Source organism: Agromyces zhanjiangensis, from assembly GCF_040496055.1.
GTDB lineage: Bacteria > Actinomycetota > Actinomycetes > Actinomycetales > Microbacteriaceae > Agromyces > Agromyces zhanjiangensis.
Genome location: NZ_JBEPKB010000002.1, coordinates 341,827 through 399,497 on the forward strand (window position 1 = coordinate 341,827; position 57,671 = coordinate 399,497).

At 70.8% G+C, this 57,671-nt stretch carries 42 protein-coding genes and 1 tRNA gene (2 of these 43 only partly in view); 13 read left to right on the forward strand and 30 right to left on the reverse strand.

What is annotated here, in order from left to right; all coding sequences use genetic code 11:
• Both ileS and ABME02_RS04825 read right to left on the reverse strand, forming a co-directional pair.
• Window positions 1–1,059: the start of an isoleucine--tRNA ligase gene (gene ileS, locus ABME02_RS04820; protein WP_353814141.1), read on the reverse strand. 2,268 nt of this gene lie to the left of the window's left edge; only the first 1,059 of its 3,327 coding nucleotides appear in the window; the start codon lies at window positions 1,057–1,059; the stop codon falls past the left edge of the window.
• 276 nt (window positions 1,060–1,335) lie between these two features.
• On the reverse strand, window positions 1,336–1,686 hold the full coding sequence (locus ABME02_RS04825; protein WP_353814142.1) for a GntR family transcriptional regulator: 351 nt from the start codon (window positions 1,684–1,686) through the stop codon (window positions 1,336–1,338).
• A 165-nt stretch (window positions 1,687–1,851) separates the two neighbouring features.
• Between ABME02_RS04825 and ABME02_RS04830 the strand changes: the two genes are divergently transcribed.
• The 4 genes from ABME02_RS04830 (at window position 1,852) to ABME02_RS04845 (ending at window position 6,572) form a co-directional block, all read left to right on the forward strand.
• Complete coding sequence (locus ABME02_RS04830; protein ID WP_353814143.1) at window positions 1,852–3,117, forward strand: MFS transporter; 1,266 nt, start codon at window positions 1,852–1,854, stop codon at window positions 3,115–3,117.
• A gap of 187 nt (window positions 3,118–3,304) precedes the next feature.
• Window positions 3,305–5,899 carry a valine--tRNA ligase gene (gene valS, locus ABME02_RS04835; protein WP_353814144.1) on the forward strand — a complete coding sequence of 865 codons (2,595 nt, stop codon included), beginning with the start codon at window positions 3,305–3,307 and terminating at the stop codon, window positions 5,897–5,899.
• A complete protein-coding gene (locus tag ABME02_RS04840; RefSeq protein ID WP_353814145.1) occupies window positions 5,896–6,342 on the forward strand; it encodes a GNAT family N-acetyltransferase in 447 nt (148 codons plus the stop codon). The genes valS and ABME02_RS04840 overlap by 4 nt, the downstream gene beginning before the upstream one ends.
• Window positions 6,342–6,572, forward strand: coding sequence for a hypothetical protein (locus tag ABME02_RS04845; protein ID WP_353814146.1), 231 nt, complete (start codon window positions 6,342–6,344; stop codon window positions 6,570–6,572). The genes ABME02_RS04840 and ABME02_RS04845 overlap by 1 nt, the downstream gene beginning before the upstream one ends.
• 8 nt (window positions 6,573–6,580) lie before the next feature.
• Here ABME02_RS04845 and ABME02_RS04850 read toward each other — a convergent pair whose 3' ends face one another.
• The 6 genes from ABME02_RS04850 to sufB all read right to left on the reverse strand — a co-directional run bounded on the left by ABME02_RS04850 (window position 6,581) and on the right by sufB (window position 11,605).
• Complete coding sequence (locus ABME02_RS04850; RefSeq protein WP_353814147.1) at window positions 6,581–7,402, reverse strand: methyltransferase domain-containing protein; 822 nt, start codon at window positions 7,400–7,402, stop codon at window positions 6,581–6,583.
• A gap of 89 nt (window positions 7,403–7,491) precedes the next feature.
• Window positions 7,492–7,821: a metal-sulfur cluster assembly factor gene (locus ABME02_RS04855; RefSeq protein ID WP_344369016.1), complete on the reverse strand. Its 330-nt coding sequence runs from the start codon at window positions 7,819–7,821 to the stop codon at window positions 7,492–7,494.
• 20 nt (window positions 7,822–7,841) lie between these two features.
• Window positions 7,842–8,609: a Fe-S cluster assembly ATPase SufC gene (sufC, locus tag ABME02_RS04860; protein WP_353814148.1), complete on the reverse strand. Its 768-nt coding sequence runs from the start codon at window positions 8,607–8,609 to the stop codon at window positions 7,842–7,844.
• A 64-nt stretch (window positions 8,610–8,673) separates the two neighbouring features.
• Window positions 8,674–9,000, reverse strand: coding sequence for a non-heme iron oxygenase ferredoxin subunit (locus ABME02_RS04865; protein WP_353814149.1), 327 nt, complete (start codon window positions 8,998–9,000; stop codon window positions 8,674–8,676).
• A gap of 1 nt (window position 9,001) precedes the next feature.
• Entirely contained in the window at window positions 9,002–10,171 is a 1,170-nt protein-coding gene (sufD, locus tag ABME02_RS04870; RefSeq protein WP_353814150.1) for a Fe-S cluster assembly protein SufD, read from the reverse strand.
• A gap of 15 nt (window positions 10,172–10,186) precedes the next feature.
• Window positions 10,187–11,605: a Fe-S cluster assembly protein SufB gene (sufB, locus tag ABME02_RS04875; RefSeq protein WP_353814151.1), complete on the reverse strand. Its 1,419-nt coding sequence runs from the start codon at window positions 11,603–11,605 to the stop codon at window positions 10,187–10,189.
• Between the two features lie 246 nt (window positions 11,606–11,851).
• On the opposite strand from sufB, the gene ABME02_RS04880 reads away from it, so the two are divergent.
• Window positions 11,852–12,790 carry a COX15/CtaA family protein gene (locus ABME02_RS04880; protein WP_353814152.1) on the forward strand — a complete coding sequence of 313 codons (939 nt, stop codon included), beginning with the start codon at window positions 11,852–11,854 and terminating at the stop codon, window positions 12,788–12,790.
• A gap of 24 nt (window positions 12,791–12,814) precedes the next feature.
• On the opposite strand, the gene ABME02_RS04885 is transcribed toward ABME02_RS04880, so the two are convergent.
• The gene (locus ABME02_RS04885) at window positions 12,815–15,781 is read right to left on the reverse strand and encodes a helix-turn-helix transcriptional regulator (RefSeq protein WP_353814153.1); all 2,967 of its coding nucleotides are present in this window, start codon (window positions 15,779–15,781) and stop codon (window positions 12,815–12,817) included.
• A 93-nt stretch (window positions 15,782–15,874) separates the two neighbouring features.
• Window positions 15,875–18,772 (reverse strand): helix-turn-helix transcriptional regulator, encoded by a 2,898-nt coding sequence (locus ABME02_RS04890; RefSeq protein WP_353814154.1) that lies wholly within the window; start codon window positions 18,770–18,772, stop codon window positions 15,875–15,877.
• A 144-nt stretch (window positions 18,773–18,916) separates the two neighbouring features.
• On the opposite strand from ABME02_RS04890, the gene ABME02_RS04895 reads away from it, so the two are divergent.
• Complete coding sequence (locus ABME02_RS04895; protein WP_353814155.1) at window positions 18,917–19,168, forward strand: hypothetical protein; 252 nt, start codon at window positions 18,917–18,919, stop codon at window positions 19,166–19,168.
• 77 nt (window positions 19,169–19,245) lie between these two features.
• Here ABME02_RS04895 and ABME02_RS04900 read toward each other — a convergent pair whose 3' ends face one another.
• Window positions 19,246–20,166, reverse strand: coding sequence for a heme o synthase (locus ABME02_RS04900; RefSeq protein ID WP_353814401.1), 921 nt, complete (start codon window positions 20,164–20,166; stop codon window positions 19,246–19,248).
• Between the two features lie 286 nt (window positions 20,167–20,452).
• Between ABME02_RS04900 and tkt the strand changes: the two genes are divergently transcribed.
• From tkt to pgl, 6 genes are read left to right on the forward strand one after another with little or no spacing between them, the layout of a single operon-like run.
• Entirely contained in the window at window positions 20,453–22,549 is a 2,097-nt protein-coding gene (gene tkt / locus ABME02_RS04905) for a transketolase (RefSeq protein WP_353814156.1), read from the forward strand.
• Window positions 22,550–22,572: 23 nt separating this feature from the next.
• A complete protein-coding gene (gene tal, locus ABME02_RS04910) occupies window positions 22,573–23,682 on the forward strand; it encodes a transaldolase (RefSeq protein ID WP_353814157.1) in 1,110 nt (369 codons plus the stop codon).
• Window positions 23,679–25,283 carry a phosphoglucose isomerase-related protein gene (locus tag ABME02_RS04915; protein ID WP_353814158.1) on the forward strand — a complete coding sequence of 535 codons (1,605 nt, stop codon included), beginning with the start codon at window positions 23,679–23,681 and terminating at the stop codon, window positions 25,281–25,283. The genes tal and ABME02_RS04915 overlap by 4 nt, the downstream gene beginning before the upstream one ends.
• A 13-nt stretch (window positions 25,284–25,296) precedes the next feature.
• Window positions 25,297–26,838: a glucose-6-phosphate dehydrogenase gene (gene zwf / locus ABME02_RS04920; protein ID WP_353814159.1), complete on the forward strand. Its 1,542-nt coding sequence runs from the start codon at window positions 25,297–25,299 to the stop codon at window positions 26,836–26,838.
• Window positions 26,835–27,800, forward strand: a complete 966-nt coding sequence (locus ABME02_RS04925) for a glucose-6-phosphate dehydrogenase assembly protein OpcA (RefSeq protein ID WP_353814160.1) — start codon at window positions 26,835–26,837, stop codon at window positions 27,798–27,800. Before zwf ends, ABME02_RS04925 begins: the two co-directional genes overlap by 4 nt.
• Complete coding sequence (pgl, locus tag ABME02_RS04930; protein WP_353814161.1) at window positions 27,797–28,567, forward strand: 6-phosphogluconolactonase; 771 nt, start codon at window positions 27,797–27,799, stop codon at window positions 28,565–28,567. Before ABME02_RS04925 ends, pgl begins: the two co-directional genes overlap by 4 nt.
• A gap of 82 nt (window positions 28,568–28,649) precedes the next feature.
• On the opposite strand, the gene ABME02_RS04935 is transcribed toward pgl, so the two are convergent.
• The 16 genes from ABME02_RS04935 to ABME02_RS05010 form a co-directional block, all read right to left on the reverse strand.
• Window positions 28,650–29,015 carry an RNA polymerase-binding protein RbpA gene (locus tag ABME02_RS04935; RefSeq protein WP_166548841.1) on the reverse strand — a complete coding sequence of 122 codons (366 nt, stop codon included), beginning with the start codon at window positions 29,013–29,015 and terminating at the stop codon, window positions 28,650–28,652.
• 10 nt (window positions 29,016–29,025) lie between these two features.
• Window positions 29,026–29,277 carry a preprotein translocase subunit SecG gene (gene secG / locus ABME02_RS04940; protein ID WP_353814162.1) on the reverse strand — a complete coding sequence of 84 codons (252 nt, stop codon included), beginning with the start codon at window positions 29,275–29,277 and terminating at the stop codon, window positions 29,026–29,028.
• Between the two features lie 124 nt (window positions 29,278–29,401).
• Window positions 29,402–30,190 (reverse strand): triose-phosphate isomerase, encoded by a 789-nt coding sequence (tpiA, locus tag ABME02_RS04945; RefSeq protein ID WP_353814163.1) that lies wholly within the window; start codon window positions 30,188–30,190, stop codon window positions 29,402–29,404.
• Window positions 30,181–31,395 (reverse strand): phosphoglycerate kinase, encoded by a 1,215-nt coding sequence (locus tag ABME02_RS04950; RefSeq protein WP_353814164.1) that lies wholly within the window; start codon window positions 31,393–31,395, stop codon window positions 30,181–30,183. Before ABME02_RS04950 ends, tpiA begins: the two co-directional genes overlap by 10 nt.
• Before the next feature lie 10 nt (window positions 31,396–31,405).
• On the reverse strand, window positions 31,406–32,410 hold the full coding sequence (gene gap, locus ABME02_RS04955) for a type I glyceraldehyde-3-phosphate dehydrogenase (protein WP_353814165.1): 1,005 nt from the start codon (window positions 32,408–32,410) through the stop codon (window positions 31,406–31,408).
• A 98-nt stretch (window positions 32,411–32,508) separates the two neighbouring features.
• Window positions 32,509–33,135: a superoxide dismutase gene (locus ABME02_RS04960; RefSeq protein WP_353814166.1), complete on the reverse strand. Its 627-nt coding sequence runs from the start codon at window positions 33,133–33,135 to the stop codon at window positions 32,509–32,511.
• 127 nt (window positions 33,136–33,262) lie between these two features.
• On the reverse strand, window positions 33,263–34,243 hold the full coding sequence (gene whiA, locus ABME02_RS04965; protein ID WP_353814168.1) for a DNA-binding protein WhiA: 981 nt from the start codon (window positions 34,241–34,243) through the stop codon (window positions 33,263–33,265).
• A 43-nt stretch (window positions 34,244–34,286) separates the two neighbouring features.
• Window positions 34,287–35,159: an RNase adapter RapZ gene (rapZ, locus tag ABME02_RS04970; protein ID WP_353814169.1), complete on the reverse strand. Its 873-nt coding sequence runs from the start codon at window positions 35,157–35,159 to the stop codon at window positions 34,287–34,289.
• Between the two features lie 42 nt (window positions 35,160–35,201).
• A complete protein-coding gene (gene uvrC, locus ABME02_RS04975) occupies window positions 35,202–37,190 on the reverse strand; it encodes an excinuclease ABC subunit UvrC (protein ID WP_353814170.1) in 1,989 nt (662 codons plus the stop codon).
• Window positions 37,191–37,192: 2 nt separating this feature from the next.
• Window positions 37,193–40,084: an excinuclease ABC subunit UvrA gene (gene uvrA / locus ABME02_RS04980; protein ID WP_353814171.1), complete on the reverse strand. Its 2,892-nt coding sequence runs from the start codon at window positions 40,082–40,084 to the stop codon at window positions 37,193–37,195.
• Window positions 40,085–40,196: 112 nt separating this feature from the next.
• Window positions 40,197–42,260 (reverse strand): excinuclease ABC subunit UvrB, encoded by a 2,064-nt coding sequence (gene uvrB, locus ABME02_RS04985; RefSeq protein ID WP_353814172.1) that lies wholly within the window; start codon window positions 42,258–42,260, stop codon window positions 40,197–40,199.
• Window positions 42,261–42,330: 70 nt separating this feature from the next.
• Window positions 42,331–42,960 (reverse strand): dephospho-CoA kinase, encoded by a 630-nt coding sequence (gene coaE / locus ABME02_RS04990; RefSeq protein WP_353814173.1) that lies wholly within the window; start codon window positions 42,958–42,960, stop codon window positions 42,331–42,333.
• Between the two features lie 150 nt (window positions 42,961–43,110).
• Window positions 43,111–44,559, reverse strand: coding sequence for a 30S ribosomal protein S1 (gene rpsA / locus ABME02_RS04995; RefSeq protein ID WP_154347516.1), 1,449 nt, complete (start codon window positions 44,557–44,559; stop codon window positions 43,111–43,113).
• Window positions 44,560–44,729: 170 nt separating this feature from the next.
• Window positions 44,730–46,394, reverse strand: coding sequence for a DUF885 domain-containing protein (locus ABME02_RS05000; protein ID WP_154347517.1), 1,665 nt, complete (start codon window positions 46,392–46,394; stop codon window positions 44,730–44,732).
• Between the two features lie 93 nt (window positions 46,395–46,487).
• Entirely contained in the window at window positions 46,488–49,175 is a 2,688-nt protein-coding gene (polA, locus tag ABME02_RS05005) for a DNA polymerase I (RefSeq protein WP_324613534.1), read from the reverse strand.
• 136 nt (window positions 49,176–49,311) lie between these two features.
• A complete protein-coding gene (locus ABME02_RS05010) occupies window positions 49,312–49,920 on the reverse strand; it encodes an ANTAR domain-containing response regulator (protein WP_166548847.1) in 609 nt (202 codons plus the stop codon).
• Between the two features lie 37 nt (window positions 49,921–49,957).
• Between ABME02_RS05010 and ABME02_RS05015 the strand changes: the two genes are divergently transcribed.
• Window positions 49,958–50,043 (forward strand) — tRNA-Leu (locus ABME02_RS05015).
• A gap of 178 nt (window positions 50,044–50,221) precedes the next feature.
• Here the strand turns inward: ABME02_RS05015 and pyk are convergent.
• The 3 genes from pyk to gltB all read right to left on the reverse strand — a co-directional run.
• A complete protein-coding gene (pyk, locus tag ABME02_RS05020) occupies window positions 50,222–51,637 on the reverse strand; it encodes a pyruvate kinase (RefSeq protein ID WP_353814174.1) in 1,416 nt (471 codons plus the stop codon).
• Between the two features lie 69 nt (window positions 51,638–51,706).
• Window positions 51,707–53,164 carry a glutamate synthase subunit beta gene (locus ABME02_RS05025; RefSeq protein ID WP_353814175.1) on the reverse strand — a complete coding sequence of 486 codons (1,458 nt, stop codon included), beginning with the start codon at window positions 53,162–53,164 and terminating at the stop codon, window positions 51,707–51,709.
• 50 nt (window positions 53,165–53,214) lie between these two features.
• On the reverse strand, window positions 53,215–57,671 hold the 3' portion of the coding sequence (gene gltB / locus ABME02_RS05030; RefSeq protein ID WP_353814402.1) for a glutamate synthase large subunit. 67 nt of this gene lie beyond the right edge of the window; 4,457 of the gene's 4,524 nt are visible here — the last part of the coding sequence; its start codon lies off the right edge, out of view — the gene reads right to left on this strand; it ends in the stop codon at window positions 53,215–53,217.

Here is a 57,671-nt window from a genome sequence, read left to right on the forward strand (position 1 = left end):
GCGCTCGAGGCCGAACCGCTCGGCGTCGGCGTAGTAGTCGAACAGGCGGTCGTACGTGACGTCCTCGAGCTCGGCGCCGACCACGGTGCGCGACACGGCCGCGCGCGCCTCGTCGGCCGAGTCGTAGCCGAGGTCCTTCGCGTAGTTTCCGACGAGGTCGAGCGCGAGCAGGTACTCGGCGCCCAGCACCTCGGTGTCGTCGGGGCCGCCCGGGGCGTGCTCGCGGAGCACGGTGGCGTCGGGCGTGCCGTTCGGGCCGGCCGGCACGACGGCGTAGGTGATCTCGGGCCCGACGGCGAGCGCGAAGTTCGTGGGCAGGGTCCAGGGCGTGGTCGTCCAGGCGAGAGCCCGCACCGCGGTGAGGCCGAGCGCCTCGGCCTTCGGGCCGGTGAGCGGGAACGTGACCGTGACGGTCTGGTCCTGACGCGGCTTGTAGACGTCGTCGTCCATGCGCAGCTCGTGGTTCGACAGCGGCGTCTGGTCGCGCCAGCAGTACGGCAGCACGCGGTGGCCCTCGTAGGCGAGGCCCTTCTCGTGCAGCGTCTTGAACGCCCAGAGCACGGACTCCATGAAGGTCACGTCGAGCGTCTTGTAGTCGTTCTCGAAGTCGACCCAGCGCGCCTGGCGGGTGACGTAGTCCTGCCACTCCTCGGTGTAGCGGAGCACGGCGTCGCGCGCGGCGCGGTTGAACGCGGCGATGCCCATCTCCTCGATCTGCACCTTGTCGGTGATGCCGAGCTGGCGCTCGGCCTCGAGCTCGGCGGGCAGGCCGTGGGTGTCCCAGCCGAAGCGGCGGTGCACCTGCTTGCCGCGCATGGTCTGGAAGCGCGGGAAGACGTCCTTCGCGTAGCCGGTCAGCAGGTGGCCGTAGTGCGGCAGGCCGTTGGCGAACGGAGGGCCGTCGTAGAACACCCACTCCTCGGCGCCCTCGCGCTGGTCGATCGAGGCCTGGAACGTGCCGTCGGCCCTCCAGTGCGCGAGCATCTCCTGCTCGATCGCCGGGAAGGACGGCGACGGCGTGACGGACTGCTGCTCGGGGTCGTGGCCCTTGGGGTACAACGCTCGCTCCTGCTGGATCTCGCCGGTTCACGAGGACGGCCGGCTCGTCGAGCCCAACCGCGGTACCACCCCGCTTGCCCCGGCGATGCGGGACCTCTCGTTCGTCAGCTGTGACGGGCTGGACCCGTTCGGTTCTAGTGACGAGACGGATGCCGAGGCGCCCGTTCCGCGTTCTTCCGAAGACTCCCCGGTGATGGCCGGATCGATGTCGCTGCCGTCAATGGTACCGCGCGCTCCGGCGCCGCGCGCGCCCGGTCGGTGCTCCGGCGACGGGGCTCAGCGCCAGGCCTCGCGGACGAGCGCGAGCAGCGCCTCGCGGTCGACGCCGTTCAGCTGCGCCTCGTCGACGAGGTCGTGGATGGCGCCGGCGAGCGCCGTGTGGTGGCCGAGGCGCTTCGCGACCGTCGCGCCCCGGCCGGGATGCAGCTCGATGAAGCCCTCGTCGCGGAGCAGCCGGTAGGCGCGGAGCGCCGTGTTGACGTTCACGCCGAGCTGCGAGGCGAGCCCTCGCGCCGGCGGCAGGCGCTCGCCGAACCCGATGCGTCCGTCGACGATCGCGGCGCGCACGGCGTCGGCGAGCCGTTCGAAGATCGGGCCGGGAGCTGCGGGGTCGATCGCGATGCGCACGTTCCGACCGTATCACTTGCGACATTCGCGCTAGCACATCTGTCGCAATCGGCTTGTCGGGGCATCCGCTCGCTGTCAGGATGGCTCCCCGTGACCTCCGAAGCTCCATCCCCCGCTTCCCTGCCCGCCTCCTCGTCGCCGGTCCGGCGCGTGGCCTGGGCGTCCATGATCGGCACGTCGCTCGAGTCGTTCGACTTCTACGTGTTCGCGTACTTCAGCGCCTACTTCATCGGCCCGCTGTTCTTCGACCCGCTCGGGCGGTTCGGCGGCACGCTCGCCGCGTTCGCCACGATCGGCGTCGCGTTCGTGGTGCGCCCGCTCGGCGCCGCGATCTTCGGTCACATGGGCGACCGGCTCGGCCGACGCGCGACCCTGCTCTGGACCATCGGCATCATGGGCGTCGCGACCGGCCTCATCGGCCTGCTCCCGACGTACGCGCAGGCCGGATGGCTCGGCGCCGTGCTGCTCGTCCTGCTGCGCGTGGCGCAGGGCCTCTCGCTCGGCGGCGAGTGGGGCGGTTCGATCCTCCTCGCGACCGAGCACTCGAGCCCGGTCAAGCGCGCCTTCTATGCGGCGGTGCCGCAGCTGGGCTCCCCCGTGGGATCGATCCTCTCCGCGGTCGTGTTCATCGTGATGACGCTCGCGCTCCCGGCCGAGGAACTCGCGGCGTGGGGCTGGCGCATCCCGTTCCTCCTCGCGATCCCGCTGCTCGCGGTCTCGCTGTACCTGCGCCTGACCATCGACGAGACGCCCGTGTTCAAGGCCGTGGTCTCGGAGCAGCGTCGCGACCGCGTGCCGTTCGCCACCATGTTCCGTGCGCAGCCCGTCGCGCTCCTGATCGCGTTCGGTGCGGCCCTGCTCGGCATCGGCTCGTACTCGCTGATGAACACGTACACGATCAACTACGGCGTGACGAGCCTCGGCTTCAGCTTCCAGGACCTGCTCGTGGCGACCACGATCGGCGGCCTGCTGCAGCTCGTGACCATCCCGCTGTTCGGCTGGTGGGCGACCCGCATCGGCTCGGCGAAGGTCGTGGCGTACGGCGCCCTCGGCACCCTGCTGATCACGTTCCCCATGTACTGGCTGCTGCAGTTCTCGAGCTTCCCGGTGCTCGTGGGAACCATGATCGTCGGCGGCATCCTGCCGACGATGTCGTGGGCCGCGCTCGGCGGCCTCATGAACGACCTCTTCGCCGACCACTACCGCTACTCGGCGCTCTCGGTCGCGTACGCGGTCGCGGCGGCGGTCAGCGGCTTCATCCCCCTGCTCACGACGCTCCTCGGCGAGGCGACCGGATACGTATGGTGGCACCCGGGCATCGTGCTGGCGCTGCTCTCCGCGATCACGCTCGTCTCCGCATGGGCGGCCGCCCGGGTGCGGCACGCGCCGATCTCCGAGGACGGCCGCGAGGTCCAGCCGGCGACGGTCTGAGCCGGCCCGTCGAGAACCGGGGGCGGATGCCGCGGCGCGAGCCGGGGCATCCGCCCCTCGTCGTCGGCCGCTCGCGCACCCGCATCCCCGCCGGTCACGGCGGATTCCCCCGACTCCGGTAGGCTGGACTGTCGCATATTCAGGCACCCCCACGGACTCGGTGCCGCACATACCGAACCGGAGCATCATGACCGACACCGCGCGCATTCCCGACAAGCCCGCCCTCGAGGGCCTCGAGACCAAGTGGGGCGGGGTCTGGGAGGACGACGGCACCTACCGGTTCGAGCGCGAGCGTGCGAACCGCGAGGACGTCTACTCGATCGACACGCCGCCGCCGACCGCCTCCGGGTCGCTGCACATCGGCCACGTGTTCTCCTTCACGCACACCGACGTCATCGCGCGCTTCCAGCGCATGCGCGGCAAGCACGTCTTCTACCCGATGGGCTGGGACGACAACGGCCTGCCGACCGAGCGACGCGTGCAGAACTACTACGGCGTGCGCTGCGACCCGTCGCTGCCCTACGTGGCCGGCTTCACGCCGCCGCACGAGGGCACCGAGGGCAAGACCATCAAGCCGGCCGACCAGGTGCCGATCAGCCGCCGCAACTTCATCGAGCTGTGCGAGCGCCTCACCGCGGAGGACGAGCAGCAGTTCGAGGCGCTCTTCCGCCAGCTCGCCCTCTCGGTCGACTGGACCCAGACGTACCGCACGATCGCCGACGAGGCGCTCTTCACGTCGCAGCTCGCGTTCGTGAAGAACGTCGAGCGCGGAGAGGCCTACCAGGCCCTCGCCCCGACCCTGTGGGACATCACCTACCGCACCGCCGTCGCGCAGGCCGAGCTCGAGGATCGCGAGCAGCCGGGTCACTACCACCGCGTGGCGTTCGCGAAGCCCGACGGCGGCCACGTCGAGATCGAGACCAGCCGCCCCGAGCTCATCCCCGCGTGCGTGGCCCTCGTGGCGCACCCCGACGACGAGCGCTACCAGCCCTTCTTCGGCACGACCGTGACCACCCCGGTCTTCGGGGTCGAGGTGCCGGTCGTGGCGCACCACCTCGCGCAGAAGGACAAGGGCACCGGCATCGCCATGATCTGCACCTTCGGCGACGTGACCGACGTCGTGTGGTGGCGCGAGCTCGACCTGCCCAACCGGGCGATCATCGGATTCGACGGCCGCATCATCGCCGAGGCGCCCGAGGCGATCACCTCCGAGGCCGGCCGCGAGGCGTACGCGAAGCTCGCGGGCAAGACCGCATTCTCGGCGAAGCAGGCCGTCGTCGAGCTGCTCCGCGAGTCGGGCGACCTCCTCGCGGACCCGAAGGCGATCACCCACCCCGTCAAGTTCTACGAGAAGGGCGACCGTCCCCTCGAGATCGTGTCGACGCGCCAGTGGTACATCGTCAACGGCGCCCGCGACGAGGGCCTGCGCGATCGACTGGTGCAGCGCGGCCGCCAGATCGACTGGCACCCCGACTTCATGCGCGTGCGCTACGAGAACTGGGTCGGCGGGCTCTCCGGCGACTGGCTGATCTCCCGCCAGCGGTTCTTCGGCGTGCCGATCCCGGTCTGGTACCCGGTCGACGCCGACGGCAACCCGGTGCACGACCAGCCCATCATCGCCCCCCGCGACATGCTCCCCGTCGACCCGTCGTCGACGCCGGCACCCGGGTACGACGAGGCGCAGCGCGACCAGCCCGGCGGCTTCGTCGGCGAGCACGACATCATGGACACCTGGGCGACGTCGTCCCTCACGCCGCAGCTCGCGGCCGGCTGGGAGCGCGACCCGGAGCTGTTCGACCTGCTCTTCCCCTACTCGCTCCGTCCGCAGGGCCAGGACATCATCCGCACCTGGCTCTTCTCGACGGCGCTGCGCGCCGAGCTCGAGCACGGCGTCGCGCCGTGGTCGAACGCGGCCATCTCCGGCTTCATCGTCGACCCCGACCGCAAGAAGATGTCGAAGTCGAAGGGCAACGTCGTCACGCCCGCCGGGCTCCTCGACCAGCACGGCGCCGACGCGGTGCGCTACTGGGCGGCATCCTCTCGCCTCGGCACCGACGCCGCGTTCGACCCGCAGAACCCGACCCAGGTGAAGATCGGCCGGCGCCTCGCCATCAAGGTGCTGAACGCCGCGAAGTTCATCCTGGGCTTCGAGGGCGCAGCGGATGCCCCGGTGACGGTGCCCGTCGACCGCAGCATGCTCGCCGGCCTCGCGACGGTCGTCGAGCAGGCGACCCGTGCGCTCGAGTCGTACGACCACGCCCGCGCGCTCGAAGTCTCCGAGACCTTCTTCTGGACCTTCTGCGACGACTACCTCGAGCTCGTGAAGGAGCGTGCGTACGGCGAGGCGAGCCCCGAACAGGCCTCCGCCGTGGCCGCGCTCAAGACCGCGCTCAGCGTGCTGCTGCGACTGTTCGCGCCCGTGATCCCCTACGCCGCCGAGGAGGCGTGGAGCTGGTCGCACGAGGGCTCGGTGCACGTGGCCACGTGGCCCGCCGTCGACGAGCTCGCCGCGCGCGGCGAGGCCGGAGTCGAGCTGCTCGAGCTCGCGAGCCTCGCGCTCACCGGCATCCGTCGCGCGAAGACCGACGCGAAGGCCTCGCAGAAGACGCCGGTCGAGCGTGCGGTGATCGCCGCACCCGCCGCCGCGACCACGCTCCTCGCCTCGGCCGAGGGCGACCTGCGCGCCGTCGGGCGCATCGCCGACCTCGGCTTCGCCGAGGCCGAAGTGCTCGAGGTGCGCGACGTCGTGCTGGAGGTCCCGCAGGAGGAGGCCAGCGCATGAGCGTGACCGTCCGCGACGTCGCCGAGAACGACTTCTTCTCGTGGCTGCCGTTGTTCGACGCCTACTGCACGAGCCGCGGCCGCCGGCTCGACGACACCAAGGCGCTGATCGTGTGGAGCTGGATCCAGGAACCGCGCAACGCGTTGCGCGCGTCCGTCGCGGTCGACGACGAGGGCACCCTCGTCGGCCTCGTCCACGCCCACCCCGAGCCGCGCACGCTCGACGCCGGCATCGGCATCGTCGTGGACGACCTGTTCGTCGTCGAGGCGCACCGCGGGAACGGCGTCGCCGGGATGCTGCTCGACCGCGTCCGCGCGATGGCCGCCGAGCTGCACGCGACCCGCATCACCTGGGCGAACGATCCGGGCGACGCCGACGGGCTGCGCCGCTCCGACGAGGTCGCCCGCCGCTCCCCCGCCATCGTGTTCGAGATGGAGCTCTGATGCAGCTCGGGACGCGTTGGGCGTTCGGCGACGAGCCGCCGCGCTCGGTGCCGATGGAACTCCGCCCCGGCATCGCCGCGGCCGAATCCGGCACCCCCGACGGTGCAGGTCGCCACTGGACCCTCACCTGGCTGGAGGGCCGGCCGATCGCCGAGCTCGACGACGGCACGGTCGTGACGCTCGAGACCCCGCACGGCGCGGCCGCGGTCGACGACGGCGACGACTGGTAGCCGCTCGGCTACGCGCGGGCGAGGATCTCGCCGTGCGGCATGAGGAACCAGCCGTCCGGATCGGCGGCCCAGCGACGCCAGGCCGCTGAGATCGCCTCGAGTTCCCCGTGCGACGCGTGCCCGGACTCGATCGCGTGGGCCGCGAACGTGGAGTGCAGCGCGCGCTCCGCCCAGTTGCCGCCCCACCACTCCCGATCGCGGTCGGATGCGAACACCCAGACCGAGCCGCTCGCCGCGACCTCGGCGAAACCCGCCGCGCGCGCCCAGCGCGTGAGGTGGCGCCCGGCGTTGCCGTCGCCGCCGTTCCACGCGCAGATGAGCTCGTTGAGCTCGCGCCAGCGCGCGAGCTCGGGTGCCTCCGGGCTCCAGATCACGCCGCCGTAGTCCACGTCGCGCGCGGCCAGGAGTCCGCCCGGTCGAAGCACGCGCCGGAACTCGCTCAGAGCGTCGACCGGTCGAGCCAGGTGCTGCAGCACCTGGTGAGCATGGACCACGTCGAACACGCCGTCCGGGAAGTCGAGCCGGTAGGCGTCACCGGTGCGGAACTCCGCGTTCGCCACGCCTTCGCTCTCGGCGAGCCCCTGCGCACGGGCGACGACTTCGGCGGAGGCGTCCACCCCGACGGCCACGCCCGGACGGACGCGACGGGCCAGGTCGAGCGTGATCGTGCCCGGGCCGCTTCCGATGTCGAGCACCCGCATCCCCTCGCGGAGGTGCGGCGCGAGGTAGGCCGCGGAGTTCTCGACGGTACGCCACTCGTGCACTCGCAGGACGCTCTCGTGGTGGCCGTGCGTGTATGCGTCGCGGGTCGACGCGGCCGTTCCGTGCATGTCCCGAGCCTATTCCCCGCGGGCCGCGGACACGCCGGGAGATGCGAACAGGGAGGCCCCGTCGGGGCCTCCCTCTTCGCAGGTTCGGTTCAGATCGCGAAGCCGAGCGCGCGCATCATGTCGCGCCCGTCGTCCGTGATGCGCTCGGGACCCCACGGCGGCATCCACACCCAGTTGATGCGGAACCGCTCGACGGTGCCGTCGAGCGCCTCGGCGGTCTGCTCCTCGATGACGTCCGTGAGCGGGCAGCCCGCGCTCGTCAGGGTCATGTTGACGACGAGCGCGTCGTGCTCGTCATCCCAGTTCAGGTCGTAGATGAGCCCCAGGTCGACGATGTTGACGCCGAGCTCCGGGTCCACGACGTCCTTCAGCGCCTCGCTGATCTCGTCGTAGCGCTCTGGTGCGAGTGAAGTGACCATGTTCGTCAGGATACGCCCGGTTACTGGGTCGCCGACTCGGCGACGTGGTAGCGGTCGTAGCCCTCCTCCTCGAGGCGGTCGGCGAGCTCGGGGCCGCCCTGCTCGGCGATCTTGCCTGCGACGAACACGTGCACGAAGTCGGGCTTGATGTAGCGGAGGATGCGCGTGTAGTGCGTGATGAGCAGGATGCCGAGGCCGGTGTTCGCGTGTGCCCGGTTGACGCCCTCGGAGACGACCTTGAGCGCGTCGACGTCGAGGCCCGAGTCGGTCTCGTCGAGGACCGCGAACTTCGGCTTCAGCAGCTCGAGCTGGAGGATCTCGTTGCGCTTCTTCTCGCCGCCCGAGAAGCCCTCGTTGACGTTGCGCTCGGCGAAGCCGGAGTCCATCTTGAGGTTCGTCATGGCGCCGCGGACGTCCTTCAACCAGGCGCGGATCGACGGCGCCTCGCCGTCGATCGCGGTCTTGGCGGTGCGGAGGAAGTTCGTGACCGTGACACCGGGGATCTCGACCGGGTACTGCATGGCCAGGAACATGCCCGCGCGGGCGCGCTCGTCGACCGACATCTCGAGCACGTTCTCGCCGTCGAGGAGGATCTCGCCCTCGACGACGGTGTACTTCGGGTGGCCCGCGATCGTGTAGGCGAGCGTCGACTTGCCGGAGCCGTTCGGCCCCATGATCGCGTGGATCTCGCCCTCGCGGATGGTCAGGTCGACGCCGCGGAGGATCTCGCGGGTGCCCTGGTCGGTCTCGACGTTGACGTGCAGGTTCTTGATCTCGAGCACGGACATGGTGATTCGGTGTCTCTTTCGTTGGTGGCCGGCCGCAGGTGCCGGAAGCGATGGGAGGTCGGGGTCAGACGGCGAGCTTCACCGCGGGGTCGATGAAGACGCCCCCGTCGGTGATCTCGACCTGGTAGACGGGCACGGGCTCGTACGCCGGAAGCGTGAGCGGCTTGCCCGTGAGGAGGGAGAACTTGGAGCCGTGGGCCCAGCACTCGAGCGTGTCGTCCTCGACGAACCCCTCGGAGAGCGAGATGTCGCCGTGGGTGCAGGTGTCCCCGATGGCGAAGATGTCACCGGCCGAGTCCTTGACGACCGCGATCGGCACGCCGTCGACCACGAACTTCTGCGCCTCGTTGACCGCGAGGTCGTCGACCCCGCACACGCGAGTGGATGCCACGTCAGCTCCCCTGGAGTTCCGCTTCGAGCGCCCGGATGAGACGCTCCTCGAGTTCGGCGTCGCCGATCTGCTGCACGACCTCGGCGAGGAAGCCGCGCACGACGAGGCGTCGCGCCTCGTCCTCCGGGATGCCTCGGGCCTGGAGGTAGAACAGCTGCTCGTCGTCGAACCGTCCCGTCGCCGACGCGTGCCCGGCGCCCTCGATGTCGCCGGTCTCGATCTCGAGGTTCGGGACCGAGTCGGCGCGGGTGCCGTCCGTGAGGACGAGGTTGCGGTTCTGCTCGTAGCTGTCGGTGCCGGTCGCCGCATTGCCGATGAGCACGTCGCCGATCCAGACGCTGCGTGCGCCCTCGCCCTGCAGCGCGCCCTTGTAGGTCACGCGCGAGCGGGTGTGCGGTGCGTCGTGGTGCACGAAGACCTGCTGCTCGAGGTGCTGGCCGGCGTCGGAGAAGTACAGGCCGAGCGCCTCGACGTCGGCGCCCTGTTCGGCCAGGTGCGTCGACGGGTTCACCCGGACGACCTTGCCGCCGAGGGAGACGACGATGTGCTTGAGCTTGGCGTCGCGGCCGATGCGCGCGAAGTGGCTCGCGAGGTGGACCGACTCGTCGGTCCACTCCTGGAGGGAGACGACCGTGAGGTTCGCTCCCTCGCCGACGACGACCTCGACGTTCTCGGTGAGTCGGGCGTCGCCGATGCCGCGCAGCACGACGAGCGCCTGGCTGAACGGCGCGGCCTCGATGACGGTGTGGGCGGCGCGCGGCGTCGTGCCGAGACCCGAGCGGGTCACGGTGACGGTCTTGGCCTCCTCGCCGGTGACCTCGACGAGCGCGGCCTCGCCGAACGCCGACCAGGCGTTCGCCGATGCGCGCTCCTCCGGGGTCCCGGCGCGGCCGATGCGGGCGTCGTCGCGCGGGATCCAGGAGAGCGAGACGCCCGCGGCATCCGTCGTCTCGACGTCGATCCGCGAGCCGTCGAGCTCACCGGAGGTGAGGTCGGCGAACGCGGCGACCGGCGAGTACTTCCACTCGTGCTCGCGGCCCGTGATGGGCGCGAAGTCGGCGACGTCGGTCGAGCGGAACCGCTCGGAACGGGTCTGCACGGGAACGATCGGTCCGTCGGAGTGCGCACGGATCCCGTGCTGTTCGGGGGTGGGCAGGGCGGTGCTCTGCATCGCGGTGCTCATCGGTTAGCCGACCGATCCTTCCATGCCCATCTCGATGAGCTTGTTGAGTTCCATCGCGTACTCCATGGGCAGCTCGCGCGCGATCGGCTCGATGAAGCCGCGCACGATCATCGCCATCGCCTCGTCCTCGGGGAGGCCGCGCGACATGAGGTAGAAGAGCTGCTCCTCGCTCACCTTCGAGACGGTGGCCTCGTGGCCGAGCTGCACGTCGTCGACGCGGATGTCGATCGCCGGGTAGGTGTCGGAGCGCGAGATGGTGTCGACCAGCAGCGCGTCGCAGCGCACGGTGTTCGCGGAGTGATGCGCGTTGGCGTCCACCCGGACCTCGCCGCGGTAGCCTGCGCGACCGCCGCCACGCGCGATCGACTTCGAGACGATCGAGGACTGCGTGTACGGCGCCATGTGGATCATCTTCGCGCCGGCGTCCTGGTGCTGGCCCGGGCCTGCGAACGCGACCGAGAGGGTCTCGCCCTTGGCGTGCTCGCCCATGAGGAAGATCGACGGGTACTTCATCGTCACCTTGGAGCCGATGTTGCCGTCGACCCACTCCATGGTGGCGCCCTCGTGCGCGACGGCGCGCTTCGTGACGAGGTTGTAGACGTTGTTCGACCAGTTCTGGATCGTCGTGTACCGCACGCGGGCGTTCTTCTTCACGATGATCTCGACGACGGCCGAGTGCAGCGAGTCCGACTTGTAGATCGGGGCGGTGCACCCCTCGATGTAGTGGACGTAGCTGTCCTCGTCGGCGATGATCAGGGTCCGCTCGAACTGGCCCATGTTCTCGGTGTTGATCCGGAAGTAGGCCTGCAGCGGGATCTCGACGTGCACGCCCTTCGGGACGTAGACGAACGAGCCGCCCGACCAGACGGCCGTGTTCAGCGCGGCGAACTTGTTGTCGCCCGCCGGGATGACCGTGCCGAAGTACTCCTCGAAGAACTCGGGGTGCTCCTTCAGCGCGGTGTCGGTGTCGAGGAAGATGACGCCCTGCTCCTCCAGGTCCTCGCGGATCTGGTGGTAGACGACCTCGGACTCGTACTGCGCGGCGACGCCCGCGACGAGGCGCTGGCGCTCGGCCTCGGGGATGCCGAGGCGCTCGTAGGTGTTGCGGATGTCCTCGGGGAGGTCCTCCCAGGTCTGGGCCTGCTTCTCGGTGGACCGGACGAAGTACTTGATGTTGTCGAAGTCGATGTCCGACAGGTCGGCGCCCCAGGACGGCATCGGCTTGCGGTCGAACAGCTGCAGCCCGCGCATGCGACGCTGGAGCATCCACTCGGGTTCGTCCTTCAGGCGCGAGATGTCGGCCACCACTTCGGGCGCCAGGCCGCGGCGAGCGGATGCGCCGGCGACGTCGGAGTCGGACCAGCCGAACTCGTACGTGCCGAGCCCCTCCAACTCGGGGCGGTCGATGAGTACGTCCGTCATGCTCTCCCTCTTCTCCTCCCGCGCACCGGTTATCAGTCCGGCCCACCCCCGGCCTTCCGGTCGAGGTGCCGGTTCGGTCGTGGGGTGATGTGCGGGTGGCTTCGTCGCGAACCTACAATGGTGATGCGCCGCGCCGCACTCGCGCGCGGAACCGCGTCAACCAACCAAGTCTATAGGGTCGAAGGTCCCGGAGTCCCGACTCCCAGAACCCTCACACTCCGACCCGGATCAGGAACTCGACGAGCCGTGAACCGCGTCATCGCCTGGCTGCCCGACCGCATCGACCGCCGAGTGCGCGTCGCCGCGTGGCTGTCGTTCCTCGCCCAGACGATCATCATCGCCACGGGCGGCGCGGTCCGCCTCACCGGGTCCGGGCTGGGCTGCCCGACCTGGCCCATGTGCACGGCCGACTCGCTCGTCACGACGCCCGAGATGGGCATCCACGGCGTGATCGAGTTCGGCAACCGACTCATGACCGGCGTCGTCGGCATCGTCGCGTTGCTCGTGCTGCTCTCGATCTGGCGCCTGCGGCGCGAGCGCCGCGACCTCTGGCGGCTCGCGCTGATCGTGCTCCTCGGCATCGTCGCGCAGGCGATCGTCGGCGGCATCACGGTGTGGACCGGCCTCAACCCGTTCATCGTCGGCTTCCACTACGTCGCCTCGCTCGCGCTCGTGTGCGTGACGGCGGCCTACCTCGTGCGACTCGACGCGACGCCCGGCCCGCGCGAGCTCGCCGTCCCGCGCTGGTTCGCGATCGTCACCCACGTCACGACCGCCGTGCTCGCGATCTCGATCGCGTTCGGCGTGCTCACGACGGCCTCCGGCCCGCACTCGGGCGATGCCGACGCCGGCCGCACGGGCTTCAACGCCGAGCTGCTGGAGCACGTGCACGCATGGCCCGGCTACGCCCTCTTCGCGCTGACCGTGGTGCTCGCGATCGCCGCGTGGCGCCTGCACCTGCCGGTCGCCCGCTGGACGCTCGTGCTCCTCGGCGTCGAACTCGTCCAGATCGCCGTCGGGCTCTACCAGGCCCGCAACGGCCTGCCGCCGCTCGCGGTCGGCATCCACATGGTCCTCGCGGCACTCACGGCCGCGACCATGACCGTCGTCGTGCTGCGGCTCAAGCGGCCCGCGACGATGGACGCCTCCGCCGACGCGTCGGCCGTGGCGGCATCCGCGCACTGAGACGCCGGGTCCCGAGACGGCGGGTCACCTCGCGGCTCCGCCGTCGCGGTCCGTTCCGTCGTCGGGGTCGAGCCGGTGGACCAGCCTGGCCAGTTCGACGCGGTTCGCCGAGCCGGTCTTCGCCAGCATATGCGAGACGTGCGTGCTCACCGTCTTCTCGCTGATGACGAGCGACCGCGCGATCTCCGAGTAGGTCCGCCCGACCGCGACGAGCGCGAGGACCTCCCGCTCGCGTTCGGTGAGGTCGGCCAGCAGGCCGGGCGCGTCGACGACGGCGTGCCCCGGCTCGTCGATCGGCACGTGCGATCGCCGGGCGAGGTCGAGCACCTCCCGCTCGACGGGACGCATGCCGAGGTCCCGCGAGCGCCGCAGCGCCGTCCTCAGCATGCGGATCCCCTCCGCTCGGTCTCCCCTGCGGCCGAGCAGCGACTCGGCGGCCCGCCAGGTCGAATACGCCTCTTCGAACGGCAGGCCCGCGTCCGTGCATGCGTGCGCGGCGTGCAGCCATGCGTCGGCCCCGTCGGCCCGCCCGACGGCTCGCGAGACCTCCGCCGCGTACCACGCTCCGAACGCCGACTCGTGGAGGTCCTTGAAGCGCCCGGGCAGCCCGAGGTCCAGCACGATGTGCGGGTGCGACGCGACGAACCGTTCGACGCGCTCGAGCTCGTCGTCCGCGTCGCGCCCCGCGTCGCGAGCCGCGCGGACGTCGTCGGCCAGCGCGCGCGCGGCGATCGGCACGAGCCATTCGCACATCGTGGGCGGGATTCCCCCGTCGTCGTCGAGTGCGTCGATCGCGGCCCGGACCGCCCCGTTCCGGTCGCCATGAGCGAGCCGCACCTCGGCACGGACGGCGGCGAAGCACATGGAACGGAATGTCTCGCCCCCGTCGACCAACTCGTCAGCACGCGCGAGGTGGCTCTCGGCCTCGGACATGCGACCCTGCAGCGTCGCGTACCGGGCCGCGGCCAATCTCGCCTGCACGTCGCCGATCGGCCCGGGGTCGGCTCCGAGCGCGATGCGGAGCATCGCGCCGCATTCGGCCGTCTGTCCGGCGACCAGCCGGGCCATCGCCTCGAGGCTCGCGAGCCACGCCACGAGCGCGAGTGGTGCACCGCCGGACGTCAGCTCGAGGCGTGCCCGCTGCAGGTGGTCGGCGTAGTCGGCGGTGAACCACGGAGCCGACGCATTCGCGAGCGCGAACACCGATTCGACGTAGGCGAGACGGTGATCGGCGGCTCGCGCGGCGTCGAGCGCGCGGCGAGCCGAGTCGAGTGCGGCCCGCCCGTCCCCGCGCATGAGCGCCACCTGCGAGGAGAGCGCGAGTGCACGCGCGATGGCCCGCGGATCGCCCGAGGCGATCGCGAGATCGTGAGCGCGCCGGGCGTGGAAGGTCAGGGAACTCGGCATCCCGGCCCACAGCTCCGACCACGCGAGTTCGGTGAGCGCGACGGCGTACCCGGGATTCGACGGATCGCTTCGAGCGAGCCGCTCCGCGTCGCGGCTTCGCTCGATGGGGAAGAAGTCGATCCCGAGACGGAATCGGAGTTCGGACTGGTCCACGAGCAGTTCCGCGCGTTCCACCGCCCCGGCGGACGGATCGACGATCCCGAGCAGCTGTTCGATGGCCCAGAGCTCCTGGTCGGCGAGACCGGCGTCCGACGCCGCCGCGCGCAGTCTCCTGAGCAGCGCAGCGAGGTCGGGTGTCGGTTCTCCCAGGGCCGCAGCCAGGTTCGCCGCGCGTCGCAGGAGCATCACGACATCACGCTCTCGACCGGAGCCCTCGGGTGCGGCTGCGTCCGCTGCCGCACGCGTCCACCGATAGGCCTCGCCGAACTGCTCCCCGCGGTAGCGGTGATCGGCGATCGAGGCGAGATCGTCGAACGCGGGCTGGAACGGGCGCCCCGAGCCGGCGGCGAGGAGCGGCTCCCTTCCGGGCTCGGAGAGGCGCCGCTCGAGCTGGTCGGCGATGCGGCGATGGATGCGGCGTCGATCGCCCGGGATGGCCGCAGCGTCGAGCATCTCCGCGATGAGCGGGTGGCAGAACCAGAGCCGTCCGTCGGCGGTCAGCTCGATCACGTTGCTCGCCATGGCCTCGTCGAGCCAACGCCCCGTGGATTCGCGAGACGCGTCCACGGCCGCGGCGAGGTCCTCGTCGGCGAGCGGCGCACCGGCGATCGCGAGGGCGGTCGTCGCGGAACGTGCCGCACTCGAGAGCGTGTACCACGTGCCCAGGACCGCAGCGGAGAGGTCGGCGGATCGGCCCTCCGCCACCGCACGAGCGTGCACCGACAGTCCCGGAGTCAGCAACCGGGTGAAGTACGGGTTGCCGTGCGTCCGGCGGTGGACATCGTCGATGAGCGACTGGTGGGGCTCGCCGCCGAGGAGGTCGGCGAGCTGGGTCCCCGTGGCGGTCCGGTCGAAGGGAGCGAGTTCCAGTTCCGCCACGCGCGGCATCCGACGGAGGTCGGCCAACCACCGCTGCACCGGATGATCGTCTGCGACGTCGCCGGATCGCAGGGTCGCGATGATGGCCAGCGGTCGCGCGGCCGGGCCCGCGATCGCGTACATCAGCGCATCGAGTGTGCCCTGGTCCGCCCACTGCACGTCGTCGATCACGAGGATGAGCGGACCGCGCGCACACGCCGCGTCGAGCCCGGCGTCGAAGCGAACGACCCATTCGCCGGGATCGGTCGCCCCGACCGGCGGACCGGCCTCCCACTCCGGGTCGTCCCGCACTGCGGTCCGGAGCGCGCCGAACGGGATCATCGTCGAGCGGAGGGGCAGGCAGCGACCGATGAGCGGCCGTTCGCCGTCGGCGCGCGCGTCGACGACATGCATGACCAGCGAGGTCTTGCCGACGCCCGCCGCACCGGTCACGATCAGCGTCTGCGCCTCGCCCGCCCGCGCACGATCGAGCACCGCCTCGACGGCCTCGACCTCCGACGCACGGCCGACGAACGCCGGCCGGACCGCGGTGTCCCGAACGGTCATGCCGTCAGTCTCCCACCGGACGCGTTCGCCGCGCTCGCTCCGGCGCGGACCGCGCCGCCGTCCGGCGAGTCGTGGCGCGCGGCGTCGGCATCGTCAGGCCCGGTCCCCATCACCCGGGTCGAGCCGGTGGACCAGCCTGGCCAGTTCGACGCGGTTCGCCGAGCCGGTCTTCGCCAGCATATGCGAGACGTGCGTGCTCACCGTCTTCTCGCTGATGACGAGCGACCGCGCGATCTCCGAGTAGGTCCGCCCGACCGCGACGAGCGCGAGGACCTCCCGCTCGCGTTCGGTGAGCCCCGGCACGACCGACGCGGCCTCCGGCATCGACTGATCCGGCTCATCGATCGGCACGCGCGCCCGACGCGCGAGGTCGACCAGCTCCTCCTCGACCGGTCTCGCCCGGAGCCGCCGCGCGAGCGCGAGACCCGAGCGCACCATGTCGGCTCCGTCTGCCCGGGCCCCATCCCGCCCGAGCAATGCCTCGGCCGCGCGCCAGCGGGCGTACGCCTCCTCCCATGGAAGGTGCGCGGACGCGCATCGCGCCACCGCGAGCGACCACGCATCGGCGGCCTCCGGGGCGGCACGCGCGCGGGCGCACTCGGCCGCGTACAGGGCGTCGAGCGCCGCGACCTGACCGCGCATGAGCTCCGTCGACGTCCCGACGTCCTCGATGACGTGCGGGAAGCGCGAGACGAGGCTCGCCAACCGGTCGAGCACCTCGTCGACGGGGTCGCCGGCGTCGCGAGCCGACTGCGCGAGGTCGGCGAGCGCGCGGGCGGCGAACGGCATCAGCCACTCGGCCATCGTCGGCGCGATCCCCCGTTCGACGGCGCCCTCGAGTGCCGCTTCGTACGCACCGGCCGCGTCGCCGATGGCGAGGCGGACCTCCGCGCGCACCGCGTCGTACTCGAGGGGCAGGAAGGCCGACCCGTCGACGACGAGCTCCTCGACGCGCAGCAGGTGCGCCTCCGCCTCGCGCAGCTGCCCCTGGAGCGAGGCGAGCCGCGCCGCCGTGAGGCGTGCCTCGACGTCCCCGAGCGGGCCGGGATCGGAGCCCAGCGCGACACGCAGCCGCTCGTCCGCCTCGCGCCATCCACCGCTGGCCAGGCGCGAGTTGGCTTCCGCGGCCGACAGCCAGGCGACGTACGCATGCGTGCCGCCGTTCGCCTCGAGCGCGCGTCGGTAGTCCCCGAGCCGCGCGGCGTAGTCCGCGCTGGCCCAGGTCTCGATCGCGTTCACCGCCCACAGTGCGGCGTGCACGTACGCGAACCAGTCCCTCGCCGCCAGTGCCGGCGCCGTCGCCTCCCGGCCGAGCGCCGCCCCGCTCGCGGTGTCGCCCTCGATGATCGCGGTCATCGCGCCGACGCTGAGCGCGAAGGAGAGCGCCCTCGGATCACCGGCGGCGCGAGCGTGGGCGAGCGCCGCGACGGCGTGCTCGTCGGCGGCGGCCACGCCGTGCCATCGTTCCGCCTGGGCGAGCTCCGCCAACGCGAGCGCGTACTCGGGACTCGCCGGGTCGGCTGAGGCGAGCCGCAGCGCGTCCTCCAGTTCCGGTATCTCGGCGAACGCGAGGCCCCGCATGAACCGGAGGTGCGTCCGCCGCACCCGGAGGGCGGCCGCACGCAGCGGATCGGCATCCTCGTCGATGCGAGCGAGGAGCATGTCCACCGCGTCGAGTTCGTCCGCGGTGTCGCCCGCAGCCTCGGCCGCGCGGAGCAGCCGCTCGAGGAGCTCCTCGATCGAGGGCTCGACACCGGGCAGCTGCGCACGCAGGTCGACGGCGCGTCGGAGCAGCCGCAGCTCCTCCGCCGTGCCCGCCGCGTCGCGGGCGGCGCCTGCCGCACGCAGGGTCCAGTCGAGGGCGGCCCGCCGTTGCCCGGCGCGGTGGCGGTGGTCGGCCATGGCCGCCGCCGACGACACGGACGACTCGGCCTGCCCGCCGGCCTCGATGGCATCCGCGAACCGTCGATGCCATTCTCGGCGCTCGTCGGCGCCGAGCTCGGCCTCGAGCGCCTCCGCGTTCAGCGGGTGGTGGAACCAGAACCCCCCGTCCTCGAGCAGGTCGAGCGTTCCGGCGGCGACGGCCTCGAGCAGGAGCGATCGGACGGCCGCGACATCCGCCTCGCCCACCACCGTCGCAAGGTCGTCGGCGCCCATCGCGCGCCCCCCGACCGCGAGCACGGTCGCCAGCCGCCTGGTGGGCTCGGAGAGGCGGTACCACGACTGCAGCACCGCCGAACTGAGGTCGGCGGGGAACGACGCGGACACGGCTCGCGCGTGCGGGGCGAGCCCGGCGGCCAGCAGTCGCGTGAAGTAGGGGTTCCCACGGCTGTGCGCGTGCACGTCGTCGATCAGCGATTGGTGGGGCGAGGTGCCCAGCACCGCCTGGAGCTGGGCGGCCGTGCCCGCCCGGTCCAGCGGGCCGAGCTCGAGTTCGGCCGTCCTGGGCAGGCGGCGGACGTCGGCGAGCCAGCGCTGGAGCGGATGGCCGGGGCCGACCTCACCGGCGCGCATCGTCACGACGATCGCGAGGCGGCGCGACGCCGGGCCCGCCACGGCGTACATGAGCGTGTCGAGCGTGCTGCGATCGGCCCACTGGACGTCGTCGACGACGAACGTCAGCGGTCGCAGTTCGCACTGCTCGTCCAGCCAGGCGTCGAAGCGCAGGGCGAAGTCCCGTCCCGAGCCGTCGGCGGCCGGGAGCGGGGGCGCCACGAGACGCGGATTCCCGCGGAGCGCGGAGCGGATCGGGAGGAACGGGATCGACATCGACGTGAGCGGCAGGCATGCGCCGACGAGGGTCTCCCCGTCCGCCCGACGCACCGCGCACGCCGCCGCGACGAGTGCGGTCTTGCCGACGCCCGCGTCCCCCGAGACGACAAGGGTCTGCGCCTCCTCGCCCCATGCCCGGTCGAGGAGTCCCCCCACGATGTCGAGCTCCCGCTCGCGGCCGACCAACTGCGGCCCGGCGGTCGCGGCTGGCACGACCACCCGACCAGTCTGGCATCGACGCGGCCGGGAATCAGGTATTTCGTCATCCATCTCAGGGTCCGGACCCGATTCGGCGCCGGGCGACGACGCGCATCGTCGTTGGTGTCGACGCGATGTCGACCCCGTCCCGGAAGGAACACGATCATGCGCACCACCACCACCGCCCTCACCTCGGCGCTCGTCGCCTCGGCGGCCGCGCTGCTGTCCGTCATCGCCGCCGCACCCGCGGTCGCACGCCCCGAGCCGGCTCCCGAGCCGACGACGGCCGTGGTCTCCGTTCAGCGGGCCGACGTCGATCGGTGCCCGCTCGAGCGCATCGGCACCCAGTTCGTCCGGTGCGACGTCCTCACGGGCGCCGGCGTCTCCGCCCCGACCTACATCCCGGAACAGCGCTGACGACTCGGAACCGCACGTGCCCGGGGGCCACGGGGTGGAGTCCCCGGGCGCCGCGGTGGGGTGACCGGCCGCGGCGCCTAGAAGGGCAGGAGCGGGTCGATGCCGACCGCGAGGAAGAGCAGCGAGAGGTAGATGATCGACCCGTGGAACACCCGCATCGGCGAGACCTCCTGGCCGCGGATCGCGAGGTTGTAGAGCCGGTGGCACTCGGCGACGAACCAGACGCCCGACACGAGCGCGACGCTCGAGTAGAGCAGGCCCATGCCCGCGACCGGGATGAGCAGCAGCGACGCGGCGACCGTCGCGTAGGCGTAGAGGATGACCTGCAGGCCCACCTGCGCGCGACCGCGCACGACGGCGAGCATCGGCACGCCGGCGGCCGCGTAGTCGTCCTTGTACTTCATCGACAGCGGCCAGTAGTGCGGCGGCGTCCACAGGAAGATGATGAGGAACAGGATGAACGGCGCCCAGCTGAGGCTCTCGGTCACCGCGGCCCAGCCGATGAGCACCGGCATGCAGCCCGCGACGCCGCCCCAGACGATGTTCTGCGCCGTGCGGCGCTTCAGGATCAGGCTGTAGAAGACGACGTACAGCAGGATGGCGGCGAGCGAGAGCAGTGCGGCGAGCCAGTTGGCGAACACCCAGAGCCAGGCGATGGATGCCGCGCCCAGCGCGTACGCGAAGACCAGCGCCTCGCGGTCCGTGAGTTCGCCGGTGACGAGCGGCCGACCCTTCGTGCGCTTCATGACGCGATCGATGTCGCGGTCGATGTAGCAGTTGAACGCGCCCGCCGAGCCGGCGCTCATCGCGCCGCCGACGAGCGTCGCGAGGAGGAGCCACACGTCGGGAAGGCCGTTCGAGGCGAGGATCATCGTGGGCGCGGTCACCACGAGCAGGAGCTCGATCACGCGAGGCTTGGTGAGTGCGACGTACGCGGCGACCTTGCGTCGCACGGTCGTCGTCCGTCGAGCGTCACGGATGGTCGGCGCGGCCTGCATGAATTCCTCTTCCGGGCGCGCGCCGACGATGCGGGGCGCGCGCAACCCGTTCGATTCTAGGCCATCCGATCGTCGCCGGACGGACGCGTCAAGCCCCGTCATAGAGTGAGGGGTACTCCATATACTGAACCCAGCGCGCCCGGTGGCGCGGATTCGACGTGCTACTCCACCTGACGCATGACCGGATCGGTCCCGGGCTCCACCGCGCCGTCGCGTTTCCCGGCGGGTCCGGGAGCCGAATGGAGAGGCTCCCCGACGCCGTCACGACCGGAAGGAACCCCAACCCGTGGCAACTCTGCACTGGGACCCCATCGACGATCGCGCGGTCGACACGGCGCGCGTGCTCGCAGCCGACGCCGTGGAGAAGGTCGGCAACGGCCACCCCGGCACGGCGATGAGCCTCGCGCCCGTCGCGTACCTGCTCTTCCAGAAGGTGATGCGCCGTGACCCGGCCGACCACGACTGGCTCGGGCGGGACCGCTTCATCCTCTCCGCGGGCCACAGCTCGCTGACGCAGTACGTCCAGCTCTACCTCGCCGGCGACGGCCTCGAGCTGACCGACCTCGAGGCGCTGCGCACCTGGGGCTCGAAGACCCCGGGCCACCCCGAGTACGGCCACACGGCCGGCGTCGAGATCACGACCGGGCCGCTCGGCCAGGGCCTCGCGTCCGCGGTCGGCTTCGCCTACGCCTCACGGTACGAGCGCGGGCTGTTCGACCCCGAGACGCCCGCCGGCGAGAGCCCCTTCGACCACCACGTGTACGTCATCGCGAGCGACGGCGACCTCGAGGAGGGCGTGACGAGCGAGGCCTCCTCGCTCGCCGGGCACCAGCAGCTCGGCAACCTCGTCGTCATCTACGACTCGAACCAGATCTCGATCGAGGACGACACCGACATCGCCTTCACGGAGGACGTGGCGAAGCGCTACGAGGCCTACGGCTGGCACGTCCAGACGGTCGACTGGAAGAAGACCGGCGAGTACGTCGAGGACGTCGCCGAGCTGAACGACGCCGTCGAGGCCGCGAAGGCCGAGAGCGGCAAGCCGTCGATCATCATCCTGAAGACGATCATCGGCTGGCCCGCGCCGAACAAGCAGAACACCGGCAAGATCCACGGCTCGGCGCTCGGCGCCGACGAGCTCGCCGCGACCAAGGAGGTCCTGGGCTTCGACCCCGCGCAGAGCTTCGTCGTGGCCGACGAGGTCATCGGGCGCACGCGCGGGAACGCGGCCGACCGCGCCGCCGAGGCCAAGAAGGCATGGCAGGCGTCGTTCGACGCGTGGGCGTCGGCGAATCCCGAGCGCAAGGCGCTGCTCGACCGGCTCGAGGCCGGCGAGCTGCCCGAGGGCCTGGAGGACGCGCTCCCCGTGTTCGAGCCCGGCACGGACGTCTCGACGCGCGCCGCATCGGGCAAGGCCATCAACGCGCTCGCCGCGCACCTCCCCGAGCTCTGGGGCGGGTCGGCCGACCTCGCGGAGTCGAACCTCACGACGATCAACGGCGCACCGTCGTTCATCCCGTCCGAGCACTCGACGCACGAGTTCCCCGGCAACCGGCACGGACGCGTGCTCCACTTCGGCATCCGCGAGCACGCCATGGGTGCCATCCTGAACGGGATCGTGCTGCACGGGCCGACGCGCGCCTTCGGCGGCACGTTCCTCATCTTCAGCGACTACATGCGCCCCGCGGTCCGCCTCGCGGCGCTCATGCAGATCCCGTCGATCTTCGTCTGGACGCACGACTCCGTCGCGCTCGGCGAGGACGGCCCGACGCACCAGCCGATCGAGCAGCTCTCCGCACTGCGCGCCATCCCGAACCTCTCGATCGTCCGCCCGGGCGACGCGAACGAGACGGCCTGGGCCTGGCTCGAGATCCTCAAGCGCCGCGGCGGCCCCGCGGGCATCGCGCTGACCCGCCAGAACATCCCGGTGTTCGAGCGCGGCGAGGGCGAGGCATCCGGCGACACGCTCGCTGCGGCCTCGAACGTCTCGAAGGGCGCGTACGTCCTCGCCGAGGCGTCGTCGGGCGAGCCCGACGTCATCCTGATCGCCACGGGCTCCGAGGTCCAGGTCGCGCTCGCCGCGCGCGAGCAGCTCGCCGCCGAGGGCGTGTCGGCCCGCGTCGTTTCGGCACCGAGCCTGGAGTGGTTCGAGGAGCAGGATGCCGCGTACCGCGAGTCGGTCCTGCCGAGCTCGGTCACCGCGCGCGTGAGCGTCGAGGCCGGTCTCGCGCTCACGTGGTACCGCTACCTCGGCTCGCGCGGCCGCGCCGTGTCGATCGAGCACTTCGGCGCCTCCGCCGACTACAAGACCCTGTTCCGCGAGTTCGGCATCACGCCTGAGCACGTCGTGGCCGCCGCGAAGGAATCGCTCGCGTCGAGCTGACCGAGCACGAAGGAGACATCATCATGAGCACCACCCCCACCGCCGCCCTGTCGCAGGCCGGCGTCAGCATCTGGCTCGACGACCTCTCGCGCGAGCGCATCGCCTCGGGCGGCCTCGAGCGGCTCATCGCCGAACGCGACGTGGTCGGCGTCACCACGAACCCGACGATCTTCGCCGGCGCGCTCGCCAACGGCGACGCCTACCGCGACCAGGTCGCGGCGCTCGCCGCCGACGGCGCCGACGTCGACCGCGCCGTCTTCGAGATCACCACCGACGACGTGCGCGACGCCGCCGACCACTTCCGCCCGATCTACGACCGCACGGACGGCTACGACGGCCGCGTGTCGATCGAGGTCTCCCCCGACCTCGCCAACGAGACCGACGCGACCATCGCGGAGGCGCACCGCCTCTGGGACAAGGTCGACCGTCCCAACGTCATGATCAAGATCCCCGCGACGCGGGCGGGCCTGCCGGCGATCACCGCGGCGATCGGCGCGGGCATCAGCGTCAACGTGACGCTGATCTTCAGCCTCGACCGGTACCGCGAGGTCATCGACGCGTACCTGACCGGGCTCGAACAGGCGAAGGCGGCCGGCATCGACCTGTCGACGATCCACTCCGTCGCCTCGTTCTTCGTCTCCCGGGTCGACACCGAGATCGACAAGCGGCTCGAGGCGATCGGCTCGCCGGAGGCGATCGCCCTCAAGAGCCGGGCCGGCGTGGCCAACGCCCGCCTCGCGTACGAGCTGTACCTCCAGCAGTTCGCCGCGCCGCGCGCGATCGCGCTGCTCGACGCCGGCGCCAACCGGCAGCGCCCGCTGTGGGCCTCGACGGGCGTCAAGGACCCGGCGCTGCCCGACACGCTCTACGTGACCGAGCTGGTCGCCCACGGCGTCGTGAACACGATGCCCGAGAAGACGCTCGAGGCGACCTTCGACCACGGCGTGGTCGAAGGCGACACGGTCACCGGCGCCTTCGCCGACGCGGGCCGCGTCCTCGACGCGCTCGCCAGCGCGGGCGTGGACTACGACGACGTCACGGAGCTCCTCGAGCGTGAGGGCGTCGACAAGTTCATCGTCTCGTGGAACGAGCTCCTCGACACCGTGCGCTCCGCCCTGGAGGCAGCTCGGTGAATGTCCGGATCTCCGTGAACGGCCCTGCGGCCGACGCGGTGCGCCGGATCGTGCCGCAGCTCGTGGCCGACCGGGTGGCGACGGGCATCACCTCGCTCGACGCGAGCCTCTGGGGGCCGGCGGCCGAGGAGGAGGCTGCGAAGCGGCTGGGATGGACCGAGGCGATCGCCGTGTCCCGGCCGCTCCTGCCCGAGATCGCGGCGCTCCGCGACGAGCTCCGCGGGCGCGGGATCGACCACGTCGTGCTCGCCGGCATGGGCGGCTCCTCCCTCGCTCCCGAGGTCATCGCCCGCACGGCGGGCGCCGAGCTCACCGTGCTCGACTCGACCGAGCCCGACCAGGTGCGTGCCGCGATCTCGGACCGCCTCGAGCGCACGGTGCTCGTCGTGTCCTCGAAGTCGGGATCGACCGTCGAAACGGACTCGCAGCGCCGCGTCTACGAGCAGGCGTTCCTCGACGCGGGCATCGACCCCGCGACGCGCATCGTCGTCGTGACGGACCCCGGTTCGCCGCTCGAGGAGGCCGCCCGCGCCGCGGGGTACCGGGTGTTCACCGCCGACCCGACGGTCGGCGGCCGGTACTCGGCGCTCACCGCGTTCGGACTCGTGCCGACCGGCCTCGCCGGCGTCGACCTCGGCGAGCTCCTCGACGAGGCGGAGGCGATCGAACTCGCCCTCGCGATCGACACGGAGGAGAACCCGGGTCTCGTCCTCGGCGCCGCGATCGCAGCGGCCGAGCCGCGACGCGACAAGCTCGCGATCGTCGCCGACGGCACGCATGTCGTCGGCTTCGCCGACTGGGCCGAACAGCTCATCGCGGAATCGACCGGCAAGTCGGGGACGGGCATCCTGCCCGTCGTCCTCGGTGCGGACGCTCCCGAGCTGGGGTCGCGTCCGTCCGACCTGCAGGTCGTGCGCCTCGTCGACGACGCGGGCACCGAGCGGTTCGTCGACGGGACCGACGGGGAGATCCGCGTGTCGGGCACCCTCGGCGCGCAGCTGCTCGCCTGGGAGTACGCGACGGCGGTGGCCGGGCGGCTGCTCGGCATCAACCCGTTCGACCAGCCCGACGTCGAGTCGGCGAAGGTCGCGGCGCGCGGTCTCCTCGAGACCCGGCCCGAGCCGATGCCCGCCGCGTTCGTCGCCGAGGGGATCGAGGTCCGCGGCACGCCCGACGTGATCGGCGCGGCCAGCGACCTCGCCTCGGCGATCGAGGTCCTGCTCGAGGAGGTCCCGGCCGACGGGTATCTCGCCGTGCAGGCCTACGTCGATCGCGTCGCGCACCCCGGGTTCGCCGAGCTCCGCGACCTGCTCGCCGAACGCGGCGGTCGCCCGGTGACCTTCGGGTGGGGGCCGCGCTTCCTGCACTCCACCGGCCAGTACCACAAGGGCGGTCCCGCGCACGGCGCGTTCCTGCAACTCGTGCAGCGCCCGACCGACGACCTGGCCGTCCCCGGTCGACCGTTCACGTTCGGCGATCTCATCGCCGCCCAGGCCTCCGGCGACGCCTCCGTCCTGGCCGAGCACGGCCGGCCGGTCCTCACACTCACCCTGCCCGATCCGAGCGCCGGCCTGCGGTCGCTGCGCGCGGCCATCGGCTGACCCTGGAGCACGCATGCATCCGGTCGAGATCACTGCGACGCACAACCCGTTGCGATCGCCCAAGGACTACCGCCTGAACCGGATCGCCGGCCCGTCGAGCCTCATCATCTTCGGCGTCACCGGCGACCTCTCCCGCAAGAAGCTCATGCCGGCGGTCTACGACCTCGCGAACCGGGGGCTGCTGCCTCCCGGCTTCGCCCTGGTCGGCTTCGCCCGACGCGAGTGGGAGGACCAGGACTTCGCCCAGGTCGTCCACGACTCCGTCAAGAAGTACGCCCGCACCGAGTTCCGCGAGGACGTCTGGAACCAGCTCGTCCGCGGCATCCGCTTCGTCCAGGGGACGTTCGACGACGACCAGGCGTTCGCGCGCCTCCGCAGCACGGTCGACGAACTCGACCGCGAGCGCGGGACCATGGGCAACCACGCCTTCTACCTGTCGATCCCGCCGAAGTCGTTCCCGCAGGTGACGGAGCAGCTCAAGCGCTCCGGCCTCACCGAGCAGAAGGGCGACCAGTGGCGGCGCGTCGTCATCGAGAAGCCGTTCGGGTCCGACCTGAAGACGGCGATCGAGCTGAACGACGTCGTCGCGTCGGTCTTCCCGCCCGACTCGGTCTTCCGCATCGACCACTACCTCGGCAAGGAGACCGTCCAGAACATCCTCGCGCTGCGGTTCGCCAACCAGCTCTACGAGCCCATCTGGAACGCCAACTTCGTCGACCACGTGCAGATCACGATGGCCGAGGACATCGGCGTCGGCGGCCGTGCGGGCTACTACGACGGCATCGGCGCGGCGCGCGACGTCATCCAGAACCACCTGCTGCAGCTGCTCGCGCTCACCGCGATGGAGGAGCCGATCTCGTTCGACGCCGCGGACCTCCGCTCCGAGAAGGAGAAGATCCTGCGCGCCGTTCGGCTGCCCGATGACCTTGCGACGGCCACCGCACGCGGACAGTACTCGGGCGGATGGCAGGGCGGCGAGAAGGTCACCGGCTTCCTCGACGAGGACGGGATGAACCCGGAGTCCACGACCGAGACGTACGCGGCCATGAAGCTGCTCATCGGCACGCGCCGTTGGGCCGGCGTGCCGTTCTACCTCAGGGCGGGCAAGCGGCTCGGGCGCCGGGTCACCGAGATCGCGGTCGTGTTCAAGCGGGCGCCGCAGCAGGTCTTCGCCGACAGCCAGACCTCGCAGCTCGGCCAGAACGCGCTCGTGATCCGGGTCCAGCCCGACGAGGGCGTGACCATCCGCTTCGGATCCAAGGTGCCCGGCGCGGGCATGCAGGTCCGCGACGTGACGATGGACTTCGGGTACGGCCACGCCTTCACCGAGGCCAGCCCCGAGGCGTACGAACGCCTCATCCTCGACGTGCTCCTCGGCGACCCGCCCCTCTTCCCCCGCCAGGAGGAGGTCGAGCTGTCCTGGAAGATCCTCGACCCGATCGAGGAGTTCTGGGCCTCGCAGGGACGACCCGAGCAGTACAAGCCCGGTTCCTGGGGCCCGGCCTCGGCCGACGAGCTCCTCGCCCGCGACGGACGCACCTGGAGGCGCCCATGATCGTCGAACTGCCCGACACGACCACGAGCCAGGTCTCGAAGACGCTCGTGAAGATCCGAGAAGAGGGCGGCGTCGTGGCGCTCGGCCGCGTGCTCACCCTCGTGATCGCGACGACGCACGATGCCGAGGAGGAGGCGATCGAGGCCGCGAACGACGCGTCCCGTGAGCATCCGATGCGCGTCATCGTCGTCTCGACGGCGGGCGAGTCCGATCCCGACGTCAGCCGCCTCGACGCGGAGATCCGCGTCGGCGGCGATGCGGGAGCGAGCGAGGTCGTCATCCTCAGGGCGAGCGGCGACGCGGCGCAGGACGAGCAGGGCCTCGTGATGGGGCTCCTCCTGCCCGACGCCCCGGTCGTCACCTGGTGGCCGGGCACCGCGCCCGAGGTTCCGGGCGACTCCCCGCTCGGCCGGATCGCCCAGCGGCGCATCACGGATGCCTCGATGCAGCCGGACCCGCAGGCCGCCCTCGATGCGCTCGCCGCGAGCTACCGACCGGGCGACGCCGACTTCGCGTGGACGCGGCTCACGCTGTGGCGGGCCCAGCTCGCGGCGGTGCTCGACCAGCCGCCCTACGAGCCGGTGACGACGGTGCAGGTGACCGGGTCCATCGACTCCCCGTCGACGACGCTCCTGGCGGCGTGGCTGTCGATGCAGCTCGGCGCTTCGACGAACTGCGCGCTGACCGGCCTCGAGCACGGGTCGCACGGCATCCGAGGGGTCTCCCTGGGCCGCGCGACGGGGCCGATCGAACTCGTGAGGGACGTGCCGGGGGTCGCCACGCTGCGGCAGCCCGGCCAGCCCGTCCACGACGTCGCGCTCCCGCGCCGCAGCCTCCGCGACTGCCTCGCCGACGAGTTGCGCCGCCTCGATCCCGACGAGTTGTACGGTGAGGTGATCACCCGGGGACTCGGCCTGCTCCCCGACCACCGCACCCCTGCGAGCGAAGGAGCCACCGCATGACGAACGAGCGGCGCGTACTCGTCCATCCCGACAAGGACACCCTCGCCGGGGCGGTCGCCGCTCGCTTCATCACCAAGGTCCTCGACCTGCTCGACGTGCAGGAGACGATCCACGTGGTCCTCACCGGCGGTTCGATGGGCGCAGCCGTGCTCGAGGCCGTGCGCTCGTCCCCCGCGCACAAGTCCGTCGACTGGCAGCGCGTGCACTTCTGGTGGGGCGACGAGCGCTGGGTGCCGTCGGGCGACGACGATCGCAACGACCGGCAGTCGCGCGAGGCGCTGCTCGATGCGCTGCAGCTGCCCGAGGAGCACATCCACCCGTTCCCGGCCTCGGATTCGGGCCTCTCGCTCGACGAGGCGGCCGACGCGTACGCCGCCGAGCTCGCGGAGTTCGGTGCCGACGGCCTCCCCCACCCGGTGTTCGACATCGTGTTCCTCGGCGTGGGCCCCGACGGGCACATCGCCTCACTGTTCCCGCACCGGTCGGGCATCCAGGTCGTCGACCGGCCGGTCATCCCCGTACGCGAGTCGCCGAAGCCTCCGCCCGAGCGCCTCAGCCTCACGCGGCCGGTCATCAACGCGGCGCAGCGCGTCTGGCTGGTGCTCGCCGGCGCCGACAAGGCCTCGGCGCTCGGACTCGCCCTCGCCGGGGCGAGTCGCGACGAAGTGCCCGTCGCCGGGATCAAGGGCCGGCGTCGCACGGTCTTCTTCGTCGACCAGGACGCCGCGGCCGAGGTGCCCGACGCGCTCATCGCCCGCGACTACTGAACACTCCACGTCGCCAACGCGACGGTCTGCACGACGAAGGGCCGCCCGGAGGGGCGGCCCTTCGTCGTTCCCGTGATCGGGTTCAGTCGTTCGAGGCGGTGCCTCGCCGTGCGCGGAGCTGCTGCAGCGCCTCTTCGAGGAGGGCGGCCGCCTCCTCCTCGCTGCGACGCTCCTTCACGTACGCGAGGTGGGTCTTGTAGGGCTCGAGCTTCGCGACGGCGGGAGGGTTGTCCTTGTCGCGACCGGCGGGCAGCCCGGTCGACGGGCTGTCGATGACGTCCGGGATCTCCTCCTCGGGCACGTTCGCTGCGAAGTACCGCACGGTCTCGTTGCCCTGGGCGTCCCAGTAGCTCACGGCGACGCGCTCGGCGTGGAAGCCACGGTCCTGCTCGCCCATCGGCCCCGACCCGACCCGCGAACCGCGGATCGCACTGTTTCCAGAAACCACGTCTCCTCCGTCAGATTCCGGCGTCGAACTTGGTGATGAGGCCGAGCACCACAATGCACGTCACCCAGACGAGCCCGAGGACGATCGTGATGCGGTTGAGGTTGCGCTCCGCGACCCCGGACGCGCCGAGGTTCGAGGTGACGCCGCCGCCGAACATGTCGGACAGCCCGCCTCCACGGCCCTTGTGCAGCAGGATCAGGAGCGTGAGCAGGATGCTCGTGAGGCCGAGCAGCACCTGCAGGACGACCTGGAGAATCTCCACGGTGAAACCTTTCCGGGCATGACCGGGTATGTCGATGCCGCCTGTCGAGTATAGCCGCAGCGCCGTCCGGCCCACGCCCGTGCGGGCGCGGCCGGACGGCGCGGCGGCGGGATCGGGGCCCGGCTCAGGCCCCGACGTGCTTCTTGAAGCGGACGATGCTCGAGAACTCGTCGAGGTCGAGGCTCGCGCCGCCGACGAGGGCGCCGTCCACGTCGGGCTCGCGCATGAAGGCCGCGATGTTGGCCGCCTTCACGGAGCCGCCGTAGAGGATGCGGGTCGACGCTGCGAGCTCGGCCCCGGCGATCTCGGCGAGCACGCCGCGGAGCGCCGCGGCGACCTGCTGCGCCTGCTCGGGCGTGGCCGCCTGGCCCGACCCGATGGCCCAGACCGGCTCGTACGCGACGACGAGCCCCTTCGAGACGTCGACCCCCTCGAGCGCGGCGCGGAGCTGCGCCACCGGGACGGCGCTCGCACCGTGCTGCTCGAGGTCCTCGGCCGTCTCTCCGACGCAGAGCACCGGCACGAGGCCGTGGCGGTGCGCGGCGACCACCTTCGCGTTCACGACGTCGTCGGTCTCGGCGTGCATCGTGCGACGCTCCGAGTGCCCGATGATGACGTACGCGCAGTCGAGCTTGGACAGGAACGCCCCCGACACCTCGCCCGTGTAGGCGCCGGAGTCGTTCGCCGAGAGGTCCTGCGCGCCGTACTTCACGGGCAGGTCGTCGGCGGCGACGAGCGTCTGCACCGACCGCAGGTCGGTGAAGGGCGGGAAGACCGCCACCTCGGCGTCGGCGAAGTCGTGCTTGGCGTCGGAGAGGTTCCACGCGAGCTTCTGCACGAACGCGATCGCCTGCAGGTGATCGAGGTTCATCTTCCAGTTGCCCGCGATGAACGGGGTGCGGGTCACTGCCATCCGAGGACCTCCAGTCCGGGGAGTTTCTTGCCTTCGAGGAATTCCAGGCTCGCGCCGCCGCCGGTCGAGATGTGGCCGAAGGCCGATTCGTCGAATCCGAGCTGGCGCACGGCCGCCGCCGAGTCGCCGCCGCCGACCACGCTGAGGCCGTCGACGTCGGTGAGTGCGGATGCCACGGCGCGCGTGCCGTCGGCGAACGGCGCCAGTTCGAACACGCCCATCGGGCCGTTCCAGAACACCGTCTTCGCGCCGCGGACGCGGTCCGCGAACGCGGCCGACGTCTCGGGACCGATGTCGAGACCGAGGCCTGACGCGCCGAACGGCGTCTCCTCGATCGCGTCGGCCGCGGCGACCACGTGGTCGGCCTCGGCCGAGAACGACGCGGCGACCACGACGTCCGTCGGCAGCACGATGTCGACGCCGCGCTCCGCGGCATCCGCGAGGTAGCCCCTCACGGTGTCGAGCTGGTCGGCCTCGAGCAGGCTCGAGCCGACCTCGTGGCCCTGCGCGGCGAGGAAGGTGAAGAGCATGCCGCCGCCGATGAGCAGCGCGTCGACGCGCGGCAGCAGGTGCTCGATGACGCCGAGCTTGTCGGACACCTTCGACCCTCCGAGCACCACCACGTAGGGGCGCTCGGGGTTCTCGGTGAGCCGGTCGAGCACGTCGAGCTCCGCTGCGATCAGGAGGCCGGCCGCGCTCGGGCGCAGCTGCTCGAGCTCGTAGACGCTCGCCTGCTTGCGGTGCACGACGCCGAAGCCGTCGGAGACGACCGAATCGGCGAACTCGGCGAGCTGCCCGGCGAAGGCGGTGCGCTCGGCCTCGTTCTTGCTGGTCTCGCCGGGGTTGAAGCGCAGGTTCTCGAGCACGAGCACCTCGCCGTCCCCGAGCGCGGCGACCTTCGCCGCGGCGTCGTCGCCGACCGTGTCGGTCGCGAACCCCACCGGCACGTCGATGAGCTCGCCGAGGCGGGCCGCGACGGGCGCGAGGCTGTACTTCGGGTCCGGCGCGCCGTCGGGGCGGCCGAGGTGGGAGATCACGATCACCTTGGCGCCCTGTTCGACGAGCGCGGTGAGCGTGGGGACCGACGCGCGCACGCGGCCGTCGTCCGTGATGACCCCGTCCTTCAGTGGGACGTTGAGGTCGCAGCGGACGACGACACGCGTGCCGGCGAGCGGACCCAGGGAATCGATGGTCCTGAGGGTCACGTCTGCTCCCTCAGAGTCGCTCGGCCACGTACTCGGTGAGGTCGACGAGGCGGTTGGAGTAGCCCCACTCGTTGTCGTACCACGACGAGAGCTTGACCTGGTCGCCGATCACGCGCGTCAGCCCCGCGTCGAAGATCGACGAGTGCGGGTCGGTGACGATGTCGCTCGAGACGATCGGGTCCTCGGTGTACTTCAGGATGCCCTTCATCGGGCCCTCGGCGGCCTTCTTGTAGGCGGCCTTGACCTCGTCGACCGTGACCGGCCGGGAGGCCGTCACCGTGAGGTCGGTGATCGAGCCGGTGGGGACCGGGACGCGCAGCGCGAACCCGTCGAGCTTGCCCACGAGCTCGGGCAGGACCAGGCCGATGGCCTTGGCCGCGCCGGTCGAGGTGGGCACGATGTTGATCGCCGCGGCGCGCGCCCGGCGGAGGTCCTTGTGCGGGCCGTCCTGCAGGTTCTGGTCGGCCGTGTAGGCGTGGATCGTGGTCATCAGGCCGCGCTCGATGCCGAACTCGTCGTTGAAGACCTTGGCGAGCGGGGCCAGGCAGTTCGTGGTGCACGAGGCGTTCGAGATGATGTGGTGCGCAGCGGGGTCGTACGAGTCCTCGTTGACGCCCATCACGAACGTGGCGTCCTCGTCGGTCGCGGGAGCCGAGATGAGGACCTTCTTCGCGCCGGCCTCGAGGTGCTTGCGCGCGTCGGCCGCCTTGGTGAAGAAGCCGGTCGACTCGATGACGATGTCGACGCCGAGGTCGCCCCACGGCAGGTTGGCGGGGTCGCGCTCGGCGAACGCCCTGATCGACTTGCCGTCGACGATGAGGTGCTCGTCGTCGTACTCGACGGTCGCGTCGAGGCGCCCGGTGATCGAGTCGTACTTCAGCAGGTGCGCGAGCGTCTTGTTGTCGGTGAGGTCGTTCACCGCGACGATCTCGAGGTCCGCGCCCTGCGCGAGTGCGGCGCGGAAGTAGTTGCGGCCGATGCGGCCGAAGCCGTTGATGCCGATCTTTACAGACACAGGAATTCTCCCCTGTTGTGATAGGCGCGAGCGCGCTTGTTGGAGATGGTTCTGACCGGACGGCGGTGTCCCCGGACGGCGTCCGGGGACACCATCCGCTATGACAGTAGCAGCAGGCCTGAGGTCTTCTCAGTGGCGGCCCGGAAGCGCTGCTGGACGTTCTCCCAGCTCACGATGTTCCAGAACGCCTTCACGTAGTCGGCGCGCACGTTCTTGTAGTCGAGGTAGTACGCGTGCTCCCACACGTCGAGCATCAGCAGGGGCACGATGCCGGCCGGGAAGTTCGCCTGCTGGTCGAAGAACTGGACGATGATCAGGCGCTGCCCGATCGAGTCCCACGCCAGCACGGCCCAGCCGGAGCCCTGCACGCCGAGCGCGGTCGCGGTGAAGTGCGCCTGGAACTTGTCGAACGAGCCGAAGTGGTCGTCGATCGCCGAGGCGAGCTCGCCGGTCGGCGCGTCGCCGCCGTCGGGCGACATGTTGGTCCAGAAGATCGAGTGGTTGACGTGACCGCCGAGGTTGAACGCGAGGTCCTTCTCGAGCTTGTTCACGTTGGCCAGGTTGCCGGAGTCGCGCGCCTCGGCGAGCTGGGCGAGCGCCGTGTTCGCACCGGTCACGTAGGCCTGGTGGTGCTTCGAGTGGTGCAGCTCCATGATCGTGCCGCTGATCGACGGCTCGAGGGCCGCGTAATCGTAGGCGAGCTCAGGGAGGGTGTAGTCAGCCATTGCTTCTCCTTGTCAGCAGCCGGGTGAACCGGACGTCTGCCCGGGGACCGCGGCGTTCTCGATCCTATGCCCGTGCTCGGGCCGGATGACGGGGGTTGACGGCCTTCGGCCGCCGTTCGGGCATCGTTCAGACGTCGTCGAGGTCGGCGGGCAGGTTCGCCTCGGTGCCGGGCACGCCGAGTTCGACGGCTCGCTTGTCGGCCATCGCGAGCAGGCGCCGGATGCGTCCCGCGACCGCGTCCTTCGTCAGCGGCGGGTCGGCGTGGTGGCCGAGCTCGTCGAGGCTCGCGTCCCGGTGCGCCAGTCGGAGGTCGCCCGCGTACTTCAGGTGGTCGGGGATCTCGTCCCCGAGGATCTCCATGGCGCGTTCGACGCGCGCGCACGCGGCGACCGCGGCCTGCGCGGATCGGCGCAGATTGGCGTCGTCGAAGTTCACCAGTCGGTTCGCCGTCGCGCGCACCTCACGGCGCTGGCGCAGCTCCTCCCAGTTCCGGACCGTCTGGTCGGCGCCCATGAGGGCGAGCATGGCGCTGATCGCCTCGCCGTCCCGGATCACGACCCGGTGCACGCCGCGCACCTCGCGGGCCTTCGCGGAGACGCCGAGGCGACCGGCGGCGCCCACGAGCGCCATCGCCGTCTCGCCGCCGGGACAGGTGACCTCGAGCGCGGCCGACCGGCCCGGATCGGTGAGGCTCCCCCGCGCCAGGAAGGCGCCGCGCCACACGGCCGCGACCTCGTCGCGCGAGCCGGTCGTGAGCTTGTTCGGAAGCCCGCGCACGGGACGACGGCGCGCGTCGAGGAGCCCCGTCTGCCGCGCGAGCGTCTCGCCGCCCTCCAGCACGCGCACCAGGTACTGGTTCGTCCGGCGCAGGCCGGAGGCGGAGATCACCGAGACGTCGGGTCGGACGCCGTACAGCTCGCCCAGGTCGCGGGTCACCCGGCGCGCGATGGACGGCGCATCGAGCTCGGCCTCGATGGCGATCCGGCCCGAGATGATGTGGAGTCCCCCGGCGAATCGGAGCACGGATGCCAACTCCGCGGCACGGACCGAGGTCCGGGTGACCTCGATCTTCGCCAGCTCCTCTTTCACCTCAGCGGTCAGGGCCACGTGGTCGTCCTCTCTGTGTTGCGTCGGCGCCGTCGGCGCACGTTCATTCCCGTCCGAGATCGCGGTGCTTCACGCTGACCGCGAGCCCCGGGATCGATCTCAGGCGCGCCGCGAGCTCGCGGACGAGGGCCACCGAGCGATGCTTGCCGCCGGTGCAGCCGAGCGCGATCGTCGCATGGCGCTTGTTCTCACGCTGGTAGCCCTCGAGGACCGGACGCAGCGCTGCGACGTACGCGTCGAGGAACTCGCGCGCGCCCGGCTGGCCGAGCACGAACTCGGCGACCTCGGGATCCTCGCCGGTGTGCGAGCGCAGTTCCGGCTCCCAGAACGGGTTCGGCAGGAAGCGCGCATCGGCGACGAGGTCGGCATCCGGCGGCAACCCGTACTTGAATCCGAAGCTCTGCACGATGACGCGCAGCCCGGCGCGGTCCTCCTCGGCGAAGGTCTCGGTGACGAGGGTCGCGAGCTGGTGGATGTTGAGGTCGGAGCTGTCGACGATGATGTCGCTCGATTCGCGCACCTCCGCGAGCCGGGCGCGTTCGGCCGTGATGCCGTCGAGGAGCGTGCCGTCGCCCTGCAGCGGATGCGGCCGCCGCACCGACTCGAACCGCCGGACGAGGACGGCGTCGTTCGCGTCGAGGAAGACGACCCGGACGTCGACCTTGTCGCGGAGCGACTCGACCATCTCCTGCAGCTCGGAGAAGAAGGTGCCTCCGCGGATGTCGACGACGGCGGCGATGAGCGGCAGCGACGCCCCGGCCCGCTGCGCGAGCTCGACGAGCGGGCGCAGCATCTGCGGCGGGAGGTTGTCGACGACGTACCAGCCGAGGTCCTCGAGCGCGTCGGCGACGGTGGAGCGGCCCGCCCCCGACATCCCCGTGACGATGAGCATCTCCTGGCGATCGCCGTCGGTCATCTCGCTCGGCGCTCCCTTCCTGCGTTCCCCCGGTGGTCCAGCCTAGTCCGCGGCGGAGCGGCGCGATCCCTCCAGGTGGGCTCGGACCGCCGAGGCGAGGCTCGGGCCGATGCCGGGAACCTCGGCGATGGCGGACTCGTCCGCCTCGCGGAGCCGCGCGACCGAGCCGAAGTGCTTCAGGAGCCCCTTGACCCGGGCGGGACCGAGCCCCGGCACCTCCGACAGGATGGTCGTGATGTCCCGTTTGCGGCGCTGCCGCTGGTGCGTGATCGCGAAGCGGTGGGCCTCGTCGCGGACGCGCTGGAAGAGGAACAGGGCGTCGCTGTTGCGCGGCAGGATCACCGGGAAGTCGGAGCCGGGCGTCCAGATCTCCTCGAGTCGCTTGGCGATGCCGCAGAGGTAGACGCCCTCGACGCCGGACTCGCGGAGCGCCCGCTCGGCCGCGGCGACCTGCGGCTGTCCGCCGTCGACCACGAGCAGGTTCGGCCGGTACGAGAACTTCGCGCGTCGCGGGGAGACCACCGCGTCGCCCTCGCCCACCGCGTCGGCTCCGCTCACTGCAACGCCCTCGCTCGCCGCGTGGGACGAACCGCCGTGCTCGCCGCCGCCGAGATCCGTCGAGGCATCCGTCGCGACCTCACCCTCACCGGCCGGCGCGAGGTAGGCGAGCCGGCGCGTGAGCACCTGGTGGATCGAATCGGTGTCGTCGGTGGTGCTCGGGATGGTGAATCGGCGGTACTCGTCCTTCCGCGGGAGGCCGTCCTCGAAGACGACCATCGACGCGACGACGTTGGTGCCGCTCAAATGCGAGACGTCGAAGCACTCGATCCGCAGCGGGGCATCGGCCATGCCGAGCGCCTCCTGGATGTCCTCGAGTGCGCGGGAGCGGGCGGTGAAGTCGGCGCTCCGGCGCGTCTTGTACAGCACGAGCGTCTGTCGCGCGTTCTGGGTCGCCGTCTCGAGCAACGCCGCCTTGTCGCCCCGCTTGGCCGCTCGGAGCCGCACCTTCCGCCCGCCGAGGGCCGCGAGCCATCCCTCCAGCGCCTCCGCGTCGTCGGGCAGCGAGGGGACGACGACCTCGGCCGGCGGACGGATGTCGTCGCCATAGGCGTTCTGCACGACCGAGTCCACCAGGTCGCCGAGACCCATGTCGAGCTCCGTGTCGACGGTCCAGGAGCGCACGCCCCGGATCCGCCCGCCGCGGACCATGAAGAGGTGCACGGCCGCCGCGAGCTCGTCGTGGTCGATTCCGAACACGTCGACGTCGACGTGGTCGCGGAGGACGACCGCGCTCTTCTCGAAGAACGACTCGGCCGCCTGCAGCTCGTCGCGCCGCCGCGCGGCGGTCTCGTAGTCCTGCACCGCAGCGGCCGCGCGCATCTGCTGCGTGAGGTCGGTGATGATGCGGCGGTCCTGGTTCTGCATGAACGCGACGAACCGGTCGACGTTGGCCCGGTGCTCGGCGATCGTGACCCGGCCCGAGCACGGGCCGAAGCACCGCCCGATCTGCCCGGCGAAGCAGGGCTTGCCGGTCTGCATGGCCCGCTTGTAGTCGGAGTCCTTGCAGGTGCGGATCGGGAAGAGCTTCAACAGCAGGTCGAGCGTCTCGTTGACCGCCCAGACCTTGGGATACGGGCCGAAGTACCGCGCACCCGGGATGCCGCGCCGCCGCGTGACGATCGCGCGCGGCGCCTCGTCGGCGAGCGTCACCGCGAGGTACGGGTAGGACTTGTCGTCGCGGTACTTGACGTTGAACGGCGGGTCGAACTCCTTGATCCACGTGTACTCGAGCTGGAGCGCCTCGATGTCGTTGCCGACGACCGTCCACTCGACGGATGCCGCGGTCGTGACCATGCGGCGCGTCCGCTCGTGGAGCGTGTGCAGCGGTGCGAAGTAGTTCGACACCCGCGCGCGCAGGTTCATGGCCTTGCCGACGTAGAGCACGCGGCGCTCGGCGTCGCGGAACCGGTAGACGCCCGGATCGGTCGGGATCTCCCCCGGCCGCGGACGGTACGGGACGGTGTTCGCCATGCTCAGCTGGCGGCGACCGCCGGGCCGGCGGCGGCCTCGAAGATCTCGCGGAGGAAGAACCCCGTGTGGCTCTCGTGGACCTCGGCCACCTGCTCGGGCGTGCCGGTCGCGACGACCTGGCCGCCGCCCGACCCGCCCTCGGGACCGAGGTCGATGATCCAGTCGGCGGACTTGATCACGTCGAGGCTGTGCTCGATCACGATGACCGTGTTGCCCTTCTCGACGAGCTTGCCGAGCACCTTGAGCAGCTTCCGCACGTCCTCGAAGTGCAGGCCGGTCGTCGGCTCGTCGAGCACGTAGACGCTCCGACCGTTCGACCGGCGCTGGAGCTCGGTGGCGAGCTTCACGCGCTGCGCCTCGCCACCGGAGAGCGTCGTCGCGCTCTGCCCGAGCTGGACGTAGCCGAGGCCGACGTCGACGAGGGTCTTGAGGTAGCGGTGGATCGCGGAGATCGGCTCGAAGAACTCGGCCGCCTCGCTGATCGGCATCTCGAGCACCTCGGCGATGTCCTTGCCCTTGTAGTGCACCTGCAGCGTCTCGCGGTTGTAGCGCTTGCCGCCGCACACCTCGCACGCGACGTACACGTCGGGAAGGAAGTTCATCTCGATCTTGATCGTGCCGTCACCCGAGCACGCCTCGCAGCGGCCGCCCTTGACGTTGAAGCTGAACCGACCGGGGAGGTAGCCGCGGGCCTTGGCCTCGGCCGTCTCGGAGAACAGCGTGCGGATGCGGTCGAACACGCCCGTGTAGGTCGCCGGGTTGGATCGCGGCGTGCGGCCGATCGGCGCCTGGTCGACGTGCACCACCTTGTCGAGGTGCTCGAGTCCGCTCACGCGTCGGTGCTTGCCCGGCACCTTCCGCGCCCCGTTGAGCCGGTTGGCGAGCACGCGATAGAGGATGTCGTTCACGAGCGACGACTTGCCCGACCCGCTCACGCCCGTCACCGCGGTGAACGTGCCCAGCGGGAACTCGACGTCGACGCCGCGGAGGTTGTTGGCCTGCGCGCCCTCGACGCGGATCACGCGGGACGAGTCGACCGGACGGCGCGTCGGCGGGATCGCGATCTCCTTGCGGCCGGCGAGGTAGTCGCCCGTGAGCGACTCGGTGTTCTTCATCAGGTCGGCGTAGCTGCCGCTGTGCACGACCGTGCCGCCGTGCACGCCCGCCCCGGGTCCGATGTCGACGATCCAGTCGGCCGTGCGGATCGTGTCCTCGTCGTGCTCGACGACGATCAGCGTGTTGCCGAGGTCGCGGAGGGCCACGAGGGTGTCGATGAGCCGGCGGTTGTCGCGCTGGTGCAGGCCGATGCTCGGCTCGTCGAGCACGTAGAGCACCCCCGTGAGGCCCGAACCGATCTGGGTGGCGAGCCGGATGCGCTGCGCCTCGCCGCCGGAGAGGGTGCCTGCCGCGCGTGCGAGGTCGAGGTAGCTGAGTCCGACGCGGATGAGGAAGTCGAGTCGGAGCTTGATCTCGCGGAGCACCTGCGCCGCGATCGCCTGCTCGCGATCGGTCAGCTCGAGGCGGTCCATGAACGCGCGCGCGTCGTGCAGGCTGAGTCGGCACACGTCGGCGATCGAGGCGTCGTGGACGAGGACCGCGAGCACCTCGGGCTTCAGCCGGTCGCCGCGGCACACCGGGCAGGGGATCTCGCGGAGGTACTCGGCCCAGCGCGCGCGCTGCACGTCGGTCTCGGCCTGGAGGTACTGGCGTTCGATGTAGGGCACGACCCCCTCGAAGCCCGAGGTGTAGCTCATCTCGCGGCCGTACCGGTTGCGCCAGCGCACGCGCACCTCGAAGTTGTCGCCGCGGAGCACGGCGTGGCGGGCGTCCTCGTCGAGCTCTTCCCACGGGGTGTCGAGCGAGAAGCCCAGGTCGCGGGCCAGCCCGTCGAGGAGCTTCTCGTAGTAGTTGTAGAGGCTCTTGCCCTGCGAGGTCCACGGCAGGATGACGCCCTCGGCGATGCTCAGCGCCGGATCGCCGAGCAGCAGGTCCTCATCGACGGACATCCGCGTGCCGAGCCCGGAGCACTCGGGGCACGCCCCGAACGGGGCGTTGAACGAGAACGTGCGCGGTTCGACCTCGGTGAGCGCGATCGGGTGCTGGTTGGGGCAGCTGAGCTTCTCGGAGAAGGTCTGCCACGCGGCATCCCCCTCGCGGTCGACGTAGTTGACCTGCACCACGCCGTCGGTCAACCGCAGCGCGGTCTCGAGCGAGTCGGTGAGCCGGCCGAGGATGTCGTCGGACGCCACGAGCCGGTCGATCACGACGGAGATGTCGTGCTTGACCTGCTTCTTCAGCTTCGGCGCCTCGTCGAGGCGGATCAGCTCGCCGTCGACCACCGCGCGGGAGTAGCCCTGCCCCGAGAGCTCGCGGAAGAGGTCGACGAACTCGCCCTTCTTCTGCGAGACGACGGGGCTGAGCACCTGGAACCGCGTGCCGGACTCGAGCTCCATCAGGCGGTCGGCGATCTGCTGCACCGTCTGCCGCTGGATGCGCTCGCCGCACACCGGGCAGTGGGGCACGCCGATGCGCGCCCACAGCAATCGCATGTAGTCGTAGATCTCGGTGATCGTGCCGACCGTCGATCGCGGGTTGCGGTTCGTGGACTTCTGGTCGATCGAGACCGCCGGGCTGAGCCCCTCGATGAAGTCGACGTCGGGGCGGTCGACCTGGCCCAGGAACTGCCTGGCATAGGCCGAGAGCGACTCGACGTACCGGCGCTGGCCCTCGGCGAAGATCGTGTCGAACGCCAGCGAGGACTTGCCCGAGCCCGAGAGGCCCGTGAACACCACCATCGCATCCCGGGGGATCTCGACGTCGACGTCGCGCAGGTTGTGGACGCGTGCCCCGCGGACGCTCAGGCGCGAATGGGCATCGAGACGTGAAACTGGCACCCTACGAGTCTACGAACGGCCTCCGACACTCTCGCCGTGAGCGCACCTGCTGAGAGCGAACACACGTTCGATCCGCGCGTTCGCCGGGCCGCTCGCGCCCGCCGCCGCCGGGTCAAGCGAGGTGCCCGGCCTTCTCCATCTGGCGGAGCTCGCGTTTCAACTCCGACACCTCGTCGCGCAGGCGCGCGGCCAGCTCGAACTTCAGCTCGCCGGCGGCCTCGAGCATCTGGTCGTTGAGGTCGCGGATGAGCTCCTCGAGGTCGTTCGCCCCGGCTGCGGCGATGCCGTCGCGCTTCATCGGCACCGGCGAGCTCTTCCGCCCGTCGCGCCCGGCGAGGAGCGCGGCCGTGTCGGCCTCCTCGCGTGCGAGCACCTCGGTGATGTCGGCGATGCGCTTGCGGAGCGGCGTCGGGTCGATCGCATTGACGCGGTTGTACTCGAGCTGCATGTCGCGCCGCCGATTGGTCTCGTCGATCGCGAGCTGCATCGACTCGGTCATCACGTCGGCGTACATGTGCACCTGGCCCGAGACGTTGCGGGCCGCGCGCCCGATGGTCTGGATGAGCGAGGTCGAGGAGCGCAGGAACCCCTCCTTGTCGGCATCGAGGATCGCGACGAGTGACACCTCGGGCAGGTCGAGTCCCTCGCGGAGGAGGTTGATGCCGACGAGCACGTCGTACACGCCCGCTCGCAGCTCGGTGAGGAGCTCGACGCGGCGGAGCGTGTCGACGTCGGAGTGCAGGTACCGCACGCGCACGCCCGTCTCCGTGAGGAAGTCGGTCAGCTCCTCCGCCATGCGCTTGGTGAGCGTCGTGACGAGCACGCGCTCGTCGCGGTCGGCACGCGACCGGATCTCCTCCAGCAGGTCGTCGATCTGCCCCTTCGTCGGCTTCACGACGATCTCGGGATCGACGAGGCCCGTCGGGCGGATGATCTGTTCGACCACGCCGTCGGCGATGCCCATCTCGTACCGTCCCGGCGTCGCGGACAGGTACACCGTCTGCCCGACGCGGTCCTTGAACTCGTCCCACTTCAACGGTCGGTTGTCGAGCGCGCTCGGCAGTCGGAAGCCGTGCTCGACGAGCGTGCGCTTCCGCGAGGCGTCGCCCTCGTACATCGCGCCGATCTGCGGGACGGTGACGTGCGACTCGTCGATCACGACGAGGAAGTCGTCGGGAAAGTAGTCGAGGAGGCAGTGCGGCGCCTCCCCCGGCGCACGACCGTCGATGTGGCGCGAGTAGTTCTCGATGCCCGAGCAGAAGCCGATCTGCTCCATCATCTCCAGGTCGAACGTCGTCCGCATGCGGAGCCGCTGCGCCTCGAGCAGCTTGCCCTCGCGCTCGAGCTCCTGCAGTCGTTCGTCGAGCTCGTCGCGGATCGTGCCGATCGCGCGCTGCATGACATCGACGCTCGCGACGTAGTGCGAGGCCGGGAACACCGGCACCGCGTCGAGCTTGGCCACGACCGTGCCGGTGAGCGGGTGCAGGCTGTGCAGCGCCTCGACCTCGTCTCCGAACATCTCGATCCGAATCGCGTGCTCCTCGTAGACGGGGATGATCTCGATCGTGTCGCCGCGCACGCGGAAGGTGCCGCGGGAGAAGTCGACGTCGTTGCGCTGGTACTGCATCGACACGAACTTGCGGATGAGCCAGTCGCGATCGACCCGCTGGCCGACCTGCAACGGCATCATCGCGCTGAGGTACTCCTCTGGCGTGCCGAGGCCGTAGATGCAGGAGACCGTCGACACCACGACCACGTCGCGTCGACTCAGCAGCGAGTTCGTCGTCGAGTGCCGGAGACGCTCGACCTCGGCGTTGATCGAGGAGTCCTTCTCGATGAACGTGTCCGTCTGCGGGACGTACGCCTCGGGCTGGTAGTAGTCGTAGTACGAGACGAAGTACTCGACCGCGTTGTTCGGCATGAGCTCGCGGAACTCGTTGGCGAGCTGCGCCGCGAGCGTCTTGTTGTGCGCGAGGACGAGCGTCGGCCGCTGCACCTGCTCGATGAGCCAGGCGGTGGTCGCCGACTTGCCGGTGCCGGTCGCGCCGAGCAGCACCACGTCGGTCTCTCCGGCGTTGATGCGCGCCGCCAGGTCGCCGATCGCCTGCGGCTGGTCACCGCTCGGCGCGTACTCGCTGATGACCTCGAACGGGCGCACGGAACGGGTGGACTGCATGCCTCCGAGTCTAGGATCGCCCACCGACACGATCGCCGGGATCGCGCTCAGCGAACGCCTGGCGCTCGCGTCATCCGCTCGGCCGCTCGCGCGCCGCCGTCCGAGCCCGCTCGATGTCCACCCAGAGCGCATCGGCCTGGCTCATGGTGTGCGCGATCGTGCCGCCGGTGTCGATGACGACGTCCGCCACCGCGCGCCGCTCCTCGTCGCTCACCTGCGCGTCGACGCGGGCCTCGGCCTGGATCGGGTCGAGTCCGCGCTCCTCGACGAGTCGCCTGACCTGAGCGCGCTTCGGCGCACTGGTCACGACGACGAGGTCGAACGGGTGATCGACCTGCGCCTCGACGAGCAGCGGGACGTCGTAGACGACCACGGCGTCCGGGTCCTCCTCCTCGGCCTTCGCGATGAGCCGTCCCGACAGTTCCCGTACCGCCGGGTGGACGATCGCGTTCAGCCGCGCCCGAGCCTGGTCGTCCCGGAACACGAGCTCTCCGAGGCGCTGACGGTCGAGCGTCCCGTCCTGGCGGAGGACCTCACCGCCGAACTCGTCGACGATCGCCTGCAGGCAGGTCGTTCCCGGCTCGACCACGCGGCGGGCGAGCTGGTCGGCGTCGAGGTGGATGGCGCCGTGCTCGACGAGCCGACGCGCGACGGTGGACTTGCCCGACGCGATGCCGCCGGTGAGGCCGATCAGATACACACCCCCACTCTATTGGTGTGCGACACGTAGCCCGACGGCGAGGCGATCGTTCGTCTCGCGCGTCAGCGCTGGTGGATGACGCCGGAAGGCCGGCCCCCGAGGGGACCGGCCTTCCATGTGACGTTCGAGCAGCGAGGCTGCGCGAAGCGACTAGTTGCTCGAGAGCTTCTCGCGCAGCGCCGCCAGCGAGGCGTCGTCGGCGAGGGTGCCCGCGCCGGCCGAGTCGCTCGAGAACGACGAAGCGCCCGACGAGAACGAGTCGTCCGAAGCCTGCGCCGCGAGCGAGGCCGCGACCTGCTTCTTGTGCGCCTCCCAGCGAGCCTGGGCGGCAGCGTACTCCTGCTCCCACTTCTCGCGCTGGGCCTCGAAGCCCTCGCGCCACTCGTTGGTCTCGGGGTCGAAGCCCTCGGGGTACTTGTAGTTGCCCTGCTCGTCGTACTCGGTGAGCATGCCGTAGAGCGCCGGGTCGAACTCGGTGCCCTCGGGGTCGACCCCATCGTTGGCCTGCTTGAGCGACAGCGAGATGCGGCGACGCTCGAGGTCGATGTCGATGACCTTCACGAAGACCTCTTCGCCGACCGACACGACCTGCTCGGCGAGCTCGACGTGACGGCCCGACAGCTCCGAGATGTGCACGAGGCCCTCGATGCCGTCCGCGACGCGGACGAACGCGCCGAACGGGACCAGCTTCGTGACCTTGCCCGGGGTGACCTGGCCGATCGCGTGCGTGCGCGCGAAGACCTGCCACGGGTCCTCCTGGGTCGCCTTGAGCGAGAGCGAGACGCGCTCGCGGTCGAGTTCGACGGAGAGCACCTCGACGGTGACCTCCTGGCCGACCTCGACGACCTCGGACGCGTGCTCGATGTGCTTCCACGAGAGCTCCGAGACGTGGACGAGACCGTCGACGCCACCGAGGTCGACGAACGCACCGAAGTTGACGATCGACGAGATGACACCCTTGCGGATCTGTCCCGGGTGGAGGTTCTGCAGGAAGGTCGAGCGCGACTCCGACTGGGTCTGCTCGAGGAGGGCGCGACGCGACAGGACCACGTTGTTGCGGTTCTTGTCGAGCTCGAGGATCTTCGCCTCGATCTCCTGGCCGAGGTACGGCGTGAGGTCGCGGACGCGGCGCAGCTCGATGAGCGAGGCCGGGAGGAAGCCGCGGAGGCCGATGTCGACGATGAGGCCGCCCTTGACGACCTCGATGACCGAGCCGGTGACGACGCCGTCGTCTTCCTTGATCTTCTCCACGTCGCCCCAGGCTCGCTCGTACTGCGCGCGCTTCTTCGACAGGATCAGACGGCCTTCCTTGTCCTCCTTCTGGAGAACGAGGGCCTCGACGGAGTCGCCGACCTCGACGACCTCGCTGGGGTCGACGTCGTGCTTGATGGAAAGTTCGCGTGAGGGGATCACACCCTCGGTCTTGTAGCCGACGTCGAGGAGGACCTCGTCGCGGTCGATCTTCACGACGGTGCCCTCGATGAGGTCGCCGTCGTTGAAGAACTTGAGCGTCTTCTCGACCGCGGCGAGGAAATCGTCAGCAGATCCGATGTCGTTGATCGCGACCTGCTTGGGCGCCTTGGTCGTTGCGGTTGTCATGTAGTGGATGCTCCGAATGGACAATATCGGGCCCGACGCGGGAAGAGCGTTGTCTTTGGTGGTCCGCGACGGGCAGGCGGACAGGATTGTCACACGAGTGACACTCCATCCTAGCCGCGCGCGACGCCATGCGGCAACCCGGGCGTGTCGCTGCACACCCGCTCAGGCCCTCAGGCCGCCAGCGCGCCCCGCAACGTGTCGAGGCCGACGCCGCCGAGCGACAGCGCCCGCCGGTGGAACGCACGGACGTCGAAGGCCGCCCCCTCTCGCCGGCGCACGTCGTCGCGCAGCCCCTCCCAGATGCGCTGCCCGACCTTGTACGACGGCGCCTGTCCGGGCCAGCCGAGGTAGCGGTGCACCTCGAAGCGCACGAACTCCGGGGGCATGTTGACGTTCCTGCCCATGAAGTCGAATGCGTACTCCCCCGTCCATGGCCCTGCGCCGTCGGGACGCTGCTTTCCGAGGTGCACCCCGATGTCGAGCACGACGCGCGCGGCGCGCATGCGCTGCCCGTCGAGCATGCCGAGCCGGTCCGCCGGATCGTCGAGGTAGCCGAGGTCCTGCATGAGCCGCTCCGCGTAGAGCGCCCACCCCTCCGCGTGACCCGACGTGCCCGCGAGCTGCCTCCGCCAGGTGTTCAGCGCCCCGCGATTCACGACGGCCTGGCCGATCTGCAGGTGGTGACCCGGGACGCCCTCGTGGTAGACCGTGGTCTTCTCGCGCCAGGTGTCGAACTCCGTGACACCCTCCGGGACCGACCACCACATCCGGCCGGGACGCGTGAAGTCGTCGCTCGGCCCGGTGTAGTAGATGCCGCCCTCCTGCGTGGGCGCGATGAGGCACTCGAGCGTGCGGATCTCCTCCGGGATGTCGAACTGGGTGGCCCCGAGCTCTGCGACGGCGCGGTCGCTCGTCTCCTGCATCCACCGCTGCAGCGCCGCGGTGCCGACCAGCTTGCGCGCCGGATCCGCTTCGAGGTGCGCGACGGCCTCCTCGACGCTCGCCCCGGGCAGGATCTCCTTCGCGACCGCCTCCTGCTCCGCGACCATGCGCGCGAGTTCCTCGATGCCCCACTCGTACGTCTCGTCGAGGTCGACGACCGCACCGAGGAAGTGGCGCGAGCGGAGCGCGTAGATCTCCCGGCCGACGGCGTCGTCCATGCCCGCCTTCGGGGCGAGTTCGCCCTCCAGGAACTCGGCCAGGCGATCGTAGGCGGATGCCGCGGCCGCGGCTCCGGCCTCGAGGTCGCGCCGCACCGACTCCCCCGCCGCGTCGCCCGCCCCGCCGGCGAACGTGCTGAAGAACCCGTCGGCCCGTGCGTGCCGGCGTGCCTGCACCGCGACCTCGCGGACCTGACGGACGGCCGGAACGACGCCGCGCTCGATCCCGAGGCGCAGCGTCTCGACGTACCCGTCGATCGCGCCCGGGACCGCCGACAGCCTCGACGCGATCCGGGCCCAGTCCGCCTCCGCGGCGCGAGGCATGAGGTCGAAGACCTCGCGGATCTCCTGGGCGGGGCTCGCGATGACGTTGAGGTCGCGCAAGTGCAGGGCGGCGGCATCCGCTTCGAGATCGAGTCCGAGCTCGGCGCCGAGGTCGGCGACGGTGATCCGGTCGACGTCGTCGGCGACCGATGCCGACTCCAGTGCGGCCCGTGCGGTCCGCACGGCCTCGATGCGGGACTCGTGCCCCTCCGGTGAGAAGTCGGGGAGCCTGTGGTCCTGGTCGGTGCGGCCGAGGTACGTGCCGACCGTGGGGTTCAGGTCGACGATCGTGTCGACCCACTCCTCGGCGATGCGATCGACGGCGGTGGGGGTACGGACTGCGGTGACCATGACCGCGAGCCTAGACGAGCGGACGCCGGGGCCGCGAAGCCGTGAGCCGGCCTCGCATCCGGGCGCTCGCGACGATCGTCGAACGCAGTGTGGTCAGTGCGCCGCGTCCTCCCAGTCGCGACCTCGACCGACCTGCACGTCGAGCGGCACGAGGAGGTCCGCCGCATGCGACATCCGGTCGTGCACGAGGGCCTCGAGCTGGTCGCCCTCACCCTCGGCCACCTCGAAGATGAGCTCGTCGTGCACCTGCATGAGCATTCGCGAGCGCAGGTCGCGCGCGCGCAGCTCACCCTCGACGCCGATCATGGCGAACTTCATGATGTCCGCGGCCGAGCCCTGGATCGGGGCGTTCAGCGCCGCACGCTCGGCGTTCTCACGAAGCACGCGGTTCGGGCTGTTGAGGTCGGGGAACGGACGGCGTCGCCCGAAGATCGTCTCGGTGTAGCCGTCGAGCTTCGCCTGCGCGACGACACCGCGCAGGTAGTCGCGGACCGCGCCGAACCGCTCGAAGTAGTCCTTCATGAGCTGGGTCGCCTCGGCGCGGTCGATGCGCAGCTGCTTCGAGAGGCCGAACGCGCTGAGTCCGTAGGCGAGGCCGTACGACATGGCCTTCACCTTGGTCCGCATGAGCGGCGTGACGTCGGCCGGATCGACGTCGAAGATCCGAGCACCCACGAAGCGGTGCAGGTCCTCTCCGGAGTGGAACGCCTCGATGAGGCCCGGGTCCTGCGACAGGTGCGCCATGATCCGCATCTCGATCTGCGAGTAGTCGGCGGTCAGCAGTTCGACGTACTCGGGGCCGTGGGTGAAGGCGGCGCGGATGCGTCGGCCCTCCTCGGTGCGGACCGGGATGTTCTGGAGGTTGGGATCGGTCGACGAGATGCGGCCCGTCGTGGTGCCCACCTGCACATAGCTGGTGTGGACGCGGCCGTCGGACTGGATCGACTTGTCGAGCGTCTCGACGATCTGCCGCAGCTTCGTCGCGTCGCGGTGTTCGAGCAGAAGCCCGAGGAACGGGTGCGGGTTCGTCTCCTGGAGGTCGGCGAGCGCCCCCGCGTCGGTCGAGTAGCCCGTCTTGGTGGCGCGGGTCTTCGGCATGCCGAGCTGGTCGAACAGCACCTCCTGGAGCTGCTTCGGCGAGCCGAGGTTCACCTCGCGGCCGATCTCGTCGTACGCCGACCGCGCGAGCGCTGCCGCCCGCTCCCCGAGCTGGGCGGAGAGCTCCGCGAGCTTCGCATGCTCGACGGTGACCCCGCGGAGCTCCATCTCGGCGAGCACGCCGACGATCGGGATCTCGATGTCGGCGAGGACGCGTCGCGACCCCTCGGAGAGCGCCGCGAGCACGTGCGGCGCGACCCGCAGCGAGTACCAGGCGAACTCCGGCGCGCCGGCGGTGCTCTCGGCGTCGGGCACCAACTGCGACGGGTCGGCCATGGGGACGGTCTCGCCGAGGTAGCGGGACACGAGGTCCACGAGGTCCTTCTCGGCCAGGCTCGGACGCACGAGCCACCCGGCGATCAGCGTGTCGACGACCAGCCCGCCGAACCCGAGGCCCGAGCGGCGCAGCGCCTTGAGCTGCGGCTTGGCGTCGGTCATGACCTTCGGCGCGTCACCCGCGAGCCACTCCTCGAACGGAGCCAGGTCGGGCTCGCCCGCGGCCCAGTCGAGGCGCACGCTCTCGGTCGTGCTCGCGATGCCCGCGCCGATCACCCGGCCGTCGAGCACCTCGAGGCTGAGCCCGAGCCCGGCCGGCTCGGCTGCGGTCGACCGCGCGAGCCAGGCGGCGAGCTCGTCACCCCGGAGCGCCTGCGGAACGGGCGTCACCGCCGCGGGCTCCGCCTCCGCGGACAGGGCGGCGGTGCCGTCGGCCGTCAGCCCGTTCGACTCGGCCGCCATCTTGGTCACGCGATCGAGCAGGGTCTTGAACTCGAGCCGGTCGAACAGCTCGCGGACGGCCGCCTCGTCCATCGGCCGGGCCACGAGGTCGGGGATCTCGACGTCGAGTTCGAGGTCGCGGACCAGGCGATTGAGGCGTCGATTGCGGATCGCGTTCTCGCGTTCCCGCCGCAGGTTGTCGCCGACCACGCCCTTGATCTCGTCGATGTGCTCGAGGATGCCGTCGAGGCTGCCGTAGAGGCCCAGCCACTTGACCGCGGTCTTCTCGCCGACCTTGGTGATGCCGGGAAGGTTGTCACTGGTCTCGCCCACGAGCGCCGCGACTTCGGGGTACTGCTCGGGCCGCACGCCGTACCGCTCGACGACCGCCTCGGCGTCGTAGCGCTTCAACTGCGACACGCCCTGCACGTTCGGGTACAGGAGGGTCACGTCGTCGTCGACGAGCTGGATCGTGTCGCGGTCGCCCGAGACGACGAGCACGTCGAACCCCTCGGCAGCGCCGCGCGTGGCCAGCGTGGCGAGGATGTCGTCGGCCTCGTAGTCCTCCTTCTCGAGCACCGTGATGCGCATGGCGCGCAGCGCCTCCTTCAGGAGGCCGATCTGGCCCTTGAACTCCTGCGGCGTCTCGCTGCGGTTCGCCTTGTACTCGGTGTACTCGCGGGTGCGGAAGGACTGCCTCGAGGTGTCGAAGGCGACCGCCAGGTGCGTCGGCCGCTCGTTGCGCAGCAGCATGAGCAGCATCGACAGGAAGCCGTGGATGGCGTTCGTGTGCTGCCCGTCGCGGGTGCTGAAGCTGTCGACCGGCAGCGCGTAGAACGCACGGTAGGCCAGCGAGTGGCCGTCGACGACGAGCAGGGTGGGCTTCACGGGGGTGGGGTCGGGCACCCGACAAGACTACAAGCGGGCACCGACACGACCGGACGGGGCGCAGCCGCCGCCGAGCCCCGCGGAGACGACGGATGCCGCGACGAACGAGTCGTCGCGGCATCCGTCACCGGGTCGGTCGCCCGGGCTGGTCGGTTCAGGACTTCTTGGGCGCGAGCTGCTCGATGATCGCCTGAGAGACGTCCTTCATGGTGAGGCGTCGGTCCATCGAGGCCTTCTGGATCCAGCGGAACGCCTCGGGCTCGGTGAGCCCCATCTTCTCGTTCAGCAGGCCCTTCGCGCGGTCGACGAGCTTGCGCGTCTCGAAGCGCTCGACGAGGTCGCCGACCTCGGCCTCGAGCGCGATGATCTGCGCGTGGCGGGCGAGCGCGATCTCGATCGCGGGCAGCAGGTCGTTGGGGGTGAACGGCTTGACGACGTACGCCAGGGCGCCCGCCTCGCTCGCGCGCTCGACGAGCTCCTTCTGGCTGAACGCCGTCAGCAGCACGACCGGGGCGATGTGGCCCTTCGAGAGTCGCTCCGCCGCCGAGATGCCGTCGAGCTGGGGCATCTTCACGTCCATGATGACCAGGTCGGGCCGCAGCTCGGTCGCGAGCTGGACCGCGGTCTCGCCGTCGCCGGCCTCGCCGACCACCTCGTAGCCGTGGTCGCGCAGGATCTCGACGATGTCGAGGCGGATGAGCGACTCGTCCTCCGCGACGACGACGCGGCGCGGAGCCGGCTGGGTGTCTTCGGTGTCTGTCACGCTGAAGAGCCTACGGTATTCTGGCCGGGGCCCTGAGGCCGGTGTGGCGGAATGGCAGACGCGGAGCACTCAAAATGCTTTGCCCGTGAGGGCGTGTGGGTTCGACCCCCACCACCGGCACCACTCGATCGGATGCGGTGCACGTCGCACGGAAGCGGCGCATGACGCAGGCGCGGATCGCGCGCATGACGCAGACGCGGATGCCGCGCGCGGCGAAGCCGCGGATCGGCCGCGCGACGCCGTCGGCGAACGCCGACGGCCCGGCCGCTTCGTGCGACCGGGCCGTCGGACGGACCGTGGGTCAGAGCACCTCGCCGACGATGTGCACGCGCACGTCGTTGGTGGTGCCGGGGATTCCGGGAGGCGACCCGGAGATGATGACGACCTTCTCCCCCGTCGTGGCCTTGCCCGTCTTCTCGAGCACGTCGTCGACCTGGCCGACCATCTGGTCGGTGTGGGTGACGCGCTCGACGACGTAGGACTCGACGCCCCAGTAGAGCGCCATGCGGCGCCGGATCGCGGGGTCGGGAGTGAAGGCGAGGATCGGGATCTTCGAACGGATCCGCGCCATGCGGCGCACCGACTCGCCGGTCTCGGTGAAGACGCAGAGGTACTTCGCCTCGACGAAGTCGGCGACCTCCACCGCGGCCAGCGTGATCGCGCCGGACTGCGTGCGGGGCTTGGTGCCGAGCGGCGCGATGCGGTCGAGCCCGTGCCGCTCGGTCGACTCGACGATGCGGCACATCGTCTTCACCGTCTGCACCGGGTACTCGCCGACACTCGTCTCGCCCGAGAGCATGACCGCGTCCGCGCCGTCGAGGATGGCGTTCGCGACATCCGAGGTCTCGGCGCGCGTCGGCACCGGCGAGTGGGTCATCGACTCGAGCATCTGCGTCGCCACGATGACGGGCTTGGCCAGGCGCCGGGCGATCTCGACCGCTCGCTTCTGAACGATGGGCACCGCCTCGAGCGGCAGCTCGACGCCCAGGTCGCCGCGGGCGACCATGATCGCGTCGAACGCCTCGATGATCTCCTCGAGCGCATCGACCGCCTGCGGCTTCTCGATCTTCGCGATGACGGGGAGGCGGCGGCCCTCCTCGGACATGATCTGGTGCACCCGGTCGATGTCGGCCGCGTTGCGCACGAACGAGAGCGCGATGAGGTCGGCTCCGAGCTTGAGCGCCCAGCGCAGGTCGGCCTCGTCCTTCTCGGAGAGCGCGGGGACGTTCACCGCGACGCCCGGAAGGTTGATGCCCTTGTTGTTCGACACCGGTCCGGCGACGACGACCCTGGTCGTCACGACGGTGCCGTCGGTCTCGAGCACCTCGACGCGGACCTTGCCGTCGTCGATGAGGAGGTGGTCGCCCGGTTCGACGTCCTGGGGCAGGCCCTTGAACGTCGTGCCGACGATCTCCTTCGTCCCGGCGATGTCCTCCGTCGTGATCTTGAAGATGTCGCCCTCGGCGAGCTCATGGGGGCCGTCGGCGAACTTCCCGAGGCGGATCTTCGGCCCCTGCAGGTCGACGAGCACGGCGACCGCACGACCGGAGTCGTTCGCCGCCTTCCGCACGTTCTGGTAGACGCCCTCGTGCACGTCGTAGCTGCCGTGGCTGAGGTTCATTCGGGCCACGTCGACGCCGGCATCGATGATCGCGCGGATCTGCTCGTAGCTCGATGTCGCCGGACCGAGGGTGGCGACCACCTTCGCTCTTCTCATGTGGTGTGTGCTCCAGGGGTTGCGCGCCGAAGCGCTGGATCGGGGTCTGCAGGCGCCGGCGGCGCCGGGTCACACGGCGAAGGCTCGCGCCGTCGCGGGGATGGGGCTCGGCAGCTGCGTCTCACCTTCAAGGTACCGGTCGACGGATGCCGCCGCAGCCCGGCCCTCGGCGATGGCCCAGACGATCAGCGACTGCCCGCGGCCCGCGTCGCCGGCGATGAAGACGCCGGGCTCCTCGGTCGCGTAGTCCGCCTCCCGCGCGAAGTTGCCGCGCTCCGTGGAGCGCAGGCCGAGCTGGTCGGCCGCGGTCTCGGTCTCGGGGCCCGTGAAGCCGAGCGCGAGCAGGACGAGGTCCGCGGGGATCTCGCGCTCCGTGCCCGCCTTCGGCACGCGGCGGCCGTCAAGGTACTCGGTCTCCGCGACGCGGATCGCGCGGACCTCGCCGACGTCGTTCGCGAGGAACTCGACGGTCGAGGCGAGGTACTGGCGCTGCCCGCCCTCCTCGTGGGCGCTCTGCACCTCGAACACGTTCGGGTGCATCGGCCACGGCTGCTCCGCGGAGCGGGTCGTGCTCGGCTGCTTGCCGATGGCGAGGTTCGTGACCGACAGCGCGCCCTGGCGGTGGGCGGTGCCGATGCAGTCGGCGCCGGTGTCACCGCCGCCGAGGACCACGACGTGCTTGCCCTCCGCGCTGATCTGGTCGAACACGTCGTCGCCGGCGACCACGCGGTTGGACTGCGTGAGGTACTCCATGGCGAAGTGCACGCCCGGCAGGTCGCGGCCGGGGATCGGCAGGTCGCGCGGCACCAGGGCGCCGGTTGCGACCACGACGGCGTCGTAGCGTCGGCGGAGCTCGTCCCACGACAGGTCGACGCCGATCTCGACGCCGGCGCGGAAGCGCGTGCCCTCGGCGGTCATCTGCGCGAGGCGCTGCTCGAGGTGCTTCTTCTCCATCTTGAAGTCGGGGATGCCGTAGCGCAGGAGGCCCCCGATGCGGTCGTCCCGCTCGTACACCGCGACCGTGTGGCCGGCGCGCGTGAGCTGCTGGGCGGCCGCGAGTCCGGCCGGGCCGGAGCCGACGACCGCCACGGTCTTGCCGGTGAGGCGTCCGGGCGGCTGCGGCTGGACCCATCCGCTGCCGAATGCCTGGTCGATGATCGAGACCTCGACCTGCTTGATCGTGACGGCCGGCTGGTTGATTCCGAGCACGCACGCCGACTCGCACGGCGCGGGACAGAGCCGACCCGTGAACTCGGGGAAGTTGTTCGTCGCGTGCAGCCGCTCGATCGCGGCACGGCCCTCGCCGCGCCACATCAGGTCGTTCCACTCGGGGATCAGGTTGCCGAGCGGGCACCCCTGGTGGCAGAACGGGATGCCGCAGTCCATGCAGCGACCGGCCTGGCGTCGGAGCTGGGCCGAGTCGCCCTGCTCGTAGACCTCTTTCCAGTCCATGATGCGCACCGGGACGGGGCGACGCTTGGGCAGCTCCCGCTCCGTGGTCTTCAGAAAACCCTTCGGGTCAGCCACCCGTCACCTCCATGCAGTCGATCGGAACCGTACGGCCGGGCGCCCTGCGCTCAGCCACCGGTCACCTCCAGGATGCGGCTCCACACGACGTCGCCGTCGGGGTCGAGACCCTCGTCGACGGCGCTCTGGCGCGTGCGGAGGACCGCGGCGTAGTCGCGCGGGAGCACCTTCGTGAAGCGGTCGAACGCGGCGTCGCCCTCCGCGAGGAGGGTCGCGGCGACCGCCGAGTCCGTGTGCTCCAGGTGCTGCTCCAGCAGGTCGCGGAGGATCTCGTGGTCGGCGCTGCCGAGCCCGTGGAGCTCCAGCTCGCCGCTCGAGAGCGACTCGCGGTTGACCTTGGCCTCGGCGAGGTCGAGCACGTAGGCCGTGCCGCCCGACATTCCGGCGCCGAGGTTGCGGCCGGTTGGTCCGAGGATCAGCGCCAGCCCGCCCGTCATGTACTCGAGCGCGTGGTCGCCCACGCCCTCGACGACGGCCGTCGCACCCGAGTTGCGGACGAGGAACCGCTCGCCCACGATGCCGCGGATGAACATGCTGCCCTGCGTCGCGCCGTAGCCGATCACGTTCCCGGCGATGACGTTGCGCTCGGCGACGAAGCCGGCCTCGCGCGACGGGCGCACGATGATCTGGCCGCCCGAGAGGCCCTTGCCGACGTAGTCGTTCGAGTCGCCCTCGAGCCGCAGGCGGATGCCGCCGGGGAGGAACGCGCCGAACGACTGCCCGGCACTGCCCGTCAGGGTCACGTCGATCGAGCCCTCGGGCAGGCCCTGGGCTCCGTGGCGGACCGTGACCTCGTGACCGAGCATGGTGCCGACGGCGCGCGCGGTGTTGCGGACCGGCAGTTCGATCTCGACCCGTCCGCCCTGCTCCAGCACGAGCGCGCTCCGGCGGATGAGCTCGTTGTCGAAGTGCTCGTCGAGCTCGTGGTCCTGTGCGCGCCCGTTGCGCCGCGGCTCCGAGTCGGAGAAGTCGGGACCGACGAGCACCGGCGTGAGGTCGAGGCCCGACGCCTTCCAGTGGCGGACCGCGCGCTCGACGTCGAGGAGCTCGCGGCGACCGATGATCTCGTCGAGCGAGCGGTAGCCGAGCTCGGCCAGGTACTCGCGCACCTCCTGCGCGATGAACTCGAAGAAGTTCACGACGAACTCGGGCTTGCCCGTGAAGCGCTTGCGGAGTTCGGGGTTCTGGGTCGCGACGCCGACGGGGCACGTGTCGAGGTGGCAGACGCGCATCATGACGCAGCCCTCGACGACGAGCGGGGCGGTCGCGAAGCCGAACTCCTCCGCGCCGAGCAGCGCGCCGATCACGACGTCGCGCCCGGTCTTGAGCTGCCCGTCGACCTGCACGACCACGCGGTCGCGCATGCCGTTCAGCATGAGCGTCTGCTGCGTCTCGGCGAGGCCGAGCTCCCACGGCGTGCCCGCGTGCTTCAGCGAGTTGAGCGGGCTCGCGCCCGTGCCGCCGTCGTGGCCGGAGACCAGGATGACGTCGGCGAGGGCCTTCGCGGTGCCGGCGGCGACCGCGCCGATGCCCGACTGGCTCACGAGCTTGACGTGCACGCGCGCACCGGGGTTGGCGCGCTTCAGGTCGAAGATCAGCTGCTTCAGGTCCTCGATCGAGTAGATGTCGTGGTGCGGAGGCGGCGAGATGAGGCCGACGCCCGCCGTCGCGTGCCGAGTGCGCGCGACCCACGGGTACACCTTCGTCGGCGGCAGCTGCCCGCCCTCGCCGGGCTTCGCGCCCTGCGCGAGCTTGATCTGGATGTCGTCGGCGTGCGTGAGGTACATGCTCGTCACGCCGAATCGGCCCGACGCCACCTGCTTGATCGCGCTGCGACGCTCCGGGTCGAGCAGGCGGTCGAGGTCCTCGCCGCCCTCACCGGTGTTCGACTTCGCGCCGAGCCGGTTCATCGCGATCGCGAGCGTCTCGTGCGCCTCCTTGGAGATCGAGCCGTAGCTCATCGCCCCCGTCGAGAAGCGCTTGACGATCGACTCGACCGGCTCGACCTCGTCGATCGGCACGGCCGGGCGCGCCCCGGTCCGGAGGGCGAACATGCCGCGGAGCGTCATGAGCTGCTCGGCCTGCGTGTCGACCATGTCGGTGTACTCGCGGAACACGTCGTAGCGGCGGTTCCGGGTCGAGTGCTGGAGGCGGAAGACCGTCTCGGGGTTGAAGAGGTGGGGCGAGCCGTCGCGGCGCCACTGGTACTCGCCGCCGGTCTGCAGCCGCTCGTGCGCCCGCACCGCGACATCCGACGGGTAGGCCACGGCGTGGCGCGACCGGTTCTCGTCGGCGACCACGTCGATGCCGACGCCGCCGAGCTTCGAGGTCGTGCCCGTGAAGTACTCGTCGATGAACTCCTGCGAGAGTCCGACGGCCTCGAAGGCCTGGGCTCCGGCGTACGACGCGATGGTCGAGATGCCCATCTTCGACATGATCTTCAGCACGCCCTTGCCGAGGGCCGTGATCACGTTGCGCACCGCCTGCTCGGGGGTGATGCCCGTGAGCACGCCCGAGCGGACCAGTTCCTCGCACGTCTCCATCGCGAGGTACGGGTTCACGGCCGAGGCACCGTAGCCGACGAGGAGCGCGACGTGGTGCACCTCGCGCACGTCGCCCGCCTCGACCACGAGGCCGACCTTCATCCGCGTCTCGGAGCGGATCAGGTGGTGATGGACCGCCGAGAGCATGAGCAGCGACGGGATCGGCGCGAGGTCCTTCGTCGTGTCGCGGTCGCTCAGGACGATGAACGACGCGCCCTCCTCGATGGCCTCGTCGACCTCGCGGCAGAGTTCCTCGATCCGCTCGCGGAGGCCGGCGGCACCCTCGTCGACGCGGTAGAGGCCGCGGAGCGTGCGCGAGGAGCGCGCGCCAGAGGGCGCGGTCATGTGCACGATCTTGGCGAGCTGATCGTTGTCGATGACGGGGAAGTCGAGCGACACCTGGCGGGCGTGCTCGGCGCCCGCGTCGAGCAGGTTGCGCTCCGGGCCGAGCGAGGTCGACAGCGAGGTGACGACCTGCTCGCGGATCGAGTCGAGCGGCGGGTTCGTCACCTGCGCGAACTGCTGGGTGAAGTAGTCGAACAGCAGGCGCGGACGCTGCGACAGCACCGCGATCGGCGTGTCGGACCCCATGGCGCCGATCGGCTCCTGGCCGGCCTTCGCCATCGGGGCGAGGAGGACCTTGACCTCCTCCTCGGTGTACCCGAACGTGCGCTGCCGGCGATTGACGGAGGCGGGCGGGTGCACGATGTGCTCGCGCTCGGGGAGGTCCGCGAGGCGGATGCGGCCCTCGTCGAGCCACTCCTGCCAGGGCGCGGATGCCGCGAGCTCGGCCTTGATCTCGTCGTCCTCGATGAGGCGGCCCGCCTCCGTGTCGACGAGGAACATGCGACCCGGCTGCAGGCGGCCCTTGCGGACGACGCGTCGCTGCGGGAGGTCGATCACGCCGATCTCGCTCGCGAGGACGACGAGCCCGTCGTCGGTCACGAGGTACCGGCCAGGGCGCAGCCCGTTCCGGTCGAGCGTCGCGCCGACCAGCGTGCCGTCGGTGAAGACGATCGCCGCGGGTCCGTCCCACGGCTCCATGAGCATCGAGTGGTAGTCGTAGAACGCTCGGCGCGCCGGGTCGATCTCCGTCTGCTTCTCCCACGCCTCGGGCACCATCATCATGACCGCGTGCGGGAGGCTGCGGCCGGCGAGTGTCAGCAGCTCCACGACCTCGTCGAACGAGGCCGAGTCGCTCGCGCCGGGCGTGACGATCGGCATGATCGGGGCGAGGTCGCCGAGCGCCTCGGACTCGAGCTGCGACTGGCGCGCGCGCATCCAGTTGCGGTTGCCCTGGATGGTGTTGATCTCGCCGTTGTGCGCGATCATCCGGAACGGCTGCGCGAGCGGCCACGACGGGAACGTGTTCGTCGAGTACCGCGAGTGCACGAGAGCGAGCTTCGAGGCGAACCGCTCGTCGGAGAGGTCGGGGTAGAACGGCTCGAGCTGCAGGGTCGTGACCATGCCCTTGTAGACCAGCGTGCGGCTGGACAGCGACGCGAAGTACAGCTCGAGCTCGCGCTCCGCGCGCTTGCGGAGGCGGAACGTCAGCCGGTCGAGCGCGATGCCCGTGATGTGCGCGCCCTCGGAGGTCGTGGCCGAGCTCCGCACGTAGAGCTGCTGGACGACCGGCATCGCTGCGCGCGCCAGCGTGCCGAGCTCGTCCGGACGGACGGGGACCTCGCGCCATCCGATGACCTCGAGGCCCTCGGACGCGGCGATGCGTCGCAGCTGCTGCTTGACCTGGCTCCGCGCCGTGGGGTCGACGGGCAGGAACGCGTTGCCGACCGCGTAAGCGCCTGCCTCGGGGAGCGGGAAGTCCACGACCTCGCGCAGGAACGCGTCGGGCACCTGGGTGATGATGCCGGCGCCGTCGCCCGTTCCCGCGTCCGAGCCGACCGCGCCCCGGTGCTCGAGGTTGCGCAGTGCGTCGAGCGCCGCGGTGATGATGTCGTGCCCGG

Excerpts from the sequence above, each read along its gene's own strand:
- uvrC (WP_353814170.1), bottom strand. The coding sequence starts at position 37,190 with ATGGCGAACACCGTCCCGTACCGTCCGCGGCCGGGGGAGATCCCGACC.
- pgl (WP_353814161.1), top strand. The coding sequence starts at position 27,797 with ATGACGAACGAGCGGCGCGTACTCGTCCATCCCGACAAGGACACCCTC.
- ABME02_RS04895 (WP_353814155.1), top strand. The coding sequence starts at position 18,917 with ATGCGCACCACCACCACCGCCCTCACCTCGGCGCTCGTCGCCTCGGCG.
- valS (WP_353814144.1), top strand. The coding sequence starts at position 3,305 with ATGACCGACACCGCGCGCATTCCCGACAAGCCCGCCCTCGAGGGCCTC.
- ABME02_RS04830 (WP_353814143.1), top strand. The coding sequence starts at position 1,852 with ATGATCGGCACGTCGCTCGAGTCGTTCGACTTCTACGTGTTCGCGTAC.
- uvrB (WP_353814172.1), bottom strand. The coding sequence starts at position 42,260 with ATGCAGTCCACCCGTTCCGTGCGCCCGTTCGAGGTCATCAGCGAGTAC.
- tpiA (WP_353814163.1), bottom strand. The coding sequence starts at position 30,190 with ATGGCAGTGACCCGCACCCCGTTCATCGCGGGCAACTGGAAGATGAAC.
- ABME02_RS04900 (WP_353814401.1), bottom strand. The coding sequence starts at position 20,166 with ATGCAGGCCGCGCCGACCATCCGTGACGCTCGACGGACGACGACCGTG.
- zwf (WP_353814159.1), top strand. The coding sequence starts at position 25,297 with ATGCATCCGGTCGAGATCACTGCGACGCACAACCCGTTGCGATCGCCC.
- ABME02_RS04840 (WP_353814145.1), top strand. The coding sequence starts at position 5,896 with ATGAGCGTGACCGTCCGCGACGTCGCCGAGAACGACTTCTTCTCGTGG.
- rpsA (WP_154347516.1), bottom strand. The coding sequence starts at position 44,559 with ATGACAACCGCAACGACCAAGGCGCCCAAGCAGGTCGCGATCAACGAC.
- ABME02_RS04960 (WP_353814166.1), bottom strand. The coding sequence starts at position 33,135 with ATGGCTGACTACACCCTCCCTGAGCTCGCCTACGATTACGCGGCCCTC.
- tal (WP_353814157.1), top strand. The coding sequence starts at position 22,573 with ATGAGCACCACCCCCACCGCCGCCCTGTCGCAGGCCGGCGTCAGCATC.
- pyk (WP_353814174.1), bottom strand. The coding sequence starts at position 51,637 with ATGAGAAGAGCGAAGGTGGTCGCCACCCTCGGTCCGGCGACATCGAGC.
- sufD (WP_353814150.1), bottom strand. The coding sequence starts at position 10,171 with ATGCAGAGCACCGCCCTGCCCACCCCCGAACAGCACGGGATCCGTGCG.
- ABME02_RS04925 (WP_353814160.1), top strand. The coding sequence starts at position 26,835 with ATGATCGTCGAACTGCCCGACACGACCACGAGCCAGGTCTCGAAGACG.
- ABME02_RS04845 (WP_353814146.1), top strand. The coding sequence starts at position 6,342 with ATGCAGCTCGGGACGCGTTGGGCGTTCGGCGACGAGCCGCCGCGCTCG.
- ABME02_RS04885 (WP_353814153.1), bottom strand. The coding sequence starts at position 15,781 with ATGACCGTTCGGGACACCGCGGTCCGGCCGGCGTTCGTCGGCCGTGCG.
- sufC (WP_353814148.1), bottom strand. The coding sequence starts at position 8,609 with ATGTCCGTGCTCGAGATCAAGAACCTGCACGTCAACGTCGAGACCGAC.
- ABME02_RS05000 (WP_154347517.1), bottom strand. The coding sequence starts at position 46,394 with ATGGTCACCGCAGTCCGTACCCCCACCGCCGTCGATCGCATCGCCGAG.
- rapZ (WP_353814169.1), bottom strand. The coding sequence starts at position 35,159 with ATGACCGACGGCGATCGCCAGGAGATGCTCATCGTCACGGGGATGTCG.
- ABME02_RS04850 (WP_353814147.1), bottom strand. The coding sequence starts at position 7,402 with ATGCACGGAACGGCCGCGTCGACCCGCGACGCATACACGCACGGCCAC.
- ABME02_RS04855 (WP_344369016.1), bottom strand. The coding sequence starts at position 7,821 with ATGGTCACTTCACTCGCACCAGAGCGCTACGACGAGATCAGCGAGGCG.
- sufB (WP_353814151.1), bottom strand. The coding sequence starts at position 11,605 with ATGACGGACGTACTCATCGACCGCCCCGAGTTGGAGGGGCTCGGCACG.